This is a genomic window from Streptomyces sp. NPDC040405, assembly GCF_055595765.1.
This window is the reverse complement of the sequence record NZ_JBVIVI010000007.1, coordinates 1-56,751: the sequence shown is the minus strand read 5'-3', so window position 1 is coordinate 56,751 and position 56,751 is coordinate 1. Positions and strand designations below refer to the sequence as shown.

Below are 56,751 nucleotides of genomic sequence, written 5' to 3'. Positions count from 1 at the left end.
TACTTCTGGACGATCTCCCACCAGCGGCCCTGGTGCGGGGTGTCCGGCGTGCCCTCGTAGAGCACCTCGGTCGCCCCGTTGGAGAGCGGCCCGTAGACGATGTACGAGTGTCCGGTGACCCAGCCGACGTCGGCCGTGCACCAGAAGACGTCCGACTCCGGCTTGAGGTCGAAGACGGCGTGGTGGGTGTACGACACCTGGGTGAGGTAGCCACCGGTGGTGTGCAGGATGCCCTTCGGCTTACCGGTGGTGCCGGAGGTGTAGAGGATGAACAGCGGGTGCTCGGCGTCGAACGCCTCGGGCGTGTGCTGCTCCGGCTGGCGGCCCACGATCTCGTGCCACCACACGTCGCGGCCCTCGTTCCAGGCCACCTCCTGGCCGGTGCGGCGGACGACCAGCACGCTGCGCACGTTCTCGGTGCCGGGACGGGTCAGGGCCTCGTCGACGGCGGGCTTCAGCGCGGTCGGCTTGCCCCGGCGGTAGCCGCCGTCCGCCGTGATGATCACGCGGGCGTCGGCGTCCTGGATGCGGGTGGCGAGGGCGTCGGCCGAGAAGCCACCGAAGACCACGGAGTGCGGGGCACCGATGCGGGCGCAGGCCAGCATCGCGATGACGGCCTCCGTGATCATCGGCAGGTAGATGGCGACCCGGTCGCCCGTCTGGACCCCCAGCTCGGTCAGCGCGTGCGCCGCCTGGGAGACCTCCCGCTGCAGCTCGGCGTAGGTCAGGGAACGGGTGTCCCCCGGCTCCCCCTCGAAGTGGAGTGCCACCCGGTCGCCGAGCCCGTTCTCCACGTGGCGGTCGACGCAGTTGTACGCCACGTTGAGCTTTCCGTCGGCGAACCACTTCGCGAAGGGCGGGTTCGACCAGTCGAGCGTCTCGGTCGGCTCGGTCGCCCAGGTCAGCCGACGGGCCTGCTCGGCCCAGAAGCCCAGGCGGTCCGCCTTCGCACGCTCGTATGCCTCGGCCGTCACGTTGGCGTTCGCGGCCAGCTCGGCCGGCGGCGCGAAGCGGCGCTCCTCACGAAGAAGGTTGGCCAGGCTTTCGTTGCTCACGACATCTCCCATTCCCAGGGTGTCCGTTGTGTCCCGGCCATAGCTCATCAGCCCCGGGCAGGCTCTGACAAGGGCTGACGCCGTAAATTGGTTTAGACCTGTAGTCAGATCGCCTCCAGCGCCTCCGCGGCGCCCTCTTTTCCGGGCTCCAGGGCGGCGGCCGGACCGGCCGCGCAGACGGCCACCGGGATGCCGTCGTCCGGCCGGACGGCCAGGAATCTGCCCGATCCGGGGTCCAGGACGTACGCCTGAGCCTCTGCCACATGGAAGTACATCCCGTGGAGTGCCAGCCCTCCTTCCGCCACCCGTCGCGCGACACAGGCGTGCGCCGTCAGATGCTCCAATTGCTGCATCACGTTGATCAGCGCCAGCCGCTCCACATCGTCGGCCACCGGCCGGTCGGCCAAGGCGACCTCGCCGCGCCCCAGCCGCCCGATCCGCTCCATGCGCGCAAGCCCGGGCCTGCCGTGGCGCAGCCAGCGCGCCAGCGGCGTCTGCGCCCCGGGTGGCGCGGCCGCCGAGCCGAGCAGCGCCTGCATCGCCCCGCACCCGGAGTGCCCGCACACCGTGATGCTGCCGACCCTCAGCACGTCCACCGCGTACTCGATGGCCGCCCCCACGGAATCGCAGGCGGCGTCCTCGCCGGGAGGCGGCACCAGATTGCCGACGTTCCGCACGGTGAACAGATCGCCGGGGCCGCTGGAGGTGATCATGCTGGTCACCAGGCGGGAGTCGGCGCAGGTGAGAAACAGCTGGGTGGGTCGCTGTCCCTCCCGGGCGAGCCGGGCCAGCTCATCGCGGACCAGCGGCGCGGTGTTGCGCTGGAAGGCGCTCACCCCGCCCAGCAGCTGCCCCGCGCCCTCTCCGTGCCCGCGTTGGTGTCCGTGTCCGTCCCCGGCCGCCGGGGCGGGGCGGGTGCAGTGGTGGTCGCGCCAGGGCGTCCACGGACGGCAGGCGGGCGCACCGGCCGACTCGGCGGCCGGTCGCCGCGGTCGGCTGGAGCGGCGCAGCAACAGGAAGACGGCGACGGCGATCCCGGCGACCGCGATCCCTGCGATCACGACGGCCATCAGTCCGGCTTGCGGCGGGGCGGGCGCGGCAAGCGTGATCTGGTCCAAGAGCTTCAACATTCCCGTCTCCTCCGGGGCTTCGCGGTCGCGGGCAAGAGCGCGGCCGTGGGTCACGGCGTACTGCGGTGCTGACTCCCAAGTATTGGTAAATGAATCGTAATGCTAGGTAAAGTCAGTGGGAAGCCTTTTGGGGGGGTGCGGGTATTTGTTCCCTCTATGGAGTGAATAGTCAGGTGAGATGACTACATGCAGGGTGGGTGCGCAATGCGGGTGCCTGTGTGGGTGCGGGTGCCTGCGGACGCCTATGCGGGCGCGGGAGTGGCCGCCGCCCGCCCGGTCTGGGCGGACTCGTCCAGGGCGAAGGCCGGATCGACCTGTGCGGCCAGGTCGGCACCCGTCTTCGCGTTCCCCCAACTCTGCGCGTTCTTCAGGTGGAAGTGCACCATCTGCCGCGTGTAGCGCTGCCAGTCCCGCCGCTCGTAGGAGGCGTCCACCGCGTCGTGCAGCGTGCGCAGGGCCGCGCGGTTGGGCTCCTCCAGCTCCGCGAAGCGCGGGGCGCGGCCCTTCTCCATTGCCCGGACCCAGTCGGAGTGGCCGACGGCGACCAGCAGGTCGTCGCCCACCTCGGCGCGCAGGAAGTCGAGGTCGTCCGGGCCCTGCACCTTGTTGCCGACCACGCGCAGTGCCACGTCGAAGTCGCGGGCGTACTCCTTGTACTGGCGGTAGACCGCGATGCCCTTGCGGGTGGGCTCGGCGACCAGGAACGTCATGTCGAAGCGGGTGAAGAGCCCGGAGGCGAAGGAGTCACTGCCCGCCGTCATGTCGACGACCACGAACTCCCTGCGCCCGTCGACCAGATGGTTGAGGCACAGCTCGACCGCGCCGACCTTCGAGTGGTAGCAGGCGACGCCGAGATCGGACTCGGTGAAAGGTCCGGTCGCCATCAGCCGCACCTCCCCGTCGCCGAGCGGGACGGTCCGGGCGCACGCCTCGTAGACGGGGTTGTCCTCGCCGATCCGCAGCAGCCGCGACCCCTCGCCGGGCGGCGTCGTCTTGATCATGGTCTCGGCGGAGGCGATCCGGGGGTTCGTCCCGCGCAAGTAGTCCTTGATCAGGGGGAGCTGGGCGCCCATGGCGGGCAGCTTGGCGGCCTCCGCCTCGTCGAGCCCGAGTGCCGCGCCCAGATGCTGGTTGATGTCGGCGTCGACCGCGACGACCGGGGCGCGGGTGGCGGCGAGATGGCGGATGAACAGCGACGACAGCGTCGTCTTGCCGCTGCCGCCCTTGCCTACGAAAGCGATCTTCATGTTCAGGAAGCGTAGGTGAGTGATCCTCTCCCATGAGGGATTTACGTGAAGAAAACCACTCCAACGAGGGGCGCCGGGCAGTGGGTGCGTAGGGTCGTACTCATGAGTACGTCAGCAGATCCGCTCGCCACCCTGGCGGCGCTGCCCGGTGTGGCCGAGTCCGTGGAGGCTGTACGGACGGCAGTGGACCGGGTCTACGGCCACCGGGTGATGCGCCGCCGCAGCAATGAGGTCACGTCCGAGGCGGCGCTGCGCGGAGCACGTGCTTCCGCGGCGCTGGCGGGCGCCGACTGGCCGCTCGAAGAGGTCCGCCGCCGCACCGACTTCGGGGCCGACGGGGAGCCGCACACGGTGGGTGCGGCGCTGCGGGTGACCGCCGAGGCGGGCCAGTTGCTGAGCGTCTGGCGGCAGTCGCCGCTGCGAGTGCTGGCCCGGCTGCATCTGGTCGCGGCCGGCGGGGCGGACGAGGACGACAGAGTCGGACGGCCCCGGCTGGCGGGCGAACCGGTGCGGGAGCAACTGGTCGGGCCGGAGCCGCCGGACGCCGACGAGGTGGCGGGTAGGCTCGACGGCCTGGCGCGGCTGCTGCTCGCGGGCAGCGAGGCCCCGGCGCTGGTGACGGCGGCGGTGGTGCACGGGGAACTGCTCGCGCTGCGGCCCTTCACCTCCTACAACGGCCTGGTGGCGCGCGCGGCCGAGCGGATCGTGCTGGTCGGCAGCGGACTCGACCCGAAGTCCATCTGCCCGGCGGAGGTGGGCCACGCGGAGCAGGGTGCCGCCGCGTGTGTGGCCGGGCTGGAGGGCTATGTGTCCGGGACGCCCGAGGGTATGGCGGCCTGGATCGCGCACTGCGGGCGGTCGGTTGAGCTGGGTGTGCGGGAGAGCACGGCCGTGTGCGAGGCGATGCAGCGGGGAGCGGCCTGAGGCCGTCCGGCTTCCGGTGTTCCGGGCCCAGGGTGTTCCTGGACCGGGTCCGGGTCCGGACAGAGTTGCGGCGGCACCGCGAGGGTGCCGCCGCTGGCACGTCCGCCGGGTTACCAGTGCGTGCACAGAATTCGCCCATCAGGCCGGGATCTTCGCCCGTCACCTGGTGCGGCTGGCCCGTAATCGACGGGTCGGCGTCGCGTGGGTGCCTGGCATCCGTGCTCGGTCCGTGGGGCCTTGGTGCGTCTGGGGGAGATCCTCCCGGATACCCCTGGTCTCGCGGGCCGTCGATTCCTTTCTACTCCTGCGCGGAGCCAAGTGGAACCCCTCCACGCAGATCTTTGCGGTGAGGTCAAATGCGGGCATAAGGGGCGCGTCGTCGACTGGCGTACCACACCAGACCGGCGGTGGCGGCGGCCGCGCCCACCGCCGCGACCGCGGCCAGCACCGGCCGTGGCGGCATGGACAGCGAGGGCACTCGCTGCTTCAGTCGCACCGGGCGGTCGAAGGAGAGCACCGGCCAGCCGCGGGCGACCGCTTCGCGGCGCAGAGCCCGGTCCGGATTCACCGCGTGCGGATGGCCGACCGACTCCAGCATCGGCAGGTCGGTCCCCGAATCGCTGTAGGCGTAGCAGCGCGACAGGTCGTATCCCTCGGACTCGGCCAGCTCGGCGATCGCCTCGGCCTTCGTCGGCCCGTAGGCGTAGTACTCGACTTCCCCGGTGAAGACGCCGTCCTCGACGACCATGCGAGTGGCCACCACCCGGTCCGCACCCAGCAGCTCGCCGATGGGCTCCACGACCTCCGCTCCCGAGGTGCTGACAATCACCACATCGCGTCCTGCGGTGTGGTGTTCCTCGATGAGGGAAGCCGCCTCGTCGTAGATGATGGGATCGATCAGATCGTGCAGAGTCTCCGCGACGATCTCCTTCACCTGCTGGACATTCCAGCCACGGCAGAGTGCTGAGAGGTACTCGCGCAACCGCTCCATCTGGTCGTGATCGGCGCGCCCGGCGAGGAAGACGAACTGGGCATAAGCAGTACGCAGTACGGCCCGACGGTTGATCAGCCCACCCCGGTAGAAGGACTTGCTGAAGGTGAGCGTGCTTGACTTCGCAATGACCGTCTTGTCCAGGTCAAAGAAGGCGGCTGTCCGGGGCAAGGAGTGGTTTTCCACGACGCCGAGCATAGGGCCCACCATTCGGCGTAAGCTGAGGCGCGTGGGTTTGCCTGAGAAGGCTCTCGGGTACACCATGGAAGTCACGGATCGTTCGCGACCGTGCTAACCCGGCCCGACTCCTCCCCCCCCGAGTCGGCCGTGGGGACGACCCCCGCTCTCCCCCCCGGCGGGGGTCGTCGCATGTCCGGACGCTTTTTCGGGCCTTTCACGAGATCTTGCTCCCCTCATCCGGGTCCGGGTGACGTCTGCCCCCGCACAGCCTGAATGGTTACCGTGTGTAATCGCCAGACTGCACTCCGGAAGTCACCGGTTTAGGTGACTGGGATATTCACAACTGATGAGTTGTCCACGGTTTTCGACCAAGATCCCCAAGATTTTCAGGATCGCGACACGGTGATTCTCCGCGTTGTTTGCACTCGCCGTTCGCGTGAGTGAGAGCGCGTAACGAAATGGGGAGGGGATCGTGACTGCATCCATCACACCGGAACGGTCATCACCGGTAGAAGGACAGCGCATCAGACCGCTGATCGTCACCGAGGACGAAGAGCTTCTCGACGATCTGCTGAGGCTGTGCGCGGCCGCCGGAGCCGAGGCCGAAGTGGCGCATGGCGCACCTACGCGCCGGGGCAGTTGGGAGGGAGCGCCGCTGATTCTCGTCGGGGACGACGCGGCGGCCGGGCTCCGGGGCCGCGCCCGCAGAGCGGGCGTGCTGCTCATCGGGCGCGATCTCGACGATCACGGCATCTGGCGCCGGGCCGTGGATCTCGGCGCCGACAATGTGGCATTCCTGCCCGATGCCGAGACCTGGCTCGTGGACCGGATCGCCGATGTCGCGGAGGGAGTTGGCCAGCAGGCTCTGACCATCGGGGTCATCGGCGGCCGCGGCGGGGCCGGAGCCTCCACCCTCGCCTGCGCCCTGGCCGTCACGGCGGCCCGCTCGGGTCGGCGCACCATGCTCATCGACGGCGACCCGCTGGGCGGCGGCCTCGATGTGCTGCTCGGTGGCGAGGGGGCGGAGGGGCTGCGGTGGCCCGCCTTCGCCGAATCGCGCGGCCGGGTCGCCGGGAGCGCGCTGGAGGAGTCGCTGCCCGAGCTGCACTCCCTGCGAGTGCTCAGCTGGGACAGGGGCGATTCGGTCGTGATCCCGCCCTCGGCGATGCGCGCGGTGCTGGCCGCGGCCCGTCGGCGCGGCGGGGTCGTTGTGGTGGATCTGCCGCGCCGGGTGGACGAGGCGGCGGCCGAGGCGCTCGCGCAGGTGGATCTCGGTCTGCTGGTCGTCCCGGCGGAGCTGCGCGCCGTCGCGGCCGCCCACCGGGTGGCGTCCACGGTGGGCATGGTGCTGAGCGATCTGCGTGCGGTGGTGCGGGGCCCGTGCGGGCCCGAGCTGGACGACGAGGAGATCGCCCGGCTGCTCGGTCTGCCGCTGGCCGGTCAACTGCCGCCGGAGCCGGGGCTGCTGGACGCGATGGACGGTGGCGAGCCCCCGGGCGGCAGCGCGCGCGGCCCGCTCGGCCGGTTCTGTGCCGAGTTCTGGGCACGGGTCCTGCCCGGCGCCGGGGGTGTCACCGCATGAGCGTCGAAACCCCGGACCTGCTGGACGCGGTGCGGCTGCGGCTGGCGAAGAGCGGTGCGGATCCTACTCCCTCCCGGGTGGCGGCTGCCCTGCGCGAGGAGGGGCGGCTGCTGGGCGACACCGAAGTGCTCGGTGTGGTCGCCGCCCTGCGCTCCGAACTGGTCGGCACCGGCCCCCTGGAGCCGCTGCTCGCTGCGCCCGATGTCACGGACGTCCTGGTCACCGCCCCGGACCAGGTCTGGGTGGACCGCGGCGCGGGGCTGGAGCGGACCGCCGTCACCTTCGCCGACGCGGCCGCTGTGCGCAGGCTCGCCCAGCGGCTCGCGGCGGTGGCCGGGCGGCGGCTGGACGACGCCCGGCCCTGGGCGGACGCCCGGCTGCCGGACGGGACACGGCTGCACGCGGTGCTCCCGCCGGTGGCCGTGGGATCCACCTGCCTGTCGCTGCGGGTGGTGCGTCCGCGGGCGTTCTCCCTCGACGAGCTGGTGGCCGCCGGGACCGTGCCGCCCGGCGGCGCGGAGCTGCTGCGGGCCATGCTGGACGCCCGGCTCTCGTATCTGGTGAGCGGCGGTACCGGGTCCGGCAAGACGACGTTGCTGAGCACCCTGCTGGGGCTGGTCGGCCCGGAGGAGCGGATCGTCCTCGCCGAGGACTCGGCGGAGCTGCGGCCCGACCATCCCCATGTGGTCCGGCTGGAGACCCGCCCCGCCAACCAGGAGGGCCGGGGCCAGGTCACCCTGCGGGACCTGGTGCGCCAGGCGCTGCGGATGCGGCCCGACCGGCTCGTGGTCGGTGAGGTGCGGGGCCCCGAGGTCACCGATCTCCTGGGCGCGCTGAACACCGGCCACGAGGGCGGCTGCTGTCGGATGGCTATGAAGATTTCAGTAGCTCAAGATTCTTTTCAGTGAAGATTTCAGTAGCGCACAAAAGTTTTCAGTGTGAGTACTGAGCGTGACTGTTCGGCCCGATGCGGTGGTCGTCTCATCTGGAACCCATTGGGGCGGATGTCATCGGCCTCGACGCTGATCGGGGTGGGCGCTCCGGTGGTACGGGTGCGGCCGTCGGCGCTCCGGTGGCGGGCGGGCAGAATCGCCTCGCATTCGTACCACCACACCCCGTCCGTGGTGCGGGTGCGACCGGTGACGATGACGTCGAGCTCTTGGCCGACCGGGAGCGTGGCGCGGGCCCAGGGCCCCGCCTTCGACCGCCACTCGTCCTCCGCACACCCATTCGTTCGATTCTAGTTCGAATTCCCGGGCGGAGGCCTACCAGGAGCATCAGTGTCCAGTGTCATTGAACCTTGACCGCGTGCCATCGAACCTTGACGGATGCGAGTTCGTGTCAGCGAAGTTTGATTGCGCTGGTCACGTCGCGCGAGCGGGGCAGCACACCAGGCCTATGGCTGGCCGGGTAGCCGGTCTTGCAACTGCTGTGCCAGACCGTTCACGCCCAAGGGAGCGTTAGACCCAGGTCCCGCCGCGATCGTCTGGACCAACCCCGCGACAACCTCGGCCCGCTTCTCATCGGACAGCCCTGTATCGGACAGTAACCTCTCTGCCGCCAGGTAGCGGGAGAACTCCAGCGGTTGATCAAAATACGCCTTGAGGTGATCAGCCGCAGATTGCTGGGACTTCACGAACGTCTTGCTGATAAAGCCAGCCAGCGCTGCCGAGACCGCCCCAAGTCCGCCCGTAACGATCGCGCCGGTCGTGTTGCTCACGTTCAAAGCCAGGACGACGAAAAGCACCAACAGTGCAAAGCCGACCACCATTGAGATCTGCGCGCTCACAAACGATCGCCGCGCCTGGTTCGTGGCAATCTCGTGGTAGAGGTCCAGTCGGCGATGAGTCAGCGACCACAACCGAGCCAGCGCCAGATCCCGCCGATCGTGTTGTGCCTCTGCCTCTTCCCGAGGCACCGAGGGGCCCCCGGGCGCCACGATTGCCGGTCCGGAGCGAGCAGCCAGAGCACCTTCCACTCCGCGCTCGGCCTCGCGAACACGCTCACGACCGGCGTCGATGGCTCGGTCGGCCTGACGCTGTTGCGCCCATGCGGTCAAAGCCGCGGCACCCGTAGCCACAACGGCTGTGGCTACACCCAGCCAGGCCGCCGAATCACCCTTCGTCAAGTCTTCGGAAAGCCGGGGGGCGACCCGCGCAATCGCTGCGATCGCGGCTCCGGCACCCACGGTGAAGCCGACCCAGCGACCGAGCCGTGTCAGCTGTGATGACGAGGAACTCTCCGGCGTCGGCTCATTACCCATAGTTGACCAGCATGGTCATCAAGCATCAGTACCGCCACAGGAACCACGGAATTGAGCGCCATCCGGCGGGCGCGGCTTGCGGGTCGCGTAGCGGGCGAACTTGAGCGCGGCCGACCAAGCGACCGTGACCCGCAGTTGCGCCGCTCAAGCTTCGATGACACTCGCTCAAGGTTCGGTGGCACGGGGCATGTAGGGTCTCGTGGCTCGTGTCCCATGACGACGCCGTGACCTGCGGCTTCTCACGGTGCCTCACGCAGTGTCCAGCCGTTCAGTCTCATGTCGTGTCCCGTCCTCCGCTCGCACGGATCGGCATGCGGATGCCTTCCTCCTCGCCGCGCTCCCCTTCTTGGCTGCCGTCTTCTGCGTCGCTAACCCGTGGTCGGCTCGGAGGAGTGTTCGGCGGCGGACCCTGGCACGTCACGCGTCGTGGCGCCGACCTCAGTACACGGTCAGCTGCTCGTGCTCCGGCAGGTCGAAGTGCGTGATCCGCCCACCCAGAACCTCGCCGAGCTGACGTGCCTCCTGGGCGTTACGGACGAAGACGCGTTGATGTGACAGCTGCGGCGAAAGGGAAACGAGGTCCGGGCACGGGCGCACGATCCCGTACAGGGCGGTGAACCGCCCCTGCGAGTACAGCGGAACGCCGTAGGCGAAGTGTGCGGCCATGCTGGGCTTCTCCGGGACCTCCACTCGCCGCTGCTCCTCGCGACAGGCCCGCTCAGCCACGGCGGCGAACAGCTCCTGGATCTGCTGCCGGGACAACCGGGCCCACCATGCCTTCGCCGTCTCCAGGGCCTGGCGCTCTTTCTCCTCCTGCTCGGCCTGTTCGCGCTGACGGTGTGCTTCCTCCTCCGCCCACCGCCGACGCATCTCCGCCATACGGACGCGGTGCTCCTCTTTCTGCACCTTCCGGAGGCGGGCGACCTCCTCCGCGCGGCGGAGCCTTTCCGCCTCCTCCAGCTCCTTGCGCCGAAGCTCGGCCTCGGCCTCCAACTGCTTCTTGCGGACCTCGCGCTCCTGCTTGATCTTCTCCTGACGCTGGCGCATCTCCTCATGCTCGGTCTGGGCGCGGACTGACTGCCGGGAGGTCCACCACAGATCCCGCCTGAACACCCAGTGCTGGTCGTCGATGACCCGGACCACCCGCCGGTAGCGCGGCAGGCTCCTGCAGGGTGCGAGCTGCCCGTGCAGCACCCACCGGACGAACTGCTGTAACTCCTCCTCCCGGAAGGCCCAGCCGCCCGCGGCGAAGTCGAAGCCCGCCACCCCGTCGTCCACCACCCAGGGCTGTTCCCTCGTCTCCGGGGCGCGCACTCGCACCGCCGGCACCGCCCCCATCCACTGCGGCGGCTTCTTGTGCGGACAGACCCAGCACACCCCGATCCTTTCGCCCCGGTAGCGCGCGGTCCGGGCCCGGATGTCCTCCACCGTGATCGGGGACAGCTGCGCCTCCCAGGCCATGCGCTGCGCGCCGTCCGGGGAAGACGCCATGACATCCGCTCGCCATGAACCGTCCTCGGCCGGGACTTCGAGCTCGGCGTACCATCCGGCGGCGCGGATCGCGCCCGCCAGCTCCAGCTTGAGCATGTGGTGTTCCCACGATTCGTTCGACAGCTCGCACGAAGGTGGCCGCCCCGGGTCGTGGCAGAAGAACCGCACGCCATAGCGGGAGACCTTGGCGTGGACGCCCCAGGCGCATTCAGGGCAGGTGAGCGGGACGCGGGGCCGAACCTTATGGAGCCGGGCCCATTCCATCCCACATCCGAGATCCAGCAGGGTGGCATCGAGGCGGCCAGTGTCGGGGTGCAGCGCGGTGAAGGGCATGAATCGCATCTCCTGGCGATCCGACGCGTATCGCGGCTTATCTGTCAGGACACCAGATAGCAGGCGGCACTGACAGTGCCCTTCCGGTCGTTCGATCCCACGCACGGGGAGGCGTAGCGGTAGTCGATCGCCTGCAGTTGGGCCGGTGGCCCGGGCAGCATCACCGAGGTGGAAGCCTCACGCGACCCAAAGATTTTTGCGCGCGGAGGAAAGATGAACCAGGCGACGTCCGACTGCCCAACGGCACGCCGACCCACTTACAGGACATCTGAATGTGCGTCTTACACGGTAATCCACATAGCCATAGAACCTAGGAATCTACATTGGACTACCAACCGTCAAGTCAGCGGAGCTGACTGCGGAAACCAGATGCCCAACTGCCGTTACTTCATGCGATGATGGACAGCATGACGGTGACCGAGAAACAGGCGACAGAGCCCGGGCTGGAGGCCGACGACCCCTCCATGCCCATGACCCAGGAGCGCACAATCGAGCTGCTCCTGAAGCGCTCGAAGCGCGCGAACAGGACGGTGCCGATCAGGAGGGCCTTCCTCCAGGTCGGGAAAGCCCCCGATACCGCGCACGGAGCCCTGCGGTCCCTGGTCGCCAGTCGGCAGGAGCGCGCCCTGGACCTGTACTTGCTGGTGGCCGCGGTCACCGGCGGGGGTGACTACTCGGTGACCGACTGGTCCGCGACGTGGGCCAGGACCATCGGCATCTTCGACGAGAAGACCGGTGCGTCCGCGGTCTCCCGGGCGTGGAAGGCCCTGAAGGAACTGGACCTCATCACCACGGCCCGTGGGAAGGGCCGGCGGACCACAGTCACCAAGCTCCTCGAGGACGGATCGGGCGAGGTCTATGAGCCGCCTGTGACCGATACGCCGTACCTGCAGCTGCCCTTCGAGTACTGGGAGCGCGGTCTGCACACGTCCCTGTCGCTCCCCGGCAAGGCGATGTACCTGATCGCTCTCGCCCAGCGCAAACCCGGCAAGGTGCCCAAGTTCCCGCTCGCCCACGCCAGGATCAGCCAGTGGTACGGCCTGGCCGAGCGGACCGTCGCCAACGGCATCAGGGACCTGATCGACAACGGTGTTCTGGAGCAGAGCGGCTCCGAGGTCTACGAGACCCTCGCCGTTCCCTCGGGCCGGGCCTCCCGGCCCCTCTACGCCCTCCGGCACCCGTTCCACCACCGCGGGCTGCCCACGCCCGCCCCCAAGGACACCTCCGAGTAACAGCTCGGAGGGAAACGAGACCGCACCGCCCCGACAGGTTTCACGGGCCAGAAGGGGCGGCGCGGTCCCCACCGCCGACCAGGTCGGCAGAACAGGAGGTGGGCGATGCCCACCACGAATGAGAACACCCGGAACCATCCTCTCGCGCCTCGGCGCAGGCGGACCACCGGGTTCCTGATCGTCCTGGTGATCCTGTGGGCGATCAAGCCCGAGTTCGTCGAGGCCTTCTCGATGTGGATCAGCATCACCGGGGCCATCGTCTCCCTCCCCGCCTTCCGGAAGGAGACCACGCGCGTGCCTCACTCCGAAGGCACCGAGCAGAAGGGGATGCCGTTCCGCGAGAAGCTCGTCACGCTCATGCGTCAGAGCGCGATGTCCTGTCTCACGCGGGCGAACTGGTGGAACGGCGTCATCAGGTTCCGACGGCGCATCGCCTGAGCCAGGCCCCGAATGACGCGGGCGCTCCAGCGGCGGAGACACGGGAGACGTGCGGCTGGGGCTGTTTGCCGTAGAAGCGGATCATGGGCCCTGTCGCGAAGCTGAAGGCCTGATCACGAAACTGTCGGAAGGGTCGGCCTGGGAATCCAGGCCGAGCCTTCCGACATCCGGGCCCGGAGATCCGGGCTTGGGCAAGAGTTGACCAGCGACAGACGACGATCATCGTGGCCGCGACGGTCAATCCTCGCTACGCGGCCCGGTGCCGGGCGGCTGGCCCCGGTCGCGGCGCTGGCGGAGCTTCTGCGCCGCCCAGCTGGCGGCGGTGAGAGCGAGTGCGGTGGCTATGCTGCCGAGGAAGTTGGGCAGAGCGTCGCGCAGGATCTCGTACACAGGCATGCCGACGCGCCGAGGGGGCCCGATCGCGCGTCTGCTCCTTCGAGTACGTCTGGTTCCTATGCGTGTTGTGGCACCCGCTCCGGCCCCGCGAGCGTGTCGGACATCGCTCCCGGTACGCCCATTCGTACCGGCAGCGCCGTGCCGAGGGCAGTCTGCCCGACTGGCCGCCGGGAGCGGGCGGGTTCGACGTTTTATCCGCTTACAGCCGGAAGAGCACGGAACCTTCCGGACCCGGCCCGGCACCGGTTGCCTCAGTGTGCGGTGGCTGTGGCGTTCTGGCGGCCCTTGGTCGCAGGGGCGGTCAGCGTTCGATGCGGTAACAGGTGATGAGGGCCCGTCGGAGTCGACGGGCCCCGCATGAAGGGCCCTTACGCGGCCCCGTCGCCGGGCGGCTGGTCCCGGTTGCGGTGCTGGCGGAGCTTCTGGGTGGCCCAACTGGCGGCAGCGAGCGCGAGCGCGGTGGCCACGCCGCCGAGGAAATTGGGCAGGGAGTCACGCAGGATCTCGTACACGGGCAGGTCGACGCGCCTTTGGGCCCGATGCGCGTCGTACTCCTTCTCCCGGCGTACGGCTCGAAGAGCGGCACCCCACCCGCGGGCCCCGGGCGTTAGCGGAGCAACTCGGTGGAAGGGCGAGTTGCCTGGTGCTCGGGGCGACGATGCCCGGTCGGCGGCCCGGTGACACCCTGTCAGTGATTTTATCCTTTTTGTGTGATGTGGTCATGATCGCGGCTCACGGGTCGCGCCGCCGAGGGGCCGTCTCACTTGTTAGACCCAACAGGAGTAACTGGGTGAATCGGGGAGGTGTGGTTACAGCCACGCCCCGGGGGCTGGCGACGAAATCTCCGAACCCCGGCCGTGACCCCAGCGACGACGAGGGCGGCGGCGAGGCTTCCCAGGAACTCGGGCAGGGTCGCCAGGAGCAGCTCCATGACGGTGTTCATGAGGCGGCTCCCGCAGTGGCGGGGCCGATCGCGGCGCGCTGCTGCTGGAACTGCAGACCGAGCCTGCGGAGCTTGCGCATCACCCGCTGCCCGAGCTGTTCTGGGAAGCCGGCGCTGACGGCGGCCTCCGTCCACGAGCCGCCGTTCAGGGCATAGGCGTGCGCCACCTGCTGCTCATCCTTCTTCAGTCGGCCGAGCACCCTGATGGCGTCGCTCCTCTCCGGAGCCCAGGGCAGGGCTTCATCGTCGATCCGGTATGAGCCGCCGACGATCGTGAGCAGTGTCTCGCCGGAGGGCAGGCGGTAGTCCAGCATCCACACCCGGCCAGGCCCGGTCTTCCTCTCCCACAGAGGCATCAGATGCCGGTGCACGGTGCGGGGCTCCCGCCTCAGATGGTGCAAAGTGCGATCATCTCCCGAGGACAGAGCATCGAGGGCGTCCACCCAGTCACCGAGCAGCGCCATGGACACGGCCTCCAGCCACTCCTCGTCGGCCCGGTCAATCCCGAGGTACTTCCGGGCGAACCGGGCAACCACCGGCTTCCAGTCGCCCAGCCCTGCGCTCGTCAAGATGGCCTGCCGCGCCTGCAGCGCCTCATCCACGGCCTGCTGCGCTTCGGCGCGGACCTGGGGATCGGGGTCGAGCAACGCCAGGCGGCCAAGGGCGATGAACGCCTTGCCCAGGAGCTCGACCTCATAGAAAGGAATCGCGCCCCTCGGAGCGTGCGGCGCAAGCCGACGCTCAACGAGCTGGACCAAGTCGGCACGGCTCAGTTTCGCCGCAGCCGTCGTGATGCGCATGAGTTCGGGGAGGCTGGCGCTGATGGTCGTCGGCCACGAGCGCAGCGAAGTCCTGCGGGGGGTGGCCCGCCGGTGGAGTGCTGGGGCTTGGCGGACCCTGTGCGCGCCCAGCACGAGGAAGGTGCGGTCGAACTCCCTCATGAAGCACTGGAACTTGGGGCGCCGCTGGAAGGTGACTGGAGCGCGCCGGTGTGTCCTCGGGGAGAAGGTGCTCATGGGTGCCTCCTGGGTTTCGGTCTGTGAGCTTCCATCTCTCGGGCTCGGGACGGCGGCGATCTGTCAAAGAATCTCGCATTCTTCCCTGCGACTGCGATCATGTCGGATAAGCCGAGTCTCGTTATCCGACGCGACGGGCCGGGACGCCGTTGCGGACTGGGCACCCGGCTGTTTCATAGGTGGTGTTCGACCAATCGGATGACCCACGTCGTCACTGCACGGGCAGTGCCGGACGCGGCGCCTCGCACTGCATGGTCGAGGAGACGCATGCGGGAGCTCTGAGATGTCGGCCTGGCGGCTTCGTGGGGTGGACCGGGCTGCGCCGGAAGGCTCCCCTGGCCCGATTGGTTCTCACGGGTACGGTTGGCCATGACTCTCCCTTGTTCACGCAGGTGGGGTGTCGCGGCCCGTCGGGGGCGACCAACCAATCCGACGGGCCGTTTTGCTATGGGCCATGCCATCATTCGGTAGCTGCCCGCTGGACATTCTGGAGACAATGCGGGTCCACCCGCGTCCACGCGGGAGTTGACGGGACCATAGATAGGGTGCAGGTATGGCGAACCGCCGTCGTCCGATCGATCCGAACCATCCGTTAGGAGCCCTCGCTGCACGGTTGAGGCAGCTGCAGATCGAGGCGATCGCACGGGCGGGTGGCACCAGGGCTGCGGCGCAGATCTCGCCCTCAGGCATCGCTGGTTCATCCCAGTGGCACACAAGCGAGTCATCCATCTACGCGGCGCTCAGCGGTACGCGGCTGCCATCGACAGACACACTGTGCGCCATGGTCGAGGCGTGGGCAGTGGGCGGTGCGCGGGATATACCCGAGTGGTTGCGGTTGCGGGAAGCCACGGGATCCGAGCTAGCCCTTGTACGCCCCCGCGAACGCGAGATCACATACCAGACTCCACCGAGGAAGCGTTCCGAGAGGAAGGACCCCGCGTTGGAGGAGTTCCAAAATCGGCTGCGCTCTCTCCGCTTGGAGGGCGATATGGCGATACGAGAGCTTGCTGCGCGTGCGTCGCTGTCAAAGAGCACAGTGCATAACGCGGAGGCGGGTCCAGGCGTAGCTTCTCGGCGCACCACTTCGATCTTGTTGGAGGCGCTCGCAGTAGGCAATGACGTCCGGCGAGAGGTGTTGGATCTCTGGATGCGAGCGGCGCCTTGGGAGCCAGTGGCCCCCGCTGTTCCATAGGTGGTCGCTGATGAAACATCCTGCCGCGTACCGATCATGCTGCACGTTTCTTGTTTCATGGGTCGTTCCAAATGGGCTGGCATTTGAAACAGTGATCGCGTGAGCGACGACTACCAGCGCGTTGAAGCGCACGACTGCCCCATGTCCACCTGCGCCGCCCCGGCGGGCTCCCCGTGCCGTACGACCAAGGGTCGGTGGCGATCCAGTACCACACCGCCCGCTTCCGGCTCGTGCCCTCGCTGGCGAAGGCGCTGAACGTTGCCGTCCCCGCAGTACGGAAGCCCGGCACGCCCTGGGTGCAGTTGCCGCGCCCGGCCGGGGCCGGCGCCGAACCGGTCGGCCACGTCCGCATCGGCTACGCCCGCGCATCGACCGCCCGCCAGTCGCTCGACTCCCAGCTCGACTCCCTCGCGGCGGCCGGGGTCACCCGGGTCTTCTCGGAGAAGATCTCGACCCGCGCCACCAAGCGCCCGGAGCTGGAGGCCGCGGTTGCCCTCGCCCGCGAGATCCGCTCCTCCGGTGTCGCCGTGACTCTCGTCGTGCACGAGCACAAGCGCCTCGGTCGAGGCATCGACCTCGCCACGCTCGCGGAGGAGCTGCGCGCCGGCGACATCGGCCTGGAGTTCCTCACCGGCGAACTGCAGGGCAGCCACGACCCGGGCGGCGCCGTCTTCACCGTGCTCGCCGCCCTGTCCGGCATGGAGCGCGAGTACATCCGGGACCGCACCCTGGAGGGCCACGAGTCGGCCCGGACCCGGGGCAAGTCGATCGGCGGAGCCAGCGTCACCGACGATGCCATGCTCGCCATAGCGCTGCAGCTGCGCGAGCAGGAGATGAGCCTGCGGGACATCGCGGCCAAGCTCGTCATCACGGGCCGGGCCTGCTGCTTCAGTGCCACGTACAGTTCCATGGACCACCGGAGCCTGCGCCAGGAATCGACGAGCAGTGCAGCTCAACCCCTGTTAGGTCCTTTAGACCCAACAGGTCCAACCGGTGACCCGGCGGCCCGGTGCCGCAGGGAGTCACGAGACCAGGCGGGGCACCTCACCGTCGGGCTGGCCGATGCCGCGCCACCGCCACCGGTCGAACGGGAGCCGCTGCAGCATGGGCAGCGGGGCGTAGTCGATCCGGATGCCGATGCCGTGGATCCGCCGCGCCAGCTGCGCAGCCCGCTGATTCAGCGACACCTCGTTCCCGTTGGCCAGGATGAGCCGGACCACGGGGAAGCGTTCGCTGCGGGGGTACCGATCGCGCCACAGCCACTTCGTCGTGCCGATCGTGCCGCGCGCGCCCTCCTTGTAGGTGGCCTGGCTGTACGCCTCATACGCGTACAGCTTCCCCACGAGCCGGGACATCGACATCGTGAAGCGGTCGACCTCGACCAACTCGACCTCGGCGCCCCGGCCGGGCCGGTACAGCACCGCGTCGGAGATCACGCCGCGCACCTTGTCGATGGTGTGGGCGACCTCGACGTCCCAGTCCATGAGAACCGCGCCCCACCGCACCAGGGTCTCGGTGACGGCCAGGCCGTGCTCGGCGAGGCCAGCGGCTATTACCTTCTCTCCTGTCGCTGCGTTCGGACGGATCGGGACGTCACCGCTCTAGTGCCGCGTCAGCCAAGGTTCACCCCGCTGGCCGCCCTGGCACGGCCATCTGCGGCGTTGCCGAATCGACCGAGTAGGCCCGCTACGAGGCCGATCCGGCGCCTTGCAGCTGACCGCACCAGGACGGCTCGCTACCGGGCAAACCTTGACTGACGCGGCACTAGTGAGCGGCCCGCTGCCCCGCCGACGTCAGGTGCCATACCTTGCTGCGGCCGGACTTGGGTGAGCAATAGTCCACGAGTTCCGCCGACGCAACCTCGTCGAACGCTGCTCCAACCAGCTCAAGGGCTTCCGCGGCATCGCCACCCGATACGAAAAGACCGCCACCTGCTACGAAGCAGCGGTCACACTCGCATCACTCCTGCTCTGGGCAAGATCCGTTTGAAGACGGGTCCTAGAACGCGCGCGTCAGCCCAGAGCAGTCCCCACACGCCTCACACAGATCTCACAGACTGTACGGACTGCCCTGGACTGTGAGGCTCCAACCTGGACTGATATGGGATTATCCCAGACCAACTGGACCCTCATGGACGGCTTTTACCACCTGTGCCATGTGGTACCGAGGGCCGGACCCTTCCCTGGCGACCGTCATGCGGCTGCTGCGCGAGTACGACGAACGCGTGGCCGCCGGGCAGCCCATGGCCGCGCTGGAAGCCGCTGAGAGCTGCTGAGAGCCGTCTAGGGAACCAACGGGCCCCCAGAACACGCGTACGGGTAGCCACCGTTGGAACCTCGCAGGCTGGTTGCGGTGTCCCGGTGCACATGAACGATGCACTTCTCAACGCGGTGCCCGGCGCGGTCGGTGCCGTGGTTCTCCTGTTCCTCGGAGCGTGGGAGAACGACAGACGTACTCGACGGACGGAGGCCCGTAAGGAAGCCGCGGCGGACCGGGCCGCGCTCGAAGCGCAGGCCAACGAATTCGTGGCGGTGGCGGTAGCGCTGAAGGTGGCGGGCGTCGCCCATGACCATCTGTGGGGCGGATGGAGGGCGAGGGGGATGGTCCTCTTGCGGGCACTGGTCGGGGGAAGCGCGGCCTACGCCGGGTCTCCGCGGCGGGGGTCCGCGGGAGTGATGGCGGCCAACCAGGCGGTGGCCGCCGTGATCGGCCAGTGGGATCAGGGAAGTGCGGCGTCGGCAGAACGGCTGGCGGCACCCCTCGGCCGTCTGGGGGCGGCCGTCGCGCCGCTGATGAGGCGCCAGGAGCCGGGACTCGCGGCGGCCGTAGAAGAGGTGTTCACGGCAGTCGGCGAGAGCTACGCGGACGAGGAGCGGATCACCCGGGCCCTGACGGAGTTCCACGAAGCGCTGCGCCCGGCCCTGGAACCTCCGGCCCCTCCCCGGCAATGGTGGCCACTGCGCCGCAGGAACAGCGGGCACGGACCGCAGGCGAGTTAGCCCAGGGCGCAGACGGCGAGCCTGGACGGGTCCTGTGATGCAACTCACAGGTCAGCCGTACTGTACTGAGGGCCGCGAGACGGGCGAAGGCGTTCCGCCGTAGAGCCTTAAGAGACAAGGGGCAGGTATGGTTGGCCCCGGCGACATGTTGCATAACTGAGATTGTCTATGTACTTCGATAGTCGCCCGCGTGCAGATCGCCCAGGTCAGAGCACGCAAAGAGGCCCGGAACCGGTGGCCTAGACCGGAACCGAGCCTCCTGCCGTTACCGAGCCCGGTCGACCAACCAGCGACCGGGCTCGCTGCATGTCCAGCGGCGCGGTCGTCTCCCGGACCTGGGGTGGGCACTCAGATTCACTGAGTGAACTGTCCCACCAGCGCGATGATCGCCACCAATAAGCTCGCTACCTCGACGGAGAGCGTGAGCCATTCGTAGGTGCTCCGCTTCTCCGTACTGCGCTTGCCCAGGGGGACGCTCACAGCACCACCTCACCTTCTTCTCGGTCCGGCATCTGACGGTCAGACACCGGGGGCTCGTGAACTGCGCTCGTATGTGGCGCAGTTCGAGGAGAAGCTGGTGAAGCGAACATGATGCTACCGGTACCGGCGTACTTCGCCTCGACGGACGTCCCGAGTCAGAGTGGTGCCTCGGAGAGGCGCTACAGGCGCCGTCCCCGTACCGGTGTGCCCGCGTGCTGGTCCTGGCCCGCCGCGCGACCCACCGAGGACGACGTTGCCCGCCGGTTCTGGGACGGCATGGACACCACGGGCTATAGCGCAAGCGTCCTGGAACTCCTGCAGGAAGCCGCGGACGCTCGGGACCCCGAGGCTGCGTCATTTGCGGGGAGACCGGCCGCCGCTATGGGACGACAGCGCCGCCGCTGGCCTCACCTGAACAGCGCCGGACGATGCGGGTCAGCCCCAATTAGCCCTACTCCGCCGCGGCCGCCGCATCAAGGGGAGAAAGGCCAGTACGCCTACGGCGCCCCGCCGTACGGCTGGACCGCCCTCAAGAAGGAGCTGACCGAGGAGGAGATGGAGCAGGCCGGCCGCGCTCGCGCCCGCCAGTTGCGCGACGAGGACGAGCTGTCGTACCGCGAGATCGCCGCCGTGCTGGAGGCCGAGGGCATCCGACCGAAGCGCGGGGAGCGGTGGCACCCGGAGACCGTCCGCCGGATGCTCGCCAACACTGCCAACCAGCCGCCGACCCTGCGAAAGCGCCAGCGCACCGCGTAGGGGTGCCGGTACCCAGGATCCACGGACCGGCCACCGTGATCTCACCGGCGGCGCTCCCGGTATGCCTTCTGACGGCATGCGTTCGAACAGTACTGGCGGGGGCGGCCACCTGCCCCACCCGATGGGCCCCTAAAGCCCTTGGGGGGGTAGCGGTGGCCGCACTGGCGGCACTCAGGGGCGAACATCTCCTCCAGCCGCCATTCCCGGAGCAGGGCACGCAGACCTTCGTCGATCAGCAGAGTCTGCCCGTCGGTGTCGAGATACTCCCGCATGGTTAGGGCTCGCGATGGATGGCGTAGAGCCGATGCCCCCAGGCTGACCAACTGGCGTGCCCTCTCCGGCGTCACGCCGAGCTTCTCGCCGATCACGTCAGCGGACGCACCGTAGAGCACCCAGGCCAGGAATGCCTTGGCTTGCCGCAGGGAGATCGACCTCAGTGCCTCGTCGAGCCCGGCGACGCGCTCCACCCGGGGGCGAGGTTCGGTATGGCCCCGCCAGAACCCGCTCACGGCTCCTCCCGCTGGGCCAGAGGGCCGCCACCGGCTGTCTCACCCCGGACCAGGAGCACAGCCGGCACAACTGGCGGCTCCGTGTGCGGGTCTTCTTCGCGCGGTTGCGGCAGCGCGGGCGGCGGCGTCGGCTTGCCCCATGGCAGGAGCCCGCACAGCGCAGATATCACGTGAGCCAGTCCCAGCAGGGCGACCGGGAGATCGACCCGGTCGACCCGGCGCAGCACGGACCACGCCATGGCCGCGACGAGCAGCAGCATGACCACCAGTACGGCAACGACGCAGAGCGCCAGCGAGACCGGCACGCCGAACACGGTGCCGGGAGCGAGAGCGGACAACAAGGTGGGAGCCTCCGGGAACAAAAACGGCCCCCGGAGCATGGCTCCGGGGGCCTGGTCGGAAACGCAAAAGGCCCCCACTTCTCAACCGAGAAGGAGAGCCTCAAACAGCAAAGGGACGCACGAATGGCGTCCCGAGAGGGAGCTTCTCACACCTCGTGACCCCTCGTCAAACTGCTTGTTTCCGCAGGTCCTGGAGTTGTGGGGGAGAGGGTGAAGAGTTTCGTAACGGCGAGCCCCGTCTGGCCTTCATGCTGAACACTTTTGTTGGACGCCCGGAAGTCGACTCAGCCTGGCGTGCCGCCGCCACGCCACACCTGTCCACGAACTGATCGGTTCATAGACATCTCAACGGAACTGACTCCGACGACGAGGACTAGGTGGAGACGCGGCCGCCAGGTCGCCGCCGACTGGGCAACGGGCCAGAGACGGGCCGTCGCTGGGCTGACGTGAGAGACCGGTGACCATAAGTGTCCATGGCGCCCCACGGTACTGAAATCGTCGAGCCATGGACCTCCGCGCGATTGCCGAGGAGACCGTGGCAGGGCTCCTCGTCGGGTTTCTGCTGGCGCTCTCCCGCTGGGCGTACGCCCGCTGGGGCCCCGCCCCGCGCACGACTTCCCCCGTCCCTTCCGCCTCGATTGCCAGGGAGCACCGCCCGATGGGCCGATCCGGACACATCACCCCGCCCGACTTGCCGTACGGCCCTCACCGCGAGCTGGTGGAACTCATGCACCGCCTCCTCGTCCGGTCCGGCCTGAGCGGCCGGGCCGCAGCCAAGGCGGCCCGCCTCGCGCACGGCACCTTCCAGAAGGCGCTCAGTCAGCCGGAGCTGCCCACCCTGCACACGACCATGGCCATCGTCCTGAACCTGGCTGCCGCTGCTAGCGAGCAGCGCCTGGACGCGCTCGATGGCGAAGCCCGGGACCTGTGGCGGCGCGCGGACGAGGCGGCGGCCGGCCCGGATCCGATCGAGACGGCGGCCCGGAAGATGTGGACCGGCATGATGCAGGGAACCGAGTGGGGGCTGCTGCCCGAGCTCCCCTATGAGATCTATGACGCGCTGAGTAAGGCCGTCGACTGGCAGCTGGAATACCGGCACGGCCGCGTCACGGTATGGATCGAGGTGCCGGACTGGGACACGGAGGAGATTCTCAACGACGGCGAGTCGTCCTGGATGGAGACTGTCTCGCACACGCTCAGCCGGAACGTTGGGAAGCTCGTCGACGTAGGGGCGATCGTCGTGTACTACGGAGACGAGCACGAGTCGGAGCGTACCGACAACGCTGCTGTCAGTCGCGCCTGACCCTGCACACTCAGCCCCGGTCGGACCTATTAGATCCAACAGGTCCGACCGGGGCTGACGTGTGCTTTCTCAGCTGGGCGGCGGGTCGAGTCGCCACCTGGACTGGGAGTGCCGAGGGATGGAGCAGGCCTGGCCGCCTCCGCGCGACGAGCTGTCCTACCGCGAAATCGCCGCCGCCCTGGAGGCTGAGGGCATCCAGCCGAAACGAGGGGCGCGCTGGCACCCGGAGACCGTCCGCCGGATGCTCACCAACACCACCGACCAGCCGCCGACCCTGCGCCGTCGGCCTCACCTGACGCTCCGCAACCACCCAGCTCGGCCCCGGTCGGACCTGTTAGCCCCAACAGGTCCGACCCCTTGGGTCGCCACCGGTTCGGTCGAAGCTGAGGGCAGACCGGGCTCGTGGTGAAGAAGGCCGTGGTCAACGTTGATCACGGTCGGGCAGGCGCGGCCTGCTGTTCGTCAAGGGGACGGAGCAGATGACCGTCCAAGTCGGCGGCGGGCGACATCGGGCGCGAGGCCACTCGCGAGCCCGATGGCCTGACCGAGAACCTGGACCGCCTGTCGCGCGAGTTGGTTGTGCAGGAGGCGGCCCTGGTCCAGATGTGGCAGCACGGCGGCCGCGCGTTCATGGCCGACCAAGGCAAGATCCTGCCCGCCCTCTCCCGAGGACCCGATGCGCACTGCCATGCGCCAGATGATGGGCATCTTCGGGCAGCTCGACTGCGGCATGATCGTGGCCAAGCTCCGCCGCGGCCGCCGCATCAAGCGGCCGCCGCATCAAGGGGAGAAGGCGAGTGCGCGTACGGCGCCCCACCACACGGCTGGCAGGCCCACAAGAAGGAGCTGACCGAAGAGGAGATGGAGCAGGCCGCGCTCGAGCCCGCCGGGCTCCGTGATGAGGACGAGCTGTCGTACCGCGAGATCGCTGCGGTGCTCGACTCCGGAGGGCATCCGGGCCCAAGCGGGGTCAGCGGTGGCGCCCGGAGACCGTGCGGCCGACGCTCGCCAACACCGCTGCCCGTCCGCCGACATCGCGAAGTCGGTAGCGGTACGCGGGAGGCGCCATGCTGTGCGTCGGCGGCAAGTTCGGCGAGTAGCTCGAGATGGAGTTCATCATCCAAACAGAGCCGAAAGCCCCAAAGAACAACACTCGATGGGCAGTACATCGTGTGATTTGGAGCACAGCCTTACAGTTGCGTGTGCGAGTCGCGAACTGGCTGTGACCTGCGCTTTTTGACGAATGTAGCGCGAAGGCAAGGGGTCGAAGAACACGATACCGGACGGTGCAAACCACGTTCCCCCGGAGCGCAGTACGCACCCCGGTACCCGGCCCAACCGGGTACGGAGTGCCCGCTCGCTGTCGACGCCGCCCAGTACGGTTGTGGCTACCGAAACGCCCTTCGGTGACATGACGAAGGGAGACCCCTGCGCGGTCCTTGCTTTGCCGGCTGGCCGCGCGGAGGTCTCCCTCTCGTGTCGTCGAGGCGGCCCGTCCTGCTGTAAGGAGAACTGACCGAGTGACGCCCCTCGACCGTACCCCAGGCGCGACCCCGCAGCCCAGCTCCGCTCCGCTCAGGTGGCTGACGGTCCTGACCGGACTCGTATCCATCGTCGGGGTCGTCGTCCTGTCCCTGACCCACAACACAGAAGCCGCAGCCGCCGTCGGGAGTATCGGCACGGCTGTCACCGCCATCGGTGGCGTGCAGCTGGGCATGCGCAATCGCCAGTGAGAGCCTTACGGCCCGCAGGTCCGGAGCTTTATCTGATCAAGATGTAGGCCGGTGGGAAGATCAGATCCGTGCGGAACGCATCCGGACCCGTCGAGGTTGTGTTCCTCGGCTCCTCCCCGCAGAGGTTCACCTGAAGGCCCGGGCTCCCGGGCCTTCAGCGTTTGTGTCGAACCTCGACGCCGAGCGCGATGGGGCCAGGGCCAGGCCCGGCACGAGGTCGTTGGCTGAGCGTTCACCGGCGGGGCCCGAACAGCCGTCCAGGCCCCGTGGCGGTCACGCGCGACGGCGGCGCGGTCGAGACCGACGCCTCCTGCACCAAGGCGCCCCTGGAACTGGCGGGCGCGCGTTCTTGATTCTGAGAGGAGTACTCGCGGAGCCGCCCCGGGGGGACTCTGCCTTGCCCTCGGGGCGGAACTTGTCCCCGAAGACGGGGAGGGGGAGCGGCACCTGGGCGAGGAGCCCGGCCACCGCACGCGGCGGTAGCCTCACGCGGAGGGGACTGGTCAGCGTGGTGGGAGCCGGCGCGAGCACGGAGGGCTCGGAGCGCGTCCACGTCGGAGGCTCTGGGGAAAGCAAGTGCAGCTCGTCGACCATCGACGCCCAACGGCCAAGAAACTCCCAGGAAGTGCCCTGCCTGCGGAAGGCGAGGGACAGGTTCCGCCAACGGTGCTGGCCGTCGAACGTCACGATCGACGCCTTGCCCGAGTTCGCGTGCCCCACCACAATGCCGAAGCGGCCGCCGTGGGCCGAGAAGGTGGCCGAGGCGCGGGGATGCGCGGTCTGGCGTAGTCGTGGGAACCACAGATTCAGATACCACTCGGCGATTGGCCAGTGCCTCGCAGGCTGCTGCGGGGCCGGGAACTCCGCTGGTTCATCCGCGTAGTTCTGGAGCCGGTACTTCCGGCGACGCCCATCGGCTCCCCAGCCGGTCCGCGCGTGTGACCGGCCGGGCCGGTCTGCTGCTGTGCTCAGACCCAGGGCTTCCTGGCGTTTGGCCTCCCGGTAAGCGGCCTGCCGACAGCGGGAACTGCAGTACCGGCGGGGGCGTCCGACCGCCTTCTGGGTGAAGGGCGGGGCTGTGCAGCCCGCCCGCTCGCACCGGTGAATCGGCACCTCTTTGGCGCCCTCCCACACCAGGGCGGAGTGCCGGGGACCAAAACGGCTCTGCAACTCCTGACGAAGCTGATCGCCATACTCCGATTCACGCAACTTCACCAGGAGCCCCGAGATGATCCCCAGCAGTACGTCGACCTTGATGCCGATCTGACTCGCCAACTGCAGGCTCGGGGCCCCGTGAAGGAAGTCGAGGAGCAGCCGCCGCTGTGCATCGGTGAGGACCTTTCGCAAGGCCCGCCCCAGGACATCGTCGCCGACGTGCCGCCCCACCGGATCCCGGTCCGGCCCGTACCCCTTGCGTGTCACTGGCCTGCCTCCCCCGCGCCCGTTCCGCCCTCTGGCGATGCCGCCGCATCGCCCAAGGAGCTACCCGTCTGCGTGGTGCCACCCGGCAGCATCTGCCGGACCCGCCACCGCATGGCGCCCAGCAGACCGGTCAGCGTCCGGCCGCTGGTCTCCAGCATCTGAGGGAGGTCTTCCGCTCGGGCACGGCGCATCGCCTGCCGGGCGATCCGTCCGTGGACCATCATCGCGGTGAGACAAACAAGTGCCCCCACCCCAACCACAAGCAGCGTGGCCAGTACGAGATTCGACACCGTGCGCTTTCCTTCCGGATCCAGAAACACCGATGGCCCCCGGAACGAGGAGCGCCGGGGGCCATCAGCGGTACGGGCAACAAAAAAGCCCCGCCGTGGGGCGGGGCTGCGATGCGGGCACACGTGTGCCGCACCGGTGACACCGTAGCGATTTTCTGGGCAGCCCGGGCCTTCCCTCACAGACGCCTGGCGTTTGCCCAGGTCAACGGCCTGTTGGCTCGAGACTGAGCGGCAAGGGGTAGCAGAAGGGTTTCGTAACACCACCCCGCTATGGGCGTCTCGGCAATCTGCTCCTGGCACCTGCTGGCGCGCCGGAACGCGCCGCTGTGGAGGCTGGCGGTCCGGCAACCGCCGCCGGACCGCGAAGCGACCTTCGAGCGGTTCCGCCTACATACCGGAGGCGCTGTGCGTGACCTGGTGGACCTATGGCGGTTAGGCGTAATGGGGGACGCAGACCAGGAAAGGCGATGGCGGATGGCGGAGATCCCCCAGGATGAAGACGGCAACCGCCTGTGCTTGTGGTGCGGCACGTCGATCCACCAGTCGGGCACCGGCCGGAAGCGAGACTACTGCCGACGCTCGTGCCGACAGCGGGCCTACGAAGCTCGGACCTCCCGGCGACAGGTGGCCGCCGCCCTGGGACTGCTTACCGACGGCCAACCCATCCGGCGCGGTCTGTGGAGCGATCTGGCCTCGGCCCCTACTAATCGGTAGTTCGTGCGCCCTTCGGCCCCGCCCGGGTCCTCGGCGCCGCGGTCGGTGAGCCGGGGCGCGGGCACTCTCGGGGGCACCTGGGGCAAGTCGGCGGTGTAGGGCAGCGGTGGAGACCGGCACCGTGGCGAGTCGGTCGCCGCCAAGATGTCGGCGGGCGTGTCGATCGTATCGACCGCGTCCTCGACCGCCCCGCGCTCCAGCCCTCCGGCGTCACGACGTCAGCCAGATCGCACTCCGCGTCGGTCATCGCCGCCGAACGGAAGAAATTGGTTCCGCCACGTCTCGGGAGAACTGGATTCGTTGGGGTGGGGTCCTCCGTCGATGGGAAAACTACGTGGGCAACGGGAAGGGGTTGGTAGAGATCGGCTTCACCGGTTCCCTTCGGTGCACTTCACGGCGTGCTCGACCTACTCTCGGCTGACCTCTTCGCAGGAAGCCGACGGGAACGGGGCGGGCCCTACATGAGGGACATTGGCGAGGAGCAGATCGTTCGCTGCCAGGTTCGCTCCCATCACCGTGGCATCTGCGGCCTCCGCGTCGGCACCACCCGAGCGAAAGGCGTCCGCTGCAGCCTCCCACGTAGCTTGGACCTCTTCCGCCCCACGCCCTGCGGCACGCAGAGTCAGGGCCAGACCGCTTAGTGCTCGTCCTGCCTCATACGCGGCATCGGCCGCGTGGAAGAGTGGGATCGCTTGTTCTGCAGCGGCAATGGCCTTGTCGAAGAGTCTGGTCGCCCGGAAGACGATGCCGAGATTCGTCCAGACCGTCGCCTCACCATAGTGATCGCCGAGTTCCTGGCAGAGGTCACGGGCCTGTCCCAGGGAGGGGAGAGCCTCCCCGAAACGCCGCTGCTCGATCCAGACGATCCCGAGATTCGTCCGGGACATTGCCTCACCGTGGCGGTCGCCGAGCCCCTGACACAGGGCCAGGTCCTGCTGGTGCGCGGAAACCGCGTCCGTGAGGCGCCCCAGTTGATGATATGTGGAACCGAGGTTCCCCCACGAGGTGGCCTCGCCGTGGCGATCGCCGAGTTCCCGGCAGAGGTCACGGGCCCGCTTCAGCGGGGCCAGGGCCTCCTCGCAACGCCGCTGCCTGAGCAGTACACGACCAATGTGGTTGCACGCGGCTGCCTCACCGTGATGATCGCCAAGCTCTATCGAGATGCCGTGGGCCTGCTCCAGGGCGGTGAGAGCCTCCTCGAAACGCCCCTGCTCGACGAGGACCCGGGCGACGTGGATGTGGGCCGTCGCTTCACCGTGCCGGTCGTCGAGTTGCTGGCATAGGGAGAGAGTCGCATGGGCGATGACACTGGCCTCATCGAAGCGTCGCAGACCTTCCAGGGCGATCCCGAGGTTCCCCAGTGCCCTGTACTCGGAGTCGCGGTCACCGGCTTCTCTGGCTGCGGCGAGCCCGATGCTGGATGTGGTCAGCAAGTCGTCGAAGTATCGCCTCTCCTCCAAGTACGCCGCGAGACACAGCGGCAAGTCCTTGGCGACGGAGTCATGGCCGGTCGCGTAGGCGGAGGCGACGGCCGCGATGAGATTGCTGTGCTCAGCGCCCAGCCATTCCAGGGCCTGCCCTCTGTCCGGGAACAGATGGGATGGTTCGTTCCCGGACCATGACCGTAGCTGAGCGTCAGCGCTCAGAGCGGTACGTCCGTAATAGTCGATCAGCAACCGTTCGCGGGACTGGAGGTACTCACGAGCCCGTTGAGGAGCGTCTTTCGTGTAGGTCACCACCTGCTCCGCAGCGTAGTGCCGGATCAGATCGTGCATGTACCAGCGGTTGCGGCGCTGCCCCCGCTCCAGCAGGTGGGCGCGGGCCAGTTCTCCCAGCAGACGCGTGGTTTCTCCCATGGTGAGGCCCGTCAGAGCGGCAGCGGCCTGTGTGGCCAGGTCGGGACCGGGGTTGAGAGCAAGATGCCTGAAGACGTCGACCACGGCGGAAGACAGGCGTTGGTAGGAGAGGTCGAACGCAGCCCGCACGGCGCGCTCTCCGTCGTCCAGATGGTCCAGGGGGCTCTGAACCCTGGCCAAGTCCGTGGCGAGACCAGTCGGAGTCAGGCGGGGGTCAATGACCAGGAGGGCCGCGGCGATTTGTAGGGCCAAGGGCAGGTGGCCGCACCGCCGGGCCAGCTCCTGAGTGTCGGACGCAGCCGTGGTGAGGCGGTCGTCGTGTGGGTCGGCGACACGTACCGCAGTGTCGAGCAGCAGCGTCGCGTCGTCAGGAGGCAGGAGTGACAGGTCCAGGAGGCGGGCGCTGAGGGTGGGCAGAGTGTGACGGGAGGTGATGAGCACCCGGTGCGGCCCGATGCCTGGTAGCAGGGGTCGGACCTGGTCGGCTGCGGAGGCGTTGTCGGCGATGATCAGCACCGCCCCTTGGGCTTCGGCCACGGAGCTGAGCCGTGACCGGTACAAGGCAGCCCGGTCCTCCACGGTGGGCGGGATGTGCACGGCAGGAACGCCAAGGGCCCTCAGAAATGAGTCCAGGGCCTGGGCTGGTGCAACGGGCGCTTCATCGTAGCCGTGAAGGTCAATGAACAGGGTGGCACCGAACCAGCCGCGTTCATAGGCAGTGTGACTGGCCGTCAAGACTAAGGCGGTCTTACCCACGCCAGGTGGGCCGGCGACTGACGCAACCGCTCTCGCGTCCGGGGTTGCTGTGGGAGCCAGCAGCCCGAGTAGCACATCAAGTTCGGATACGCGGCCGATGAAGCCCGATGGTGCCGCAGGCAGCGAAGCCAAGGCCATTGGCGACGCGCCATAGTAATGATGCTCTACACCAACTTTGTCGTGGAAGGTGCTGCCCCGCAGATCGATGTGGTCGCCGCTGTAACGATCTCCCACTGCCCATCTCCCCGCAGCTCAGGTGTGGTTGTGCTGCACCCCTTTGACCTGAACAGGACCATGGAAACTGCCGTGACGGAGGTCAATGTGGTCCCCACCGTAGGTGTCACCGGTAGGAGTGCCTGCGCTGCTGGTGTCCCAGCCGAGGCCACTGCGAACCTGTTCACTCCACAGCTGCAGCGCCCGTGCGAAATCTTCATCCATGTCAGCCCGTGCACGCAGCGCCCGCTCCAGGTTCTCTGCCCGTACGGGATCCTCCGGGACCGTCTCCAGCGCGGCCAACTCCGCCGCACCGGTCCCGGCACCTGATCCCTCCGACACCGGGTCATCCCCCTCGCTCCTTCCGGGACGCCGGACCAGACTCGTGAGACCAGCCCACATCTGACGACCCACTTCACCGCCCATGCCACCGGCAAGCGCCGCAAGAGTGGCCATCGACACAGGATCCACGGTTCCACCTTCAACGAGCAGTCAACACGTCAGGTAAGTGCCGTCGGCAGAATACGCCTCCCTCTGCGCGTTCGCGGCCGTCACGGCCACCGGCATACGCTGACGATCAACGCCTGTAACTGCGGCTATGCCTGAAGGTAGCGATGCAGGGAAGTCTTGGGGATGCCGGTCTTGGCCGCGATCTGCCCGAGGCTGTGGCCCCGATTCTTGAGGAGCCTGGCGTACTCAATCTTGTCGTCGGGGTGGGCGACGGGTCGGCCGATGTGGCGGCCGGCGGCTTCGGATACGGCGCGGGCGTGGGCGGCGCGTTCGCTGGTGAAGGCCTTCTCCGTCCAAACTCCGGCCGGGGTGCGACCGAGCGTCTCGTGGGCCTGGCCGTGGTAGCAGGCCACCGTCAACGCCAGCCAGCCCTGCAACTCGCGCAAGGTCAGCGCGGCCTGTCCGTCGCTGTCGTAGGCGCCGCGCTCGGCGGTGCTGGAGAACGTGGTGCCCGGCAGTTCGTGCACCGTCTGCATCATCGTGCCGATCAGCCGCTCGATGATCCCGCCGAAGTGCGGTTGGCCGAGTGGCCGGTAGCGCAGGGCGATGCCGTGCTGGTCACACCCGCGACGCAGGGCCTCGCTCTTGAACTCCGCGGCATTGTCCACGTACAGCTCGCGCGGTTTGCCGCTCATCGGCCACACCGCCTCCACATCCAGCCGCTCCAGCCACGGCCGCTTGTCCATCGCCGCGTGCACCAGGCACAGCCCGACCGACGGCGCCGACGGCGCCTCCAGCGTCACCACGCACCGGCTGACCACGTCGATTGCCGCGGTCAGATACGGACGGCCGACCGGCAGCCGGTGCTGCTCGTCTCGCCGCTCAGCGACGAACGGGTGCTCGAAATTCCGTCACTATGTTCGAGGTGGGCGTGGTGAAAATACCTCGCGCGGCTCCGCTTATCAGATGACTTTGCATGAGGGGCCTTCGAGGCCGTTCGGCACCGCAGCTCGCGATACCGTCATCCCGGCTCCACGTGAGGAGCCCGCCCTGGGGAATGGGGGGCGTCCCGTTCCCCAGGGTGCAATGCGATCAAGGCAGGGATGCGAATGCTTGACCTATTTCACCGAGGGCGCACACAGTCGCCCTCCGGGCAATTGCACGGTATCAGTTTTAGTTTCATGCCCGCGGTGTTCTGCGAGGACAGGTCGATCGCCACTGCCATTCAGTTGGTTGCGCTGACACTCTCCTTGGTCGCGGCCGGCGCAGTTGCCGCAGAGGTGTTCGCGCCATGGGAGTTCACCTGCGCGGTGGACAGGTCGGCCTGCGGTCTGAGCGTCCAGTTCAGCTGGTCCTGCGGAGGCTGACGTAGTGCCTGCTCGCCGCTAGCTGGCCCGCGAGCAGCCACCACTCCACGCTGAAGAAGCACGATCGCCTGAGCGGCCTGCAGTGAACTTGCCTGCAGGGCACCTGGACTTAAGGACACGTCCGTGTGGGAACCTCGGTACGAAGAACGGCGCACTACTCCTGCATCTCCCCGGCACCTCCACACCCGCATACACCGAGGCGCGCGGGCCGCGGAACATTGCTTCTGTGGAGGTGGTCTCGTCGCAACGAATCTATGGAGCGATGTCGGCTATTTCGCTTTCGTGGAGCTGCAGAAGCCTCTCTACCTCCGATACGCGCAGGCACGCTTGCTGGACGAACCGGTCGGCCGAGCTGCTGTTGACGCCACGTTCGGCATCGTCGCGAGCCGATGGGGCAACCTCCTGCGCGAGCCACGCCCGGAAGCTGGCGCCTGGCGTCAACTCCGCGTCCAGGTCAGTACCGCGAGTCGTGATTTCTGCCGCCGGGACCCGGCCATCGACCGACTGTACGACTCGTTGTCTGACGAGCGCGCTGACGCAGTGGTGCTGCATTGCCGACTGGGGCTGCCGGTGAAGGCCGTCGCTGATCTTATGGGAGTGGACCCGCCGGGCGTGGCAGCCAATCTCCTGGCCGCCATGCGACAGCTTCCCGCTGCGACCCTCGAACGTCTGGAGGAGTCCATACCTCATCCGTGAAAGTCGGTCGGCTCCGGGCGTAAACTTCTTCGGTGAAACGCTACGTCTGCGCCCCTGTTTTCGCCACCATCACTCTTGACAGTGGTGGTGGCGCTTGGGCTGCCCTCCTATGATGGCCCTCATTCCCTGGAGAGATCGGGGCTCGACCGGGAGGGGTCTGTCCGTTGACGGACAAGAGGCGCATCGACTTATCGGTTCCATCTGCGGCAAGGATGTTCGATTGGCTGCTGGGCGGACATTATAACTATGAAGCGGACAGAGTAGCTTGCGAGCGGCTGCTGAGTTCCGCTCCGACCAGCAGGGAGGTGGCTCGCAACAACCGCTGGTTTCGCGAGCGCGCCGTCCAAGTGCTGGCTAGAGAGCACGGCATACGGCAGTTCATCGACTTCGGGTCGGGGCTGCCAACGCAGAAGAACGTCCACCACATCGCACAGGCAGTCGATCCCCAGGCGCGAGTCGTATACATCGACAGTGATCCCGTGGTCCTCGCCCACGGAAGATCCATTCTGGATGAGAACGACCGAACCGCGATCATCTCAGCCGACATCGCGGATACGGGATACATCTTCGGGTGTGAAGAATTCAAACAACTCATCGATTTGAATGAGCCTGTCGCCGCTCTGTTCATTTCTGTCCTGCACTGCATTCCGAACGAGGCGGGGCCGGGACAGCTGGTACGGCGGGTTGTCGAGCGTTTGAAGCCGGGCAGTTTCGTCGCGATCTGCCACCTGGTGAGCGACAGTGCACAGCTCCGGCACGACGTGACGGAGCTGATGCTGGATCAGACTCAGGGACATTGGGGGTGCGTGCGAGAAAAGCGCGACGTGGAAAGCTACTTCAGTGGGCTTACGGTCAAACCACCAGGACTGGTAGACGTCACTGACTGGCGCCCGGACTCCGAGCTACAGCAACGACAGCGCAGCATTGAATGGACCGAGTTCGGCGGCCTGGCGGAAGTCCCTCCCCGACCGTAACCGCAGCAGCTAATCGGAGAACCGTTCGAGAGCCCTTTGCAGCATACTGCGACTCTGACGCCGTGAAGCAGCAGCTTCTGCACTGAGCCGCAGCATCAGTTCGACGTGACGCTCCACATCCTCCGTCTTCGAGTGGTACGTCGCGTCATCGTTCCCCTCGATGAATACCATGGGCCGCAAACCACCCGTTGCGAAGACGAGGTGGGTCATGGAAGCGTGGTTGGAGACGACAGTGCTGTCGAAGGGGACGAACCTGATACTGACCTCGGGTACGTCGAGCAGATTCAGTAACTTGAGCAGCTGCCCGCTCATCGTCTTTGGGCTTCCAACCTGACGGAAGATAATGGACTCGTCCAACAGGAAGATCGCTTGTGGGGTCTGCATCTGACCGAAGAACCGCATCTGCCGTTCCTGGCGTAGGCGTACCCGCGGCTCTACCTGGTCGGCGTCAGAAACCGGCAGGCCGTTGCTGATGATCTGCCGGGCGTAGTCGTCGGTCTGAAGCAGCCCGGGCACGATCTTCATCTCGTACGTCATGAGCTGGACGCACTCCGCTTCCAGGCCCATCAGCCGGTGCATCCACACCGGGGTGAAGTCCAAGAAGGGCTCGAACCATTCGGCTTCGACGGCGCGCCGGGCAAGAACCTCCAGTTGAGCCCGGTCCTCCGCACTCACCTTGTACTTGGCGGCCAATGCCGTGACGTCACGCAGGTCCGGAGGACTCTCAGCTCGTTCCAGGCGGCTGACTTTGGAGACGGAAGCGCCGATCGCTTTCGCGGCAATTTTCATGGTGATGCCGCACTGATCACGCCGCTGGCGGAGGGCGCCCCCGAGGAGGAGCCCAGCCGCAGTCGGCCTGACGTCCGCAAGCCGTCCTGGACCGAAAAGCGGGAGAGAGTTATCGGGGCGGGTGGACACGCGAGCTCCATTCGTGAATAGGCACCTGCCCATCCTGACACGGCGGAAGCTCGCGTGTCCCTCGAATTTGGGTTTCTTTTGAGCCTAGTTGGCTACCGCGAGAACATCGAACTCGCCGTTCTTCACTCCGTCCAGGAATGCGTCGATCTCCGACGCCTTGAAAATGAGCGCCGGTCCACCCGGATCGGTCGAGTTGCGCATCGCAACTTTACCCTCCGGCAAGGCTGCCAGTTCGACGCACTGGCCGTTGGCCGTGCTCTTCCTGCTCTTGACCCAGTTCGCTTCGACGGATCCCGCCGGGACCCCGTTCTGGTACTCGTCCATACAGAACCTCCGCACCATTGCGTTCGATTATTCGGCTTCCCCGCGCCCTCCCGGCCTGCTGTGCAGGAAACCAGCAGGCTGGCGAGCCATGCAATCCCATCATGCAATTGCATGAACTGAAGGTATCGAGATACTAGCTTTGTGAATTCGAACGCCGCTGTCCCCCTATAGGGTGATCGACAGAGAACGACTTGCAGGTAACGAAAATCCACACATATGTTTGGCCTTCGGATTCCTGAATTCCGGGATCGAACGCTGAGGGCAACCTCCTGAGAGTGCTCACCGAGATCGAGGACCAGCGCGGTCTGCTGGGGTGGTTCCTCGCGTCCAGCGGATAGTTTGCGGCCGGTGGTTTCTTCGTCGGCACCGACAAATCGTGGGCTGACCGGCTCGACATATCGCGCATTCGTACGTCCTCGCCGTCTCGCAGAGCATCACCGGGCAGCCAGCTGACAAGCACACACCGTCCAGTGTCGAGATTTGGCGTGGCTGCGAACTGGCCGGGCTGAGCCAGTGAACGCGGGGTGACCGTCCAGCTGGCCGACAGCCACGGCAATATCTGGGTCATGCCTCCAGAGAGGCTGGGTCGCGCCGTTCGCGGGTCGAACTGTAGCCCTGGGCTGCCGGTCGCGGACCTCTGGGAGCTATCCGCCTCCTGTTTGCTGTGCGGCGGCGCTCCATGCCAGGCCGCCGAGATCGAGTTGGTGGCGGGCACAAGTGACGGCGACGTAGGCGAGGCGGGCGTCCGATCGGCGTCCAATCGACGCTGTCCCGGTCGTTTGGTGCGACCTTGCACGGGTATGAAAGGCCTCTGCTCAGGAGTGATATTCGTGTTCTCGCCTGGTAGATGGGGGATGGTGGGGTGTCAGATCCGCAGGGTGCAGGGTCGGGGGCTGCAGGGCAGCCACGGCTGACAGTGCTACCTCCTACGCTGCGTATGGCGTCGATGCCGTCACCGAAGAAGATCGTCGCCTTCTCCGATCCGGACGAGTTCGAGGAGTTCGTGAAGGAGTGGGTTCCGGCTCTTGAGCCGCAGTACGTCCTGGTCGAACGGCATGGGGGCTCGGGGGACCACGGAATCGACGTGGCCGGTTACCTGTCGCAGCAGAGGCTGGAGGGGGAATGGCACAACTACCAGTGCAAGCGGTACGCCGCCGCCCTGGCTTGGGCGACCGCGGCCCAGGAGATGCGCAAGATGTTCGTGGCCGCTGCGGCCGGAGAGTTCACCGTTCCCACGCGGTACGTGTTCGTCGCGCCGAGGTTCTCGCGCAGCCTGCCCCGTCAGTTCGCGAAGCCGTCCGAGTGCCGGGCCAAGTTCCTGCAGGAACTGTCCACGACGAAGGACAAGATCGTGGTGGACCTCACGGGTGACCAGCGAAGAGCGGTCGAGGAGCTGGCTGCTGCCACCGACTTCGCCATGTTCGAGTGCGTCGACCTGGACGAGATGCTCGCGCAGCACAAAACGACGCCGCACTGGCTTGACCGCTTTCCGCATGCCCCGTTCGAACAGGGACCGCAGGAGATGGTTCCGCCTCCGCAGCACAGCGATGACGAAGCCCGCTACGTTCAGCGCCTCGTCGACGTCTACCGCGAGCGCTACCCCGGCACAATCAACAGCCTGGAGGAAGTGCCCAACGTCGAAGAAGCGGACGAGCACCTCAAGCGGCAGCGCGTGGCCTTCTACGCGGCCGAGGCACTGCGGGTGTTCGCCCGTGACGCCACCACGCCAGCCTACTTCGATCGGGTGAAGAAGGATGTGCACAGCATTGTCGTGGAGACGGCGGCACGCTCGTATCCGGATGGGTGGGAGCGGCTGGGCGCTGTGATGACCGTCGCCGGGACGGTGCAGTTGACCCCGACGATCCTGGCTCCCTTCGTGGAGCCGGAAGCCCGTAAAGGGGTATGCCATCACTTGGCGAACGAGGAGCGTCTGACATGGTGCCGGGAAGGAGAGGAATGACCGCGCTCAACAGCCCGCTCGAGGTCGGCGTACGTGCTCTTGCCCTCCTGGCCGACACGGTGCCGGGAAGGAGAGAAATGACCGCGCTCAACAGCCCGCTCGAGGTCGGCGTACGCGCCCTTGCCCTCCTGGCCGAGAGCCATCCCGAACCCATGGACCTCGCGCAGCTGGTCGCACTGGACCATGTGCTCCTCCACAGCGGTGAATTCGACGGGCCTCCCAGCCTTCACCCGGACTTGCCGGCACGTGCAGGAGAGCTCGGGAGGAAGCGGGCTGTCCTGGAGGAAGCGCTCCTGGTCCTGATCAGAGCTGGCCTGGCAGGCGTGGTGGACCACAGCGAGGGCCTGATGTACGCGGCCACCGACCGGGGCCCGGTCTTTGTTGACGTCCTGGAGGCGCCCTACGCCGAGTCGCTGCGCGAGCGGGCCGAGTGGGTTGTTCATGACTTCGCGGCCAGGTCGGACGCCAGAGCCGCGACTTCGGAGATCATCGCCCGCGCGTCAGCTCACCTCACACGGGGCGAGGCGAGTCATGGGTGATCTGCGCCTGGTCCACCTCACCTACGCGGGCTCCGGCAAGCCCACCGCCACCGTCGAGTTCGACCCGGCACTGACGGTGATCTACGGGGCCTCGGACACCGGCAAGTCGTTCATCGCCGAGTCCATCGAGTACATGCTCGGCGGTACCCGAGCGCCCGAGGTACCAGAGGCCGAGGGCTACAGCCAGATCCTGCTGGGACTGCGGCTGCCGGACGGCACGGTGCTTACCCTGCTGCGCGCACCAAACAGCAACACCATCCACATCCACCGGCAGGACCTGCGAGACCTGGTCACCGCCTTCGCCGACACCCAGGTCACAGCAACGCACACGGCCCGCAGCAAGAACAGCCTTTCCCTGTTCCTCCTGGGCGAGCTGTTCCTGGCGGACCTGAGGATCCGCAAGAACGAGGCGGGCGGCAGCCGGAATCTGGCTCTGCGTGACCTCGTGCATCTGTCGGTCATCCCCGAAACGCGTATGGTCGACCCCCTCTCCCCCGTCCTGCACTCATCCGCCGCCAGCGGCAAGACCGCAGCGGCCTCGGTCATCCGGCTGATGCTGACCGGGGACAGCGCCCCGGACGTCGACACCGGCCTCAACGCCGGGCAGCGTCGCGTCAACAAGGGAAAGATCACCTTGCTCGACCAGATCATCCTCGATCTGCAGAGCAAACTGACCACATCCGAGAACGTCAGGGAACTGCGTGACCGGCAGGTGCGCCTTCAGGCGTCCATCGACGAATACTCCACCACCTTACGTGTGATCACCGACCGTCACCTGGATGCCGTCACCGCCCGCATGAAGGCCGCGGAAGAGCTGTCCACGGTGGAGGGCCGCCTCGCGGAAGTGAGCGACCTAGTCTCCCGGTTCGAACTGCTGGAGGAGCAGTACAGGTCGGACCTCGCACGGCTGGAGATGGTGACCGAGGCTGGCAGTCTTCTGGGCTACTTCCGCGTGGGCACGTGTGTCTTCTGCGGTGCTGAGCCCGAACACCAGAATCCCGGTCACGGGCAGCACGAGACGACCCAGCTCCACCTAGGGGTCCAGAACGAAACCGAGAAAACCAGCGCACTGCTGGCCGACCTCCTCCCCACGATCGAGGACTTGCGCGCCCAGTTCGAGGCCCTCAGCGGCCGGCGGGAAACCTTGCTGCTGAAGACCGCCCGCGTGGACGAGGAGATCGCCGCGGCGGAAGGCCAGTTGGCACCCCTGCGGAACCGCAGGGACGAGCACTTGCACGCCCGGTCGGAGATCGAGCGGAACCTGGAGCTGCACGAGCGCATCGACGAACTGGAGGGCCGGCGCTCACGGCTGGACGGCGAAACGGTCGGGCCTGGGCAGCGGCCATCCGAGTACGTGTCCAACCGGATTCTGTCCACCTTCGATGAGACTCTGCGCCGCACTCTGGAAGCCTGGAAGGTCCCCGCCGTGGAGTTCGCGGAGTACGACCAGTACGCCATGGACATCCGCGCGGGCGGCCGCCCCCGAGCCAGCCGAGGCAAGGGAGTTCGCTCCGTGCTGCACTCGGCATTCACCACTGCACTGGCCCAGTTCTGCCTGAGTAACTCCAGGCCGCACCCGGGCTTCATCGTCCTCGACTCGCCCGTCGTCACCTACCGCGATCCCATCAGCGACGATCCCATCGGCGAGGACGTCGACCTGACCTCCAACGTGGTGGACCACTTCTACCGGAACATGCTCGCCTTCCCCGGACAAGCCGTCATCCTTGAGAACGGAGACCCGCCAGCAGATGTGATCTCCCGAGCCTCCGTCTACCGGTTCACCGGTACGGGGCCGGGCAGACACGGCTTCTTCCCCATCGCAGTGGCAGATGACTGAGGCAGAGAGCGGCTCCCTTCTCGGGGCGGGCTGCACTGATCCGGTGGCGAGCCCACTGGAAGCAGCATCCGCGGCGCATGGCCTGGGACCCAGGGTGTGGACAGCGCGCCGCTGGCGGGGAAGCGATCGTCGACACGGTGCGTTGGCGACCGTGTTCGTGGCAACATCCGACGACCTCGGGACCTGAGCCGGTGCGGGGTGTGCCCTTCGGTCAGGGGCTGGCGAGCTGGGCGAAGGCCTGTGTGTCGAGAGCCTGGCTGAGGAGTTCGCGCAGGGTGGGGCTGGCCCGATGCATGTACGAGGGCAGGTGGTCGTCGAATTCGCGGAGCCCGGCCGGGTGGGGGACAGTGAAGATATCCCGGGCCACAGCGGCGGGATCCTGGCTGTCGAGGACCGAGGCGATGACTGTGAGCTTGGCAGCCGAAGTGATGGGATCGCGCTGCCAGGTCCAGGTGTTCCCAGATGTGACCCGCATGGGGTAGAGGAAGCCGGAGACGGATCGCCGCCAGCTGATCACGGGAGCGGGGTCGTCCCAGAGGGAGGGACCCTCGACGGCGCTGAAGCGTTCCTGGAGGGCGGGATCGGCGCTGGTGAAGACCTGGACGCGCAAGGGGTGAGGATCCTCGAGGAGAGTCCTGAGAGTCCGCAGGTCGTCGTACCACTGCTGGAGATCCTGGCTCGGGGTCTCCGCGTCGTGGAACTCGAGCAGCCGGTGGAAGACGGAGTGCACGGCGGGATCGGTGGCGGGCGACGTGTCGATCTCCCACAGAGGGCGGCCGCAGCGTTGTCGTTTTGGGCGGCGCTTGCCATGCGATGGGAGTGTGACGGGCTCCTCGGCGCGGGGCAGGAATCCGGGGCAGCGTCCGGGGGCGTCGCTGCGCAGGATGGATGGGGAGAACGGTGATCCGCAGCCCGGGCAGAAGGACGCGGTGTAGCAGCCGTGCTTGGGGCACATCACTGCCCACGACTGGTACCACCACAGGGGCCAGCGCACGGGCGGTGTCAGGCACTCGGGGCAAAAGGCCCAAGTTTCTTCCGGGGCCCAGCGGCAGTCGGGATGGCGCCTGAGCCTGCCGGAGCTCTGCCTGACGATGCCGGACAAGGTCATGTCGCGGAGCTGTCTGGGGGCGAGGCCCGTGGCGACATGCAGGGGGACGGCACAAGCGAGGGGGAGTTCGGCGGTGTGGCGTGCGAGACAGGAGGCGTGCGCGGTCGCGGGTTCCAGCCCAAGCCGGTTCATGATCTGAGTGCGGTCCACCTCGTAGTAGGCAGCCAGGTGATCGATCCAGCTGAACAGCGACTCGCCGGGCTGCGGGAGAGAGACGACGGGCAGCCGGCGTGGCGCTGTCCGGGCCGCGTCCGCTGCGGCTGGCGACGGCGGCATCGGGTCCTCCTCGAGCTGGCTGTCCCGGCGGCGGGAGCCTGCCGACGACAGTAGACGAGGGGCGCATCAGGCAGGAGGGGTAGCGCCTAATCGTCAACTATGGGTCTGCAAAGCGCAGTTGCCGTGGCCGGGGAAGCGCTTGAACAAGCCGAATACACCTCGGGCGAAGACATCCCGGAGCACGGCCCGGAGGGTGTCTGTCTCGGTGTTCACGCCGTCCGGCTTCAGGGGAACTGCCTTTGGGAGTGCGGCCCGTCTACGCTCCGGGCTTCGGGGTGCAGTTGGTAGGGGGACAAAGCGTTGATGTAGGCGGGGCCCTGGTAGGGCAAGGACACCAAGTCGGCGCGTAGGGCCTCCCGCATGTGCGCGGTGTCATGGTGGAACGGCCCGAAAACCAGGGAGGTACTGTACAGCTGCTGGCGTGTGAGATGGGCGCCCGGATCTCCGAAGCCTGGCTGCTTGACCTTGAGCCACTGTACCGACCGTTCCGGGCGGTACTCGTTCCTCGAGAGGCGCTGGGCCACGTGTGCGGCACCGGCCATTTGCAGAGGGTTGGTCCACAGCGGCGCCAGCTCCGGCTCGCGCTGTGGCCAGGTCGTGCCGCTGTCGTCGAAGCGGAAGCACAGTGCCTCCTGGGCCCTGAACAGCATATCGGGGGTGAGTCGCTGGGCGGCGAGGGCGGTCAGCGAGGCGAACTCCGTCTCCCGGGCAGACTCTTCCGGCGTTCCGTAAAGCCAACGCAGCAGCCGCTTCTGCCCCTCGAGGGCGCGCGCATCGTCGACCGGCACCGTCACGGCGTGGTCCAGACGGCCACGGCACACGGTGGTTCCGTCGCCTTCAGGGTACGGGGTGGGGCTCAGGAGCGAGGGGACGGATGTCCGCCATCGCAGTCTGCACACGCGGCTGTCCCAGCCCCAGCACAGCCCGCTCTGTACCCGATTGCACCGCGGGCAGCGGTTGTGCAGGTACACCATGTGGTCCAGGCAGGCGAAGGCCCACGGCAGTTTCCACTCCAGCCGCCACTGGCCATCCCGGGCGAGGCACTTGGGGCAGAAGTTGGAGTGACGGCGAAGAACCCACGCCCCGACGGCCCACGCGGTCAACGCCCCCGGACGCCGATAGGGCGGGGACGGGAGGTTGGGCAGAGCGGTGGTGGTAAAGCGTGACAGCAGCATGCCGCTGATCGTTTCCGCAGGTACGCCCGTCGCCGCGCTGAGCGCGTCAGCGGAAGAGGGAGCAAGGCCCAGGCTCGCAGTGACCGGGCGCATCTCCCCTCGGGCCGTAAGCCCCAGGCAGGTCAGGATGTCCGGCTGGCGTATCCCGTAGAGCAGGCCGATCCGATTGATCCAGCTGGCCAGCGACTCCCTTGTTTCGGGCAGTGGAACGACAGGCAGCCGACGTGGCACCCCAACCTGTGGGATGGGCGGGCAGACGCCTGGGTCCGGCATGAACACGGGCCTCTACTAGTGGTCCGGACCCATGTCCTGGAACAGCTCGGAGGGCGTCACGCCCAGAGCCTTGGCCAGCGCGGGAATGCGGTCGACAGAGATGCTGTGGATCGAGGCCTCGACCTCCGCGTAAAAGGACCGGTCCATCCCCGCCGCGGCCGCCGCCGCGGTCTGGGTCATCCCCGCACGCGTACGCAGAGCCCGAAGACGGCGCCCGAAGGCCAGCCGCTGAGCCGGGACGCCCGCATCGGAATCACTGTTCGCCACAGACGGAACCGTAGTACAGTCCCACGGTTGTAGGAGATGTCCTACAAGATCGAATCGGGGAGGGGGCCCGGTGGGCGACCGAGGACTGCCGCGTCGGCTTCCGTCGGTACCGGTTCCTGCCGAGGGGGAGTCGTTCCCGTCCTGGCTCAGCCGTGCTGCGGTCGACTGGCAGATCGCTCCGGGACGGGCTGCGCAGGTGCTGGGGCTGGAATGCCGCCCGGGCTACACGGGCGCACGGCCGCTGTGGTTCGGTACCGCGCTCACGCCGCGAAGCCTCCAGAGCATCGGGGCGGCTACCGGCCTGGACACGCATGCGGTTCAGGCGATGCATCTGTCGCGGTATGCGGACATCGTGCTGGATTTCACTGGGCGAGACCAGCCGGTACAGCAGGAGAAGAGTTATGCCAGGCTCCGTAACCGCGAGTGGGCGCTGTTCACGTCCAGCCGCGCGTGCCCGAAATGCCTTGCTTGCGCCCCAGTGTGGCCGCTGTGGTGGCGTCTGGGCGTGGCCGCCGTGTGCCCCGAGCACCGGGTCCTGCTGGTGGATACCTGCCGCAAGTGCCATGCGCGTCTCGGCTCCGGATACACCGGACATCCCCGCGGTCTGACTATCCGGCACCAGGTACCCGACCTGGGCCTGTGCAACAACCGGCGCCCCGCGAGCAGGAGGCGCAAGGCCGGGTTGTGCAGCCAGAAGCTGGCCACACTACCCACCGTGCCCGTCCCGGCTGAGCTCGCCGACGTGCAGCAGCGCATCCTCGACATCGCCGACGGCGGTCCCGCTCGGGTGGCAGGCAGCCCTGTGGCAGCGGCGGAGTTCTTCGCCGCCTTACGGTTCACCGCCGCCGTGGTGCGGCTGGTGGCCACCACCGACGAGATCAACTCGTGCGCCGCCCTGCCTGAAACAGCAGCCGCGGCCTTCACAGCCGACCAGCACGAGCGGGAGCGCGCCAGCCGGGGCGGCGCGGGTAGTCAGCTGCAAGCCAGCCCGCCCAGCGCCGCGCACGCCGCAGCCGTACTCGCCCTGAGCGCACCGGCACTCCTCGCCCCCGACTCCAGCACCTGCCAGAGCTTCCTGGCCACGTGGATGGACCGGGCCGTCGCCCTGCGCCGCAGGCCTGGCAAGAGCGACCCGCTGCGCCCCATCCCCCGCCCTGCCTGCCTGGATCCCCTGCTACGCGCCGCTGTCCTGCCCGCCTCCCGCGTCGCCGGACTCCTCGCCAGCCGCCCCCAGTCCCCGCCCTCGTTCACCGCGGACCACCTGCCCCACCTCGCGAACTCTGACGACTACACGGAACTGATCGCCCGGCATCTCCCCGGCACCGCTGCCACGAGCGGAAGGCGCCTGGCCGCTCTCGCCTTGGTCCGGCTCGCGGGCGCCACCAGCTGGCAGCAGGCCGCCACCGAGCTGGCCATGGACCCCGTCAAAGCCGCCCGCGTGACGAACACGCTCGTCCAGCGCATCAGTGACGCGGAGGCATTCTGGCGGGACATCGAACGACTCGGCGCCCGCACCATCGAGCGCAGCCTGATCGACTACGCCGCACGCCGCCGCACGCTGGCCAAACTGACCACGGTCCCGCACGCCGTGCTGTTCGAGGTGTGCCACCCACTTGGGCGCGACGTCACCGTGCAGCGCCGCCGCCACGCCGCCGCCTGGATCTGGCAGCACTTCACCGGCGGCGATGTCCGTGAAGCCCCCGCCTACGCCCCCGACCTGTGGACACCTGCCACCAGGTCCTCCGTCCGCGAGGGCGCGCGGCGCTTCGCCACCTGGCTCCCTGAGCCCGTCGCCCGCCAGCTGACCGCCTATGGGCAGGCCCTGATCGACTCCCCCACCCCAAGAAAGACAGCGGCATGAGCCCGAGAAAAACACAGACCCTGCGGCCCGTACGGCATTCGTCCCGGCAGCTGTACATCCACTACTACGACGCAGCCGGAACCGAACGGCTCCTTCCGGCAGACCAGGCCCACGAGATGCGCTTCGAGACCTGCCTGCCCGCCCGCGACTTCCCCACCTACGAAGGGCAGGAGCACACCCCCGGCTCTTACTGGGCGGCCAGCAGCGACACGGTCCTGGAGTACGAGAGCTTCTTGGAAGCCCGCTGGATGAAGCTCCTCGACTTCGACGAGAAGATCGCCTGCTTCGCCGCCCAGCCGTTCATCTTCGAGGGCATCGACGCCGACGGGCCCTGGACCCACTACCCGGACCTGTTCGTCCGCCGCACCGACGGATCCGTCCTGCTGCTCGACGTCAAGAACCCCGAGCAGATCGACAAACCCAAAGTCCGTCTCCAGGCCAACCGCACGGCGGCTGCCTGCCGACAACTTGGCTGGGACTACAAGATGGTGGGCGAGCCGGACCCGCAGCTCTGGGCCACCGTCGAATGGCTCGCCGGCTACCGCAGACCCTTGAACGCCGCAGCCCCCCTCGCGGACACCCTGCTCTTTCGCGCTCAGCACCCCGTCAGCATCGCCGAGTTGCTCTCCCTGTGGCCCGAGGCGGACATCGAACGGGCTGTCACCTACCACCTCATGTGGCACCACCGTCTGCTGTTCGACCTCACCCGCCCGCTGCGCGACTACACCCAAGTGTGGGCCGCGCCCGTTGTGGAGTACGTCTGATGGACCAGCGCTACCGCATCGCAGTCGAGGACTGGATCGAATTTGAGGAAGAACAGCACCAGGTCGCCGGCATCACCGGCGCTCTGGTCCGGCTGCGCTCGATCTCCGGGCACCAGCAGACCATCATGCTCAGCGTCCTGCTGACCGATGCCTCCTTCCGGGCCCTGGCCGCACCACCGGAGCGGGCCGACAACGGCACCGCGGGTCTCGACCCCGGCGGCGTCCTGGCGACCCTGAAGAACAAACAGGCCCGTGACGACGCCCTGGAACTCGAAGCCCACCTCCACGAGGCCACCACCGGCTACCGCTCAGGCTCCTCCTTCGAGGCCGAACTCGGCGAGCCCCGTCCGCAATATCACCCCGACCTCCCGCTCACGGACCGCGTCGCTGCCAAGGCGGCCGAACTGGGCCTGACCGAGCGCCGTGTCTGGCAGCTGATCGGGGAGTGGGAAGAGAAGGGCCTGTGGGGCCTGGTCGACGGCCGCAAAGCCCGGCTGAAGAACCCCCTGCGCAACATCGACGAGCGGGTGATCACCGCGATCCGAGAGCAGGCCGCTGCCGAACGCCTCGACAGTTCCTCCAGTGTCTCCACCCGCTTCATGCGCCGCTGCCAGAACCGCCTGGACGCGGACTACGGCCCCGCCGCTGTCGCACTGCCCAAGCCGGACACCTTCCGCCGCGCAGTCAAACTCCTCCTCCACCGCAGTCCCTCCGACCCCGCTTACCAGCGGATCTCGGAGGCCAACCAGCCCGACCGCACCTTCGGTTACGTCATCGCCCACCGGCCCGGCCAGGTCGTCATGCTCGACACCACCCCCCTCGACGTCCTGGCCTACGACCCCGCGATGAACGACACCTACAACGTCGAACTTACCGTCGCCATCGACGTCGCCACCCGGTCCATCCTCGCCTGGCGCCTCACCCCATTGGGCACCAAGGCCATCGACATCGGCCTGCTCCTCGCGGACGTCATGACACCCGAGCCGATGCGTCCCCATTGGGCCGACGCCCTGCGCTACCAGATGCTCCGCGTCCCCTACGAGCGCCACCTCAGCGTCGACGAACGCCTCGCTGAAGCCGCTGCCCGGCCCGTCGTCTACCCCGAGATCCTGCTCTACGACCACGGCAAGCCCTACAAGTCCGACGTCGTCAAGCGCGCCTGCCGCAAATGGAAGATCGATCTGCAGGACGCCCGCAAGCTGAAGCCCACCGACAAACCCCATGTGGAACGCCTGTTCGGGACGATCCGGGAACAGTTCTCCATGCACGTCGCCGGTTACAAGGGCTTCAACACCGCGCACCGCGGCAAGAACGTCGAGCAGCAAGCCCGCTGGACCCTGGACGAGATCGCCGAGTTCTTCGCCGAATACGTCATTGCGGTCTACCAGAACCAGCACCACTCCGGGCTGCACCTGCACGGCTTCCCCGACCTGCACGTCTCACCCAACGAGGCGTACGCCATGGCACTCGGCTCGGCCGGCTACGTCGACTGCCCCCGTGACCCCAACCTGTACTACGAAATGCTGCCCATCGCCGACAACGGCCGCGCCATCAACTCCTACGGCGTGGAGCTCAACTTCCTGATCTACAACGAGGACGTGCTCTACCAGTTCCGCCGGGCCAAGTCCCCTTACGACAACGGGCGCTGGCCCATCCGCTACGACCCGCGCAACCTGCTGCATGCCTACTTCCACAACCCCCGCAACGACACCTGGTACACGCTGCGGTGGACCAAAGCACTCAGCGATCTGCAGCCCTTCACCGACATCACCCTGCGCGAGGCCAAACGCCTGGTCGAACTCCGCGGCGGCGACCCGAAGGACAAGGACTACCAGGAGCAGATCGCCAAAGCCCTGTGGGACCTGCAGAACCGCACCGACGCCCCCGAGACGTGGACCAAGACCGACCGCAAACGCCACACCCGCGACCGGCACCGCGCCCAAACCCAGGCCCAGGACGAAGCACGCTCCACTCCGGCAGTCCCCGCCGCAGCACCGCCGCCGCGCCCGGCACCCGAGACCGCGAGGCCTACCGTCCCCGCACTGCACGCCGTCCCCGACCTGCCCGGCGAAGACGACGACTTCGACCCGTTCACCGTCCAGCCCGCCCAGGTCTGGAACCCCCATACCAGCCAGGAGGGCTGACCGCCATGCTCACCCCTGACCCTTCCGGCCAGCCCGATGAGCCCTTCGGACCAGGCGACTTCAGACACCCAGGCCTGTCCGAACCGCGCACCAAGGAGGAATGGCGCGAATACCTCGACTACGCCCTCCCGCCCAAGCCGGACCTGCTGCCCCTCGCCGTCTACGAACAGCTAAGCCCCGAAGAACGCCGCCCGCACAACGCGGCCCGAGCCGCGCACCACAGCGCCCTGGTCATCGTCCACACCAGCCAGATGCAGACCATCCACCACCAGATCCGCCGCCGGATGATGACCAACGCCTTCCAGCCCGCCGGCGCCCGGCGCAGCATCGTCCTCGACGGCCCCGCCACCCTCGGCAAATCCACACTGGTCAAGACGTTCGCCTACGACTTCGAGAACGAACTGCGGCGCAACCACCCCGAACGCTTCGCCAAGCGCTATGTCCTCGACGGCCGGCTGATCGACTACACGCCCGTCGTCTACATCAACATCCCCTCCCAGGCCACCCCCAAGGACCTGTCCATCGCGCTCGCCCAGTACCTCGCCCAGCCCTACCGCTCCGGCGCCACCAAAAGCGACATCACCCGCCTCGTCCTCGAAAACATGCGCCGCGTCGGCGTCGAACTCGTGATCATCGACGACGCCCACTTCATGGACCTCTCCCTCAAGGAGGGCAAGGTCGTCAATGACCACCTCAAGCACATCGCGAACCACACCGCGGCCACCTTCATCTACACCGGCGTCGACCTCAAGCACTCCGGCCTCTTCCTCGAAGGCACCGGCGACTCCCGCGCCACCCAGACCGCCGGCCGCAACACCCTCCTCCACATGACCCCCTACAGCATCCGGACCAGGGAAGAGAAAGCTGACTGGGTCTCCGTCATCACCGCGATGGAAGAGGCCCTCGTCCTGTATAAGCACCACCCCGGCACTCTCGTCGGCGAGTGGAAGTACCTGTACCGTCGCACTGGAGGCAACATCAGCTCTCTGGCGGAACTCATCCGCGAAGCGGCCGCCGACGCGTTGCTCACCGGTGCGGAGCGGATCGACCGGGCACTTCTCGATACCGTCGTGATCAACGAGCACGCGCAGAGCACGTACGACGCGACGTGGCGGGAAGACCCTCTGCCGCCCCCACCAGATCAGCATCACAACCCCGGTGACGAGGGGGACGAGGTTATCTCGGGTCCCGATTGGGCGTCAGGCACGTGAGGCAAGTACCCCTTGGCGCCACGTGCCTGACGGATATCCGGGGGCTGTAGAGGCAAGTTGGGCACATACGTGACGTCGTGGCCTCTCTGAACGTGGTGACCTCGTTGCCACCGAAACGAGGTAACAAATCAGGCAGACGATGCTTCCTGCGGACAGGTACGCGACGGCACCGCCCATTCAGCGCCGTTGCTGAGGTCATAGTCAGATCTCAGCAACGGCACGCGGACGGCTCACATGTCACGCAGGTGCCAGAACACCAACTCCATCACCAGCCGCACTCCCAGTCGCAGCGCGACCTTCCGCCACACGGCCCAGATGCGGCTCCTCTCCAGCGCGCGCTCCTGCTCCCGCTCCTGCTCGTACTCCGGCATTCCGGTGCTCCCGTCTGTGTTGTCGAGAGCTCATCGGACCGCAGACGCTGGAATGAAAGTCGGCAGAAAACTGGACCCCGCGCCGGCGTCTGCGCCTAGCGTCGGGGCATGAGCCGTAACAACAAGCCGCCCACCGCGTTCGGGCCCGTCCGGCAGGCCCTGAATGCCGCCGGCTACGGCCTGGACGTCTACAGCGACCGGACACTTCTTCGGGACTACAGGGCGCGCTTCATCCCGCGCCTGCCCATAGACGCCACGGCCGAAGAGATCGATAACGCGGTCACGGCCGCCAAACTCTGCGCTATGGCCCGCTCTGGCGGCCACCTGTGCCCGGTGCTGGGGTGGAGGATGCTGGCGATGAACCCGGATCCCCTTGCCACCCGGGAGATCCGGACCGCAATCCGCAATGGCGTCGAGAACCTGAAGAGACACGAGTACGGGCCGCCGATCCCCAAGATCAACGCCCAATCGGGGAAGGCCATCGAGGCGTTACTTCCCCTCTCTCCTGAGCCGGTGCTGGAGATTGTCGCCCACCTTGCCCGATCTCGCGGGATCAGCCAGGCGCAGATCGATACCTTTGTCAAAGACGTGCAGGAATCCACCGGGGCGAAGCCCGACAAGAGTTCGCCGAGCACCGGCCTGCGCAAAGCTTTCCGGATCGTCTGCGCCGAGATCGGGGAGCCCCTCACCGAGCTGAGCCAAAAGGCCCTGGAAGACGCCTTCCTCTCCTCCAGCCCTCCGGCGAGGCGCCTCCGCGAGCTCATGGAAGAACAGGGCCACAAACCGGGAGCCAAGCCCAGCGGCGGCATGGTCAGCTTGATCGACATGGTCAGCATGGCCAACCTCACCAACACGGACCGCGCGCTGCGTCTGCTGGATGAAAGCGGCGACGATGCCGTACGGGGAGCAGTGCTGCATGTGGGCCAGGCGCGGCGTACGGGAGACTTCCCGCAGGAGGACCACCAGATGCAAAGATGCCGGGCCGCCGCCGAATGGGACGCGCTCATGACGTGCCACATCCTCGACCCGGTCACCTACCTGTGGTGGAGAGCCTCCTACGGGGAATCCGGCCCGCTGCTGTCCTTCGCCACGGATTTCCTCGCCGAAGCAGCCCGTGGCGCGCGGGAGGAGCGCAAATCTTGACGCCGAGGCCCGCGCCACCCTACCCGCCCCGGAATCCTTGGAGGCAGCCCTGTTGCTGCTCTCCCAGCTCCCCTCGCCTGACCTGCGCACAGCGCCCTCGCACCCTAGATAACGCTCAGCGCCTGTGCGACCCGGACGCCACCGACGAGGAATGACCACCGCCCTAGCCTGCCCGGCTGGACGGGAGGACCCTGGAGGTATGGGCAGGAGGAACGTCCGGCGGCGCAACCAGTGAGCCGCGCCTCTGCCCGAGGGCAGCAGGCGGTCGCGCCGATATTGCGGATCGGCCTGCCGTACGAGGGTCTGGCGGGTGAGCCGGGCCCGGCGTGCGCAGATCGACGCTGCGGACGAGGCGCTGCGGGCCCTGGTCGAGGGCCGTCAGCACCCGTGGCCCCGGTTCGAGTGTCTGGAGTGCGGCTCGACCTGGTACGCCGCCGATGCCCCTTTCGGTACCCGGAAACGGCCGGACGGCCGCTGGTGCTCGCCGCGGTGCCGGACGAGGGCATGGCGGAAGCGTTCGCGTTCAGCACGCGTCACAGGGTGACGGGCTCCGGTGAAGCTATTGTGCGGCCACTTCCGACGTAAGCCCAAAAGGGGCCACTGGACGATCTTGAAGTCCTGAGAGTCCGGATTCACCTCCGGCGGGACACGCCCGCTGGTGGATAACATGCCCGCACTCGCCGACCAGAAGGACCGCCCATGCCCCAGGACAAAACCACCCCGACGGAATCCGCAGAGCCACACGCCGGCGGCGGGCTCCAGACGGTCGTGGTCACCTTCGGAATGTGCATCGTCACAATGGTGGTCGGCACCGCCCTGTTCGGGCCTGCAGAGAACAGCGAACGGGCGTTCCGGCTACTGCACTGGTGGAAGCGATACCCAGAGCCCACGCCTCCAGCCCAGCGCCGCGCTCAGCGGACAAAACGTGAATGACCCCCTCTACACGCGACGCACTCACCGGCGCTGTCAGTGGTGCCGCACTGGTCTCGGCTGAGCCCCACGGCCAGCCCCCGGCGCCGTCTTCGTCTGCGTCCCTCGCGGCCGGGTCGCGCAGCGGTCGCAGGCCCCCGCCGGCCGGGACGGTGGCGAGGAAGCTGTAGCGGCCCAGCACGTTGAGATTGGCGTGCCTGAGCGGGGAGAGCCTGGCGACGTCCTCGTTGAGGACGTCGTGTTCCCGCTGGTCGGCGGGCAGTGCCCGCAGGGTGGTGACGGCGGAGTCCAGGTAGCGGGTGGTCCACAGCACCGCGGCGTTGAGGACTAGCCGAGCGCGCCGAGCTGGTCTTCCTGCCCCGTCCGGTATGCCTGCATGATCTGCCCGCGCTTGCCGTGGCAGATGTCCCGGGCGAGCTTGTGGCGGGACTTCTGCATGGTGAGCTGCCGGTTCATCTGGCGGCGGTAGGTGTCGTCGACCGGGTCGACCACGCGCAGCGTTGCTGGGAGCACTAGGGAGGCCGAACGCCCATGCACGACGACGAGTTCGTCTTCGGAGCCGCCGCTACATGCGGCACCGAGCACGTCGTCACGGTCACCGACACCCGCCTCTACGGCAAGGCGACCGCGCAAGCCTGGGACCGGCTGCCCCGAGGCTGACCCAGCAGGCGGCCTGAATCGACCACGACGGACCGCTGCCCATCATCGAGGGCACCGTGATCCGCCTGACCGTAGAGAAGCTGCCCAGCGGCGGGTTGAACAAGCCGTCTGGCTGTGGTGGTGGGCGAAGGGCTTGCCGTCGACTGTGAGGTGGAGGTGCGGCCGAGAGTCGGGCGAGCACTAAGACGTTCACCCTCAGGGGGCAGTGGTCTCCGAAGCGTTTCGCCATCGCCACCAGCGTCGCTTGGTGATCGAGACCTTGACCTGTTCGCCCTGGACGGTGATGACCGTCTGCCAACTGCCGTGGGCATCGACGGCGTGGTCGACGGTGCCAGCGGAGAACGCCTTGTTGGCCATCAGGGCGCCCTGCGAGGCCGCTTCCGGGTCGAGGGCCAGCAGGTCGGTGATGCGCTCCATCACGACTCCCTGTGCCTCTTGGATGGATCGGGCCTTCACGCTCATTTCGCCGACCGTTACCGTGTAGCTGCTCATCGCCCCACGCTACCGTTGCCTGCCAGACCACCGGGTCGGAGGTGGTCGTGCCATGCTCGGGTGAACCGCCAGAGGGGGAACGCTGTGGACGCCTTGACCGTTGCCAACGACGTGGTGCCGTACATCACTGCCGCCGCCACTGCTTACGGAAGCGCCGTGGTCACCCGGACCACGGACACGGCCGCCGACGCGACGGTGTCTCTGGGCCAACGCATCGTGCAGCGCCTGTGGAGCCGGGAGGAAAACCGGGACGGCCTGGAGCAGGCCATCGAAGATGTCACCGAGGACCCCCAGGACGACGACGCCCAGGCGGCCTTGCGCGTCCAGGTGCGTCGCATCCTGCGGCAGGACTCCGAGCTGGCCGCGGAACTGGCCCAGCTCCTGCCAACCCGGTCCTTCACCGCCTCCGGGGACGGCGCCGTCGCGGTGGAGACGAACAACGGGGTCATCAGCACCGGCGACGGCGCCACGATCCAGCGGTGAGCGAGAGACACCACGTCGAGGCCTCCGGCGATCAGGCAGTGGCCGTCGGCACCAACAGCGGCATCGTCTCTACCGGCGACCACGCCACAATCGACGCCCGCACAGTCCACCTGCCAACCGAAGCCGTCCGGCAGCCCGCCGAGGTGCCGGCCCCGCAGGGAACCACCAACCTGCCCGCGCCAGCGAACCCCGACTTCGTCGACCGCGTCGAACCGCTGGCACACCTGGAGGCCGCACTGGGCGAGGCCGGTCCGGCGGTGCCGCCGGTCCTGCACGGCTTAGGCGGGACGGGCAAGAGCGCCTTGGCCTTGCAGGTCGCCCACCGGCACCGGCACCGGTTCAACCCGGTGTGGTGGCTCAGCGCGGACTCCGCCTCCAGCCTCACCTATGGGCTCGCCGACCTGGCCGCCCGGCTCGACCCTCGCCAGCACCTTGCCGCCACGACCAGCGCCGAGCGCGCCGAGTGGGCGCTGAGCTGGCTGCAGGCTCACCAGGACTGGCTCCTCGTGCTGGATGACGCCGCCTCCCCGCGTGACCTAGCTCCGGTGCTGGGCATGACCACAGGTCGGCACATCATCACCAGCCGGCGGACCACCGGCTGGCGCCGCCTGGCCCAGCCTCTTCCGCTGGACACCCTGCCTTCCGACGCCGCGGTGGAGTTGCTCATGCGCATCATCGAGCCGGACGGGCCCGACGACGAGCGGGTCCTGGCCTGCCTCGCCGACGAGCTGGGGCACCTGCCCCTGGCCTTGGAGCAGGCCGCTGCCTACATCGAGTCCACTGCCATCAGCCCGGCCACCTACCTCGACCGCCTCCGTCGCTACCCGGGCCGCATGTTCGCCGCTACCGCGGCGAGCGGTCAAGAGGCCGAAGACCAGCGCACCGTCGCCCGGATCTGGCAACTGTCCCTCCAAGCGATCACCGCCCAGCAGCCTCTGGCCGGAGACCTACTGCGGCTGTTCGCCTGGCTTGCTCCCGTCCCGCTGCCGCGCGACATCCTCGAAGGCCTTTACGAGGACCTGGAGGAGGACCTCTTCGCCGTTGACGAGGCACTGGCCCTCCTCCACGACTACAGCATGATCACCCTGACCCGGCAGACCGTGACCGTCCACTGCCTGGTCCAGGCCGTGGCACGCTTGCCCGACCCTGCCGACCCTCATCGCACCGTCGAGGCCATCACCACCGCCCGCGAACGAGCCACCCTGCTGCTCGAACAGGTACTGCCGGAGAACCCGCTGTTCAACGTCCCCGGGTGGCCCCGGTGGCGCGAGCTCTTGCCGCACCTGCTGGCCTTGACCGACCAGACCCCGGCGGAGGAGGAGGACCTGCACACCGCTGGCCTGCTCGTGGCCGCCTCAGCGTTCCTGCAGGGCGACGGCCACACCAGCGCGGCCATAGAGTGCGCCCAGCACGCGGTGGACATCCGCATCCGACTTCAAGGGCCCGACCACCCGTCCACGCTCGCGGCACGCAGCTTCCTTGCCAGCGCCCATCGGGCCGCCGGTGATCTGGAGACAGCCACACCTCTGCACCAGCAGAACCTGGCCGACCACGAGCGCGTCCACGGCTCTGACCACCCCGAAACCCTCGTCGCTCGCGCCAACCTTGCCTACCTCTACGCCTTGCAGGGCGAGCTAGCGCGAGCGCGGGACCTACACCAGCAGAACCTGACGGATATGCAGCGCCTCCACGGCCCCGACCATCCGCACACCATTAACGCCCGCGCCAACCTGGCCAGCTCCTACCGCGACATGGGGGACCTGGAAACGGCCATCGACCTCCACCACCAAGCCGTCACCGACTACGAACGGGTCTACGGGCCAGACCACTCCGAGACCATCACCGCCCGCAGTAACCTCGGCTACGCCCACCGGCTTGCTGGCGACGCCGATGCGGCCACCACCCTCTTTGAGAGGGTGCTGGCCGACCGCGAACGCCTCTACGGCCTCGACCACCCCCTCACAGAACTCGCTCGCCAGCTCCTTGAGGGCACTCCCACGGCCCACAACCACGAGCAACCGTGACGTGGGAACGTTCTCAATTCCAAGGGACGAGGGGCTTGCAGTCGGCTGTGGGGGTTGGCGCGGCTAAGAGTAGGCCCTGTCCTTCCGAAGCTGCCGCGAAGTGACAGGTAGCTCTCTGTAATCAGAGTGCCGCTCGATTAGAGAGAGTGAGGCGCGGCGGGGGACTTCGCCGGCTGCCTGGAGTTCGGCGGAGTCGGCCTGCGCGGCCTCGACGGCTTCCGGGTATGCCTCGCGCTTGGCGTACTCGGCGAGCGCCCGGTAGATGCTCGCGACGGAGGGGTTCTGGCCCTTGCGCTTGCCGGTGGGAATGATCAGGTCGGGCTGGATCTGAAGCGGCTCGGCCGCGACGCCGCCGAACTCACCGGATGACCGCGAGCGGGGTGCCGTGCCCGTCGGTGATCAGGTGGTGTTTGGAGCCGACTCGCCCTCGGTCGACCGGCGACGGGCCCGTCTGGAGCCCCCTTTTAACGCCCTGACGTGGCTGGGGTCCACAACCGCTCTCGACCAGTCCAGACGGGCGGCGGCGTTCAGCTCGGCCAGCAGCACCTCGTGCAGCTGCTGCCACATCCCGGCCTCGTTCCAGTCCCGAAGCCGTCGCCAGCACGTCATGCCCGACCCGAAACCGAGCTGCTGGGGAAGATGTTCCCACTGGATGCCGGTGTGGAGCACGAACAGGATCCCCGCACAGCACCTGCCGGTCCGGGACGGGTTTGCGGCCCGGGTGCCGGAACCGCCGTTCCTTCTTCGGCAGCAGCGGCTCGATCCGCTCCCATAAGTCGTCCGACACGATCCAAGGCGAAGTCCCCACGGCCGGACAACGCCCAACTGGCCATCCAGGCACGGGCACCAGGACCGATCCACCTCATTGTGTTAGCGCCTCTTAAGAGGCGGCCTGGCGACGCTGGCCGTACAGCGTCAGGCACTCGCGACAGGAAGGGTCTCCCGAGCCTCCCAGGGGGAACATGGCGTCCTTCTGGCACAGCGTGACCTTCCCCGAAGGGATCGACCAGTCAACGGCGTGACTCTCTTCGTCCTCGGCCACCTGAACGAGCTTCACTCGGTCCATGACTCTCCCTCCACAACGGAAACAGCCCCACCCTAGAGGGGTGGGGCCGTGGCCGAGCTGGTTGCTACGCGGCCTAAGACCTCGGGTGCCACCCGAGCGGGTACCGCACGCTGTGCTGGCTCGGCACTGCCCACCTGCCGCTCGTACCGTAGCGAGATCGCGTACGGGACTCTCGCACCCGGCATCCGCTCGGAGGCCGAGCGCTGGACCCGCGTCCTGCGTGACGGTGGCCACCGCAGCCTCCCGCGACGGGAAGGCACGGTCTGGCTCTACCTCAACCGTGTCCGGCCGGCCCTGCTGGAATGGTCGGACCGCTATGACCACCTGCGGGAAGTGACCCGCGACGACGTCCGGACCGACATTAAGACACTGCACGGCCACCACCGGCGTGACCAACTCGTGGCCCTGCGCTCGCTGTTCTCCTGGGCCAAGCGGAATGGGCTGCTTTTCCGCAACCCGACCAGCCGGATCAAGGTCGGCCAGTACGAGTACGGCGTGCTCCAGCCGCTGGTCCCCGCCCAGGTCGGCCGGTCCGTCGCGGCGGCCACCACCCCGGCAACACGACTCATCCTCGCCCTCGCCGCGGTGCACGCCGCCCGGGTCACCCAGATCGGCATGCTCATGCTCGACGACGTCGACCTCGGCAACCGACGGCTGACCATCGCCGGACGCGTCCGCCCGCTCGACGACCTCACCCTGAAACTGCTGCTGGACTGGCTGGAGCACCGGCGAAACCGGTGGCCGAGCACCGCGAACCTCCATCTGCTGATCAACAACCAGACCGCCACCAAGACTAGCCGCGCCAGCAACCACTGGATCAGCTCCTCGATGCGCGGCCAGGACGCGACGCTGGAGCGGCTCCGCGTCGTCCGGCAGCTCGAAGAGGCGCTGACCCACGGGCCCGATCCGCTCCACCTTGCCGAGGTGTTCGGGCTCGACGAGAAGACTGCGATGCGCTACGCGGACTCCGCACGGGCACTACTGGAACAGGCAGCCGAGCACTCGGCATCGCCCTCAGGAAAAGAACTTGACCCGGATTGACGCGACTTGGAGTCGGCGTCAGCAGATCTTTGGGGGAGGCGCAGGCACTCATCCCAGGCTTCAAGAAAGCTTTCGTAGGTGTTGAGGCGTTCTTGGCGCATCCAGTGACCGTGCTCGACGGCACCTTGGTCCTGTATTTGCCGCCGGACGGCTTCGGCGTTCTTTTCCGCGCCGAACTTAGCTGCCCGCGCCCCAACGACCGCTCCCAAGCCGGTTGCCACTAACCCGATCACTGCGATGGCGAGAGGAACCACGAAATCCGTCACGGCGGCACATCATGGCTGCTCAATCAGTTCAAGGGAACACCGCGTCGTGCGGCCTGACAGCAGGACCAACGGCATCACAGCTCGTCAATCAACCGCGAATTCATGAACATGTCCTGGCGTTCGTCCCCCACCTGTTGCCATCCACGCAGCACCGAGCGCAACCCGCGCGGAGCAACCTCACCGCTGCTTCATCAATGACGACAGAGGGTGTCGGGTTTACGGCCGACGATGGACGTATGCGCGAAACCCCGGAAGAACTCAACAAGCTCCAGTCCCTCCTCGACTCCTCCCTCTCCGGCTCGACCGCACACCTCCGCTCGATCGTCGAGGGCCGCACCATCACGGC

48 protein-coding genes and 10 pseudogenes (1 of these 58 only partly in view) are annotated in these 56,751 nt (G+C 67.7%); 31 read left to right on the top strand and 27 right to left on the bottom strand.

The genetic code is table 11. The features are described from left to right. The 3 genes and pseudogenes from acs to ACZ59A_RS26940 all read right to left on the bottom strand — a co-directional run. A protein-coding gene (acs, locus tag ACZ59A_RS26950) for an acetate--CoA ligase (RefSeq protein ID WP_470963307.1) crosses the window boundary here: on the bottom strand, positions 1-1,055 show its 5' portion. 907 nt of this gene lie to the left of the window's left edge; 1,055 of the gene's 1,962 nt are visible here — the first part of the coding sequence; the start codon lies at positions 1,053-1,055; the stop codon falls past the left edge of the window. A 104-nt stretch (positions 1,056-1,159) separates the two neighbouring features. Continuing rightward, a pseudogene (locus ACZ59A_RS26945) lies at positions 1,160-2,062 on the bottom strand (carbonic anhydrase); the annotation flags it as partial. Positions 2,063-2,427: 365 nt separating this feature from the next. Beyond that, the gene (locus ACZ59A_RS26940; RefSeq protein ID WP_470963304.1) at positions 2,428-3,432 is read right to left on the bottom strand and encodes an ATP-binding protein; all 1,005 of its coding nucleotides are present in this window, start codon (positions 3,430-3,432) and stop codon (positions 2,428-2,430) included. Between the two features lie 102 nt (positions 3,433-3,534). Between ACZ59A_RS26940 and ACZ59A_RS26935 the strand changes: the two genes are divergently transcribed. Continuing rightward, positions 3,535-4,356: a Fic family protein gene (locus ACZ59A_RS26935; protein WP_470963301.1), complete on the top strand. Its 822-nt coding sequence runs from the start codon at positions 3,535-3,537 to the stop codon at positions 4,354-4,356. A gap of 352 nt (positions 4,357-4,708) precedes the next feature. Here ACZ59A_RS26935 and ACZ59A_RS26930 read toward each other — a convergent pair whose 3' ends face one another. Continuing rightward, positions 4,709-5,545: an HAD family hydrolase gene (locus ACZ59A_RS26930; protein WP_470963298.1), complete on the bottom strand. Its 837-nt coding sequence runs from the start codon at positions 5,543-5,545 to the stop codon at positions 4,709-4,711. A 454-nt stretch (positions 5,546-5,999) separates the two neighbouring features. Between ACZ59A_RS26930 and ssd the strand changes: the two genes are divergently transcribed. Both ssd and ACZ59A_RS26920 read left to right on the top strand, forming a co-directional pair. Continuing rightward, positions 6,000-7,109, top strand: coding sequence for a septum site-determining protein Ssd (gene ssd, locus ACZ59A_RS26925; protein ID WP_468043633.1), 1,110 nt, complete (start codon positions 6,000-6,002; stop codon positions 7,107-7,109). Further along, a pseudogene (locus tag ACZ59A_RS26920) lies at positions 7,106-7,969 on the top strand (TadA family conjugal transfer-associated ATPase); the annotation flags it as partial. The gene ssd and the pseudogene ACZ59A_RS26920, both read left to right, overlap by 4 nt. A 536-nt stretch (positions 7,970-8,505) precedes the next feature. Here ACZ59A_RS26920 and ACZ59A_RS26915 read toward each other — a convergent pair. Both ACZ59A_RS26915 and ACZ59A_RS26910 read right to left on the bottom strand, forming a co-directional pair. Then, positions 8,506-9,372: a TRADD-N-associated membrane domain-containing protein gene (locus ACZ59A_RS26915; protein ID WP_470963295.1), complete on the bottom strand. Its 867-nt coding sequence runs from the start codon at positions 9,370-9,372 to the stop codon at positions 8,506-8,508. 438 nt (positions 9,373-9,810) lie between these two features. Further along, a complete protein-coding gene (locus tag ACZ59A_RS26910; RefSeq protein WP_470963292.1) occupies positions 9,811-11,196 on the bottom strand; it encodes a competence protein CoiA family protein in 1,386 nt (461 codons plus the stop codon). A 407-nt stretch (positions 11,197-11,603) separates the two neighbouring features. On the opposite strand from ACZ59A_RS26910, the gene ACZ59A_RS26905 reads away from it, so the two are divergent. Then, complete coding sequence (locus ACZ59A_RS26905; RefSeq protein ID WP_470963289.1) at positions 11,604-12,428, top strand: hypothetical protein; 825 nt, start codon at positions 11,604-11,606, stop codon at positions 12,426-12,428. 105 nt (positions 12,429-12,533) lie between these two features. Continuing rightward, positions 12,534-12,866 (top strand): hypothetical protein, encoded by a 333-nt coding sequence (locus ACZ59A_RS26900; protein ID WP_470963286.1) that lies wholly within the window; start codon positions 12,534-12,536, stop codon positions 12,864-12,866. Between the two features lie 237 nt (positions 12,867-13,103). Here ACZ59A_RS26900 and ACZ59A_RS26895 read toward each other — a convergent pair whose 3' ends face one another. The 3 genes from ACZ59A_RS26895 to ACZ59A_RS26885 all read right to left on the bottom strand — a co-directional run bounded on the left by ACZ59A_RS26895 (position 13,104) and on the right by ACZ59A_RS26885 (position 15,221). Continuing rightward, positions 13,104-13,262: a hypothetical protein gene (locus tag ACZ59A_RS26895; protein ID WP_470963283.1), complete on the bottom strand. Its 159-nt coding sequence runs from the start codon at positions 13,260-13,262 to the stop codon at positions 13,104-13,106. A gap of 368 nt (positions 13,263-13,630) precedes the next feature. Beyond that, entirely contained in the window at positions 13,631-13,774 is a 144-nt protein-coding gene (locus tag ACZ59A_RS26890; protein ID WP_470963280.1) for a hypothetical protein, read from the bottom strand. Positions 13,775-14,201: 427 nt separating this feature from the next. Continuing rightward, positions 14,202-15,221 carry a hypothetical protein gene (locus tag ACZ59A_RS26885; RefSeq protein WP_470963277.1) on the bottom strand — a complete coding sequence of 340 codons (1,020 nt, stop codon included), beginning with the start codon at positions 15,219-15,221 and terminating at the stop codon, positions 14,202-14,204. 553 nt (positions 15,222-15,774) lie between these two features. Here ACZ59A_RS26885 and ACZ59A_RS26880 point away from each other — a divergent pair. The 3 genes and pseudogenes from ACZ59A_RS26880 to ACZ59A_RS26870 all read left to right on the top strand — a co-directional run. Further along, positions 15,775-16,413, top strand: a complete 639-nt coding sequence (locus tag ACZ59A_RS26880) for a helix-turn-helix domain-containing protein (RefSeq protein WP_470963274.1) — start codon at positions 15,775-15,777, stop codon at positions 16,411-16,413. Positions 16,414-16,554: 141 nt separating this feature from the next. After that, positions 16,555-16,668 carry a hypothetical protein gene (locus ACZ59A_RS26875; RefSeq protein ID WP_470964422.1) on the top strand — a complete coding sequence of 38 codons (114 nt, stop codon included), beginning with the start codon at positions 16,555-16,557 and terminating at the stop codon, positions 16,666-16,668. Continuing rightward, positions 16,644-17,117, top strand: a pseudogene (locus ACZ59A_RS26870) (recombinase family protein); the annotation flags it as partial. The gene ACZ59A_RS26875 and the pseudogene ACZ59A_RS26870, both read left to right, overlap by 25 nt. Before the next feature lie 318 nt (positions 17,118-17,435). Here the strand turns inward: ACZ59A_RS26870 and ACZ59A_RS26865 are convergent. Then, a complete protein-coding gene (locus tag ACZ59A_RS26865) occupies positions 17,436-17,999 on the bottom strand; it encodes a replication-relaxation family protein (protein WP_470964419.1) in 564 nt (187 codons plus the stop codon). A gap of 259 nt (positions 18,000-18,258) precedes the next feature. Between ACZ59A_RS26865 and ACZ59A_RS26860 the strand changes: the two are divergent. Continuing rightward, positions 18,259-18,402 (top strand): annotated as a pseudogene (locus ACZ59A_RS26860) (IS5/IS1182 family transposase); the annotation flags it as partial. Positions 18,403-18,779: 377 nt separating this feature from the next. Further along, entirely contained in the window at positions 18,780-19,412 is a 633-nt protein-coding gene (locus tag ACZ59A_RS26855; RefSeq protein ID WP_470963271.1) for a hypothetical protein, read from the top strand. A 354-nt stretch (positions 19,413-19,766) separates the two neighbouring features. Here the strand turns inward: ACZ59A_RS26855 and ACZ59A_RS26850 are convergent, their stop codons facing one another. Next, positions 19,767-19,892 (bottom strand): hypothetical protein, encoded by a 126-nt coding sequence (locus ACZ59A_RS26850; protein ID WP_470963268.1) that lies wholly within the window; start codon positions 19,890-19,892, stop codon positions 19,767-19,769. A gap of 381 nt (positions 19,893-20,273) precedes the next feature. On the opposite strand from ACZ59A_RS26850, the gene ACZ59A_RS26845 reads away from it, so the two are divergent. After that, positions 20,274-20,648: a recombinase family protein gene (locus ACZ59A_RS26845; protein WP_470963265.1), complete on the top strand. Its 375-nt coding sequence runs from the start codon at positions 20,274-20,276 to the stop codon at positions 20,646-20,648. Between the two features lie 41 nt (positions 20,649-20,689). Here ACZ59A_RS26845 and ACZ59A_RS26840 read toward each other — a convergent pair whose 3' ends face one another. Both ACZ59A_RS26840 and ACZ59A_RS26835 read right to left on the bottom strand, forming a co-directional pair. Further along, positions 20,690-21,157 (bottom strand): hypothetical protein, encoded by a 468-nt coding sequence (locus tag ACZ59A_RS26840; protein WP_470963263.1) that lies wholly within the window; start codon positions 21,155-21,157, stop codon positions 20,690-20,692. Beyond that, entirely contained in the window at positions 21,154-21,498 is a 345-nt protein-coding gene (locus ACZ59A_RS26835; RefSeq protein ID WP_470963261.1) for a hypothetical protein, read from the bottom strand. Before ACZ59A_RS26835 ends, ACZ59A_RS26840 begins: the two co-directional genes overlap by 4 nt. Positions 21,499-22,003: 505 nt before the next feature. Here ACZ59A_RS26835 and ACZ59A_RS26830 point away from each other — a divergent pair. The 4 genes from ACZ59A_RS26830 (at position 22,004) to ACZ59A_RS26815 (ending at position 24,534) form a co-directional block, all read left to right on the top strand. Beyond that, on the top strand, positions 22,004-22,801 hold the full coding sequence (locus ACZ59A_RS26830) for a hypothetical protein (protein WP_470963258.1): 798 nt from the start codon (positions 22,004-22,006) through the stop codon (positions 22,799-22,801). A gap of 118 nt (positions 22,802-22,919) precedes the next feature. Next, the gene (locus ACZ59A_RS26825; RefSeq protein WP_470963255.1) at positions 22,920-23,210 is read left to right on the top strand and encodes a recombinase family protein; all 291 of its coding nucleotides are present in this window, start codon (positions 22,920-22,922) and stop codon (positions 23,208-23,210) included. A 267-nt stretch (positions 23,211-23,477) separates the two neighbouring features. Further along, positions 23,478-23,651 (top strand): hypothetical protein, encoded by a 174-nt coding sequence (locus ACZ59A_RS26820; protein ID WP_470963252.1) that lies wholly within the window; start codon positions 23,478-23,480, stop codon positions 23,649-23,651. Between the two features lie 670 nt (positions 23,652-24,321). Then, the gene (locus tag ACZ59A_RS26815) at positions 24,322-24,534 is read left to right on the top strand and encodes a hypothetical protein (RefSeq protein ID WP_470963249.1); all 213 of its coding nucleotides are present in this window, start codon (positions 24,322-24,324) and stop codon (positions 24,532-24,534) included. Between the two features lie 1,418 nt (positions 24,535-25,952). Here the strand turns inward: ACZ59A_RS26815 and ACZ59A_RS26810 are convergent. The 4 genes from ACZ59A_RS26810 to ACZ59A_RS26795 form a co-directional block, all read right to left on the bottom strand. Then, complete coding sequence (locus tag ACZ59A_RS26810; RefSeq protein ID WP_470963246.1) at positions 25,953-26,276, bottom strand: hypothetical protein; 324 nt, start codon at positions 26,274-26,276, stop codon at positions 25,953-25,955. Between the two features lie 1,091 nt (positions 26,277-27,367). Further along, complete coding sequence (locus ACZ59A_RS26805) at positions 27,368-29,806, bottom strand: tetratricopeptide repeat protein (RefSeq protein ID WP_470963243.1); 2,439 nt, start codon at positions 29,804-29,806, stop codon at positions 27,368-27,370. A gap of 18 nt (positions 29,807-29,824) precedes the next feature. Then, positions 29,825-30,241 (bottom strand): hypothetical protein, encoded by a 417-nt coding sequence (locus tag ACZ59A_RS26800; RefSeq protein WP_470963240.1) that lies wholly within the window; start codon positions 30,239-30,241, stop codon positions 29,825-29,827. 140 nt (positions 30,242-30,381) lie between these two features. Continuing rightward, positions 30,382-31,041: a helix-turn-helix domain-containing protein gene (locus ACZ59A_RS26795; RefSeq protein ID WP_470963237.1), complete on the bottom strand. Its 660-nt coding sequence runs from the start codon at positions 31,039-31,041 to the stop codon at positions 30,382-30,384. 843 nt (positions 31,042-31,884) lie between these two features. Here ACZ59A_RS26795 and ACZ59A_RS26790 point away from each other — a divergent pair. After that, the gene (locus ACZ59A_RS26790; protein ID WP_470963234.1) at positions 31,885-32,298 is read left to right on the top strand and encodes a hypothetical protein; all 414 of its coding nucleotides are present in this window, start codon (positions 31,885-31,887) and stop codon (positions 32,296-32,298) included. Between the two features lie 164 nt (positions 32,299-32,462). Further along, positions 32,463-33,272 carry an SAM-dependent methyltransferase gene (locus ACZ59A_RS26785; protein ID WP_470963231.1) on the top strand — a complete coding sequence of 270 codons (810 nt, stop codon included), beginning with the start codon at positions 32,463-32,465 and terminating at the stop codon, positions 33,270-33,272. A 9-nt stretch (positions 33,273-33,281) separates the two neighbouring features. On the opposite strand, the gene ACZ59A_RS26780 is transcribed toward ACZ59A_RS26785, so the two are convergent. After that, complete coding sequence (locus tag ACZ59A_RS26780) at positions 33,282-34,190, bottom strand: helix-turn-helix domain-containing protein (RefSeq protein WP_470963228.1); 909 nt, start codon at positions 34,188-34,190, stop codon at positions 33,282-33,284. 84 nt (positions 34,191-34,274) lie between these two features. Further along, positions 34,275-34,514, bottom strand: a complete 240-nt coding sequence (locus ACZ59A_RS26775) for a DUF397 domain-containing protein (protein ID WP_470963225.1) — start codon at positions 34,512-34,514, stop codon at positions 34,275-34,277. 946 nt (positions 34,515-35,460) lie between these two features. Between ACZ59A_RS26775 and ACZ59A_RS26770 the strand changes: the two genes are divergently transcribed. Genes ACZ59A_RS26770 through ACZ59A_RS26760 form a run of 3 tightly spaced genes read left to right on the top strand, consistent with a single transcriptional unit; the run spans position 35,461 to position 38,850 of the window. Continuing rightward, positions 35,461-36,474 carry an ABC-three component system protein gene (locus tag ACZ59A_RS26770; RefSeq protein WP_470963222.1) on the top strand — a complete coding sequence of 338 codons (1,014 nt, stop codon included), beginning with the start codon at positions 35,461-35,463 and terminating at the stop codon, positions 36,472-36,474. Further along, positions 36,471-37,013, top strand: coding sequence for an ABC-three component system middle component 2 (locus ACZ59A_RS26765; protein WP_470963219.1), 543 nt, complete (start codon positions 36,471-36,473; stop codon positions 37,011-37,013). Before ACZ59A_RS26770 ends, ACZ59A_RS26765 begins: the two co-directional genes overlap by 4 nt. Continuing rightward, a complete protein-coding gene (locus ACZ59A_RS26760; protein ID WP_470963216.1) occupies positions 37,006-38,850 on the top strand; it encodes a hypothetical protein in 1,845 nt (614 codons plus the stop codon). The genes ACZ59A_RS26765 and ACZ59A_RS26760 overlap by 8 nt, the downstream gene beginning before the upstream one ends. Before the next feature lie 211 nt (positions 38,851-39,061). Here ACZ59A_RS26760 and ACZ59A_RS26755 read toward each other — a convergent pair whose 3' ends face one another. From ACZ59A_RS26755 to ACZ59A_RS26740, 4 genes and pseudogenes are all read right to left on the bottom strand, one after another. Then, entirely contained in the window at positions 39,062-39,580 is a 519-nt protein-coding gene (locus ACZ59A_RS26755; RefSeq protein WP_470964473.1) for a hypothetical protein, read from the bottom strand. 216 nt (positions 39,581-39,796) lie between these two features. After that, a pseudogene (locus ACZ59A_RS26750) lies at positions 39,797-40,234 on the bottom strand (TniQ family protein); the annotation flags it as partial. 224 nt (positions 40,235-40,458) lie between these two features. Beyond that, positions 40,459-41,682, bottom strand: a complete 1,224-nt coding sequence (locus tag ACZ59A_RS26745) for a TniQ family protein (protein ID WP_470964416.1) — start codon at positions 41,680-41,682, stop codon at positions 40,459-40,461. Positions 41,683-41,697: 15 nt separating this feature from the next. Further along, a complete protein-coding gene (locus ACZ59A_RS26740; protein ID WP_470963213.1) occupies positions 41,698-41,949 on the bottom strand; it encodes a helix-turn-helix domain-containing protein in 252 nt (83 codons plus the stop codon). Between the two features lie 70 nt (positions 41,950-42,019). On the opposite strand from ACZ59A_RS26740, the pseudogene ACZ59A_RS26735 reads away from it, so the two are divergent. The 5 genes and pseudogenes from ACZ59A_RS26735 to ACZ59A_RS26715 form a co-directional block, all read left to right on the top strand. Continuing rightward, positions 42,020-42,478, top strand: a pseudogene (locus tag ACZ59A_RS26735) (TniQ family protein); the annotation flags it as partial. 186 nt (positions 42,479-42,664) lie between these two features. Next, positions 42,665-43,810: a hypothetical protein gene (locus tag ACZ59A_RS26730; RefSeq protein WP_470964470.1), complete on the top strand. Its 1,146-nt coding sequence runs from the start codon at positions 42,665-42,667 to the stop codon at positions 43,808-43,810. Further along, a complete protein-coding gene (locus ACZ59A_RS26725) occupies positions 43,807-44,574 on the top strand; it encodes a TnsA-like heteromeric transposase endonuclease subunit (RefSeq protein ID WP_470963210.1) in 768 nt (255 codons plus the stop codon). The genes ACZ59A_RS26730 and ACZ59A_RS26725 overlap by 4 nt, the downstream gene beginning before the upstream one ends. Then, entirely contained in the window at positions 44,574-46,718 is a 2,145-nt protein-coding gene (locus ACZ59A_RS26720) for a Mu transposase C-terminal domain-containing protein (RefSeq protein ID WP_470963207.1), read from the top strand. Before ACZ59A_RS26725 ends, ACZ59A_RS26720 begins: the two co-directional genes overlap by 1 nt. Before the next feature lie 5 nt (positions 46,719-46,723). Beyond that, the gene (locus tag ACZ59A_RS26715; protein ID WP_470963204.1) at positions 46,724-47,929 is read left to right on the top strand and encodes a TniB family NTP-binding protein; all 1,206 of its coding nucleotides are present in this window, start codon (positions 46,724-46,726) and stop codon (positions 47,927-47,929) included. A gap of 230 nt (positions 47,930-48,159) precedes the next feature. On the opposite strand, the gene ACZ59A_RS26710 is transcribed toward ACZ59A_RS26715, so the two are convergent. After that, on the bottom strand, positions 48,160-48,300 hold the full coding sequence (locus tag ACZ59A_RS26710; RefSeq protein ID WP_470963201.1) for a hypothetical protein: 141 nt from the start codon (positions 48,298-48,300) through the stop codon (positions 48,160-48,162). A gap of 108 nt (positions 48,301-48,408) precedes the next feature. Here ACZ59A_RS26710 and ACZ59A_RS26705 point away from each other — a divergent pair, with 108 nt between their 5' ends. Next, positions 48,409-49,443 (top strand): hypothetical protein, encoded by a 1,035-nt coding sequence (locus ACZ59A_RS26705; protein WP_470963198.1) that lies wholly within the window; start codon positions 48,409-48,411, stop codon positions 49,441-49,443. Positions 49,444-50,479: 1,036 nt separating this feature from the next. Here ACZ59A_RS26705 and ACZ59A_RS26700 read toward each other — a convergent pair. Beyond that, positions 50,480-50,871: pseudogene (locus ACZ59A_RS26700) on the bottom strand (Tn3 family transposase); the annotation flags it as partial. Positions 50,872-50,892: 21 nt separating this feature from the next. On the opposite strand from ACZ59A_RS26700, the pseudogene ACZ59A_RS26695 reads away from it, so the two are divergent. Further along, a pseudogene (locus tag ACZ59A_RS26695) lies at positions 50,893-51,154 on the top strand (NF041680 family putative transposase); the annotation flags it as partial. Between the two features lie 74 nt (positions 51,155-51,228). Here ACZ59A_RS26695 and ACZ59A_RS26690 read toward each other — a convergent pair. Then, positions 51,229-51,525 (bottom strand): hypothetical protein, encoded by a 297-nt coding sequence (locus ACZ59A_RS26690; RefSeq protein ID WP_470963195.1) that lies wholly within the window; start codon positions 51,523-51,525, stop codon positions 51,229-51,231. 84 nt (positions 51,526-51,609) lie between these two features. Between ACZ59A_RS26690 and ACZ59A_RS26685 the strand changes: the two genes are divergently transcribed. Together ACZ59A_RS26685 and ACZ59A_RS26680 are read left to right on the top strand one after the other, a co-directional pair. Beyond that, positions 51,610-52,008 carry a hypothetical protein gene (locus ACZ59A_RS26685; protein ID WP_470963192.1) on the top strand — a complete coding sequence of 133 codons (399 nt, stop codon included), beginning with the start codon at positions 51,610-51,612 and terminating at the stop codon, positions 52,006-52,008. Then, positions 52,005-54,032 carry a tetratricopeptide repeat protein gene (locus ACZ59A_RS26680; RefSeq protein ID WP_470963189.1) on the top strand — a complete coding sequence of 676 codons (2,028 nt, stop codon included), beginning with the start codon at positions 52,005-52,007 and terminating at the stop codon, positions 54,030-54,032. Before ACZ59A_RS26685 ends, ACZ59A_RS26680 begins: the two co-directional genes overlap by 4 nt. A gap of 364 nt (positions 54,033-54,396) precedes the next feature. On the opposite strand, the pseudogene ACZ59A_RS26675 reads toward ACZ59A_RS26680, so the two are convergent. Continuing rightward, a pseudogene (locus tag ACZ59A_RS26675) lies at positions 54,397-54,840 on the bottom strand (IS5 family transposase); the annotation flags it as partial. Positions 54,841-55,146: 306 nt separating this feature from the next. On the opposite strand from ACZ59A_RS26675, the gene ACZ59A_RS26670 reads away from it, so the two are divergent. Together ACZ59A_RS26670 and ACZ59A_RS26665 are read left to right on the top strand one after the other, a co-directional pair. After that, the gene (locus ACZ59A_RS26670) at positions 55,147-56,139 is read left to right on the top strand and encodes a hypothetical protein (protein ID WP_470963186.1); all 993 of its coding nucleotides are present in this window, start codon (positions 55,147-55,149) and stop codon (positions 56,137-56,139) included. A gap of 502 nt (positions 56,140-56,641) precedes the next feature. Continuing rightward, a pseudogene (locus tag ACZ59A_RS26665) lies at positions 56,642-56,751 on the top strand (pyridoxamine 5'-phosphate oxidase family protein); the annotation flags it as partial.

Bases quoted from the DNA above. Each gene is read 5' to 3' on its own strand.
- ACZ59A_RS26940 (WP_470963304.1), bottom strand. From the start codon at position 3,432: ATGAAGATCGCTTTCGTAGGCAAGGGCGGCAGCGGCAAGACGACGCTG.
- ACZ59A_RS26935 (WP_470963301.1), top strand. From the start codon at position 3,535: ATGAGTACGTCAGCAGATCCGCTCGCCACCCTGGCGGCGCTGCCCGGT.
- ACZ59A_RS26930 (WP_470963298.1), bottom strand. From the start codon at position 5,545: ATGCTCGGCGTCGTGGAAAACCACTCCTTGCCCCGGACAGCCGCCTTC.
- ACZ59A_RS26915 (WP_470963295.1), bottom strand. From the start codon at position 9,372: ATGGGTAATGAGCCGACGCCGGAGAGTTCCTCGTCATCACAGCTGACA.
- ACZ59A_RS26910 (WP_470963292.1), bottom strand. From the start codon at position 11,196: ATGCCCTTCACCGCGCTGCACCCCGACACTGGCCGCCTCGATGCCACC.
- ACZ59A_RS26905 (WP_470963289.1), top strand. From the start codon at position 11,604: ATGACGGTGACCGAGAAACAGGCGACAGAGCCCGGGCTGGAGGCCGAC.
- ACZ59A_RS26900 (WP_470963286.1), top strand. From the start codon at position 12,534: ATGCCCACCACGAATGAGAACACCCGGAACCATCCTCTCGCGCCTCGG.
- ACZ59A_RS26895 (WP_470963283.1), bottom strand. From the start codon at position 13,262: ATGCCTGTGTACGAGATCCTGCGCGACGCTCTGCCCAACTTCCTCGGC.
- ACZ59A_RS26885 (WP_470963277.1), bottom strand. From the start codon at position 15,221: ATGAGCACCTTCTCCCCGAGGACACACCGGCGCGCTCCAGTCACCTTC.
- ACZ59A_RS26880 (WP_470963274.1), top strand. From the start codon at position 15,775: ATGGCGAACCGCCGTCGTCCGATCGATCCGAACCATCCGTTAGGAGCC.
- ACZ59A_RS26875 (WP_470964422.1), top strand. From the start codon at position 16,555: ATGTCCACCTGCGCCGCCCCGGCGGGCTCCCCGTGCCGTACGACCAAG.
- ACZ59A_RS26855 (WP_470963271.1), top strand. From the start codon at position 18,780: ATGAACGATGCACTTCTCAACGCGGTGCCCGGCGCGGTCGGTGCCGTG.
- ACZ59A_RS26845 (WP_470963265.1), top strand. From the start codon at position 20,274: ATGGGACGACAGCGCCGCCGCTGGCCTCACCTGAACAGCGCCGGACGA.
- ACZ59A_RS26830 (WP_470963258.1), top strand. From the start codon at position 22,004: ATGGACCTCCGCGCGATTGCCGAGGAGACCGTGGCAGGGCTCCTCGTC.
- ACZ59A_RS26825 (WP_470963255.1), top strand. From the start codon at position 22,920: ATGGAGCAGGCCTGGCCGCCTCCGCGCGACGAGCTGTCCTACCGCGAA.
- ACZ59A_RS26820 (WP_470963252.1), top strand. From the start codon at position 23,478: ATGCGCACTGCCATGCGCCAGATGATGGGCATCTTCGGGCAGCTCGAC.
- ACZ59A_RS26800 (WP_470963240.1), bottom strand. From the start codon at position 30,241: ATGGCCACTCTTGCGGCGCTTGCCGGTGGCATGGGCGGTGAAGTGGGT.
- ACZ59A_RS26775 (WP_470963225.1), bottom strand. From the start codon at position 34,514: ATGGACGAGTACCAGAACGGGGTCCCGGCGGGATCCGTCGAAGCGAAC.
- ACZ59A_RS26770 (WP_470963222.1), top strand. From the start codon at position 35,461: ATGCCGTCACCGAAGAAGATCGTCGCCTTCTCCGATCCGGACGAGTTC.
- ACZ59A_RS26765 (WP_470963219.1), top strand. From the start codon at position 36,471: ATGACCGCGCTCAACAGCCCGCTCGAGGTCGGCGTACGTGCTCTTGCC.
- ACZ59A_RS26760 (WP_470963216.1), top strand. From the start codon at position 37,006: ATGGGTGATCTGCGCCTGGTCCACCTCACCTACGCGGGCTCCGGCAAG.
- ACZ59A_RS26745 (WP_470964416.1), bottom strand. From the start codon at position 41,682: ATGCCGGACCCAGGCGTCTGCCCGCCCATCCCACAGGTTGGGGTGCCA.
- ACZ59A_RS26725 (WP_470963210.1), top strand. From the start codon at position 43,807: ATGAGCCCGAGAAAAACACAGACCCTGCGGCCCGTACGGCATTCGTCC.
- ACZ59A_RS26720 (WP_470963207.1), top strand. From the start codon at position 44,574: ATGGACCAGCGCTACCGCATCGCAGTCGAGGACTGGATCGAATTTGAG.
- ACZ59A_RS26715 (WP_470963204.1), top strand. From the start codon at position 46,724: ATGCTCACCCCTGACCCTTCCGGCCAGCCCGATGAGCCCTTCGGACCA.
- ACZ59A_RS26710 (WP_470963201.1), bottom strand. From the start codon at position 48,300: ATGCCGGAGTACGAGCAGGAGCGGGAGCAGGAGCGCGCGCTGGAGAGG.
- ACZ59A_RS26705 (WP_470963198.1), top strand. From the start codon at position 48,409: ATGAGCCGTAACAACAAGCCGCCCACCGCGTTCGGGCCCGTCCGGCAG.
- ACZ59A_RS26690 (WP_470963195.1), bottom strand. From the start codon at position 51,525: ATGAGCAGCTACACGGTAACGGTCGGCGAAATGAGCGTGAAGGCCCGA.